This is a genomic window from Testudinibacter aquarius (assembly GCF_004342725.1).
In the GTDB taxonomy this organism is placed as follows: Bacteria; Pseudomonadota; Gammaproteobacteria; order Enterobacterales; family Pasteurellaceae; genus Chelonobacter; species Chelonobacter aquarius.
In genome coordinates this window covers 1-55,800 of the sequence record NZ_SMCP01000002.1, presented here as the reverse complement: position 1 = coordinate 55,800, position 55,800 = coordinate 1, and the positions used below count along the sequence as shown (strand labels likewise).

64 protein-coding genes, 1 pseudogene and 1 riboswitch (1 of these 66 only partly in view) are annotated in these 55,800 nt (G+C 45.8%); of the genes and pseudogenes, 50 read left to right on the top strand and 15 right to left on the bottom strand.

From position 1 onward, the window contains the following. Positions 1–1,538: the 5' portion of a translation elongation factor 4 gene (lepA, locus tag EDC16_RS02030; protein ID WP_132964914.1), read on the bottom strand. The gene continues 259 nt to the left of window position 1, outside the view; 1,538 of the gene's 1,797 nt are visible here — the first part of the coding sequence; its start codon is at positions 1,536–1,538; its stop codon lies off the left edge, out of view. A 234-nt stretch (positions 1,539–1,772) separates the two neighbouring features. On the opposite strand from lepA, the gene EDC16_RS02025 reads away from it, so the two are divergent. Further along, positions 1,773–3,185 (top strand): DUF6880 family protein, encoded by a 1,413-nt coding sequence (locus EDC16_RS02025; protein WP_132964912.1) that lies wholly within the window; start codon positions 1,773–1,775, stop codon positions 3,183–3,185. Between the two features lie 26 nt (positions 3,186–3,211). Continuing rightward, the gene (gene grxB / locus EDC16_RS02020; protein WP_132964910.1) at positions 3,212–3,859 is read left to right on the top strand and encodes a glutaredoxin 2; all 648 of its coding nucleotides are present in this window, start codon (positions 3,212–3,214) and stop codon (positions 3,857–3,859) included. Positions 3,860–3,915: 56 nt separating this feature from the next. On the opposite strand, the gene speC is transcribed toward grxB, so the two are convergent. Next, positions 3,916–6,063 (bottom strand): ornithine decarboxylase, encoded by a 2,148-nt coding sequence (gene speC, locus EDC16_RS02015; RefSeq protein WP_132964908.1) that lies wholly within the window; start codon positions 6,061–6,063, stop codon positions 3,916–3,918. Between the two features lie 457 nt (positions 6,064–6,520). Between speC and rpsJ the strand changes: the two genes are divergently transcribed. From rpsJ to rplQ, 28 genes are all read left to right on the top strand, one after another. Beyond that, positions 6,521–6,832: a 30S ribosomal protein S10 gene (rpsJ, locus tag EDC16_RS02010; RefSeq protein ID WP_001181005.1), complete on the top strand. Its 312-nt coding sequence runs from the start codon at positions 6,521–6,523 to the stop codon at positions 6,830–6,832. A 27-nt stretch (positions 6,833–6,859) separates the two neighbouring features. Beyond that, positions 6,860–7,492 (top strand): 50S ribosomal protein L3, encoded by a 633-nt coding sequence (gene rplC / locus EDC16_RS02005; protein ID WP_132964906.1) that lies wholly within the window; start codon positions 6,860–6,862, stop codon positions 7,490–7,492. A gap of 15 nt (positions 7,493–7,507) precedes the next feature. Then, positions 7,508–8,113, top strand: coding sequence for a 50S ribosomal protein L4 (gene rplD, locus EDC16_RS02000; RefSeq protein WP_132964904.1), 606 nt, complete (start codon positions 7,508–7,510; stop codon positions 8,111–8,113). Further along, complete coding sequence (gene rplW, locus EDC16_RS01995; protein ID WP_132964902.1) at positions 8,110–8,412, top strand: 50S ribosomal protein L23; 303 nt, start codon at positions 8,110–8,112, stop codon at positions 8,410–8,412. The genes rplD and rplW overlap by 4 nt, the downstream gene beginning before the upstream one ends. 18 nt (positions 8,413–8,430) lie before the next feature. Next, complete coding sequence (gene rplB, locus EDC16_RS01990; protein ID WP_132964900.1) at positions 8,431–9,252, top strand: 50S ribosomal protein L2; 822 nt, start codon at positions 8,431–8,433, stop codon at positions 9,250–9,252. 25 nt (positions 9,253–9,277) lie between these two features. After that, positions 9,278–9,550 carry a 30S ribosomal protein S19 gene (gene rpsS, locus EDC16_RS01985; protein WP_132964897.1) on the top strand — a complete coding sequence of 91 codons (273 nt, stop codon included), beginning with the start codon at positions 9,278–9,280 and terminating at the stop codon, positions 9,548–9,550. Between the two features lie 14 nt (positions 9,551–9,564). Next, positions 9,565–9,897 (top strand): 50S ribosomal protein L22, encoded by a 333-nt coding sequence (rplV, locus tag EDC16_RS01980; RefSeq protein WP_034615150.1) that lies wholly within the window; start codon positions 9,565–9,567, stop codon positions 9,895–9,897. Between the two features lie 10 nt (positions 9,898–9,907). Beyond that, a complete protein-coding gene (gene rpsC, locus EDC16_RS01975; protein WP_132964895.1) occupies positions 9,908–10,609 on the top strand; it encodes a 30S ribosomal protein S3 in 702 nt (233 codons plus the stop codon). Positions 10,610–10,622: 13 nt separating this feature from the next. Then, entirely contained in the window at positions 10,623–11,033 is a 411-nt protein-coding gene (gene rplP / locus EDC16_RS01970; protein ID WP_034615144.1) for a 50S ribosomal protein L16, read from the top strand. Next, positions 11,033–11,224, top strand: coding sequence for a 50S ribosomal protein L29 (rpmC, locus tag EDC16_RS01965; protein ID WP_132964894.1), 192 nt, complete (start codon positions 11,033–11,035; stop codon positions 11,222–11,224). Before rplP ends, rpmC begins: the two co-directional genes overlap by 1 nt. Then, positions 11,224–11,478: a 30S ribosomal protein S17 gene (rpsQ, locus tag EDC16_RS01960; RefSeq protein ID WP_132964892.1), complete on the top strand. Its 255-nt coding sequence runs from the start codon at positions 11,224–11,226 to the stop codon at positions 11,476–11,478. The genes rpmC and rpsQ overlap by 1 nt, the downstream gene beginning before the upstream one ends. Before the next feature lie 211 nt (positions 11,479–11,689). Then, positions 11,690–12,061 (top strand): 50S ribosomal protein L14, encoded by a 372-nt coding sequence (gene rplN, locus EDC16_RS01955; RefSeq protein WP_132964890.1) that lies wholly within the window; start codon positions 11,690–11,692, stop codon positions 12,059–12,061. Positions 12,062–12,071: 10 nt separating this feature from the next. Then, complete coding sequence (gene rplX, locus EDC16_RS01950; RefSeq protein WP_132964888.1) at positions 12,072–12,395, top strand: 50S ribosomal protein L24; 324 nt, start codon at positions 12,072–12,074, stop codon at positions 12,393–12,395. Between the two features lie 15 nt (positions 12,396–12,410). Continuing rightward, complete coding sequence (gene rplE, locus EDC16_RS01945) at positions 12,411–12,950, top strand: 50S ribosomal protein L5 (protein ID WP_132964886.1); 540 nt, start codon at positions 12,411–12,413, stop codon at positions 12,948–12,950. Positions 12,951–12,962: 12 nt separating this feature from the next. Next, a complete protein-coding gene (gene rpsN, locus EDC16_RS01940) occupies positions 12,963–13,268 on the top strand; it encodes a 30S ribosomal protein S14 (protein ID WP_132964884.1) in 306 nt (101 codons plus the stop codon). Between the two features lie 38 nt (positions 13,269–13,306). Beyond that, a complete protein-coding gene (gene rpsH / locus EDC16_RS01935; RefSeq protein ID WP_132964883.1) occupies positions 13,307–13,699 on the top strand; it encodes a 30S ribosomal protein S8 in 393 nt (130 codons plus the stop codon). A 15-nt stretch (positions 13,700–13,714) separates the two neighbouring features. Further along, positions 13,715–14,248, top strand: a complete 534-nt coding sequence (rplF, locus tag EDC16_RS01930; protein ID WP_132964881.1) for a 50S ribosomal protein L6 — start codon at positions 13,715–13,717, stop codon at positions 14,246–14,248. Between the two features lie 12 nt (positions 14,249–14,260). After that, entirely contained in the window at positions 14,261–14,614 is a 354-nt protein-coding gene (rplR, locus tag EDC16_RS01925) for a 50S ribosomal protein L18 (protein WP_034615117.1), read from the top strand. Between the two features lie 15 nt (positions 14,615–14,629). After that, positions 14,630–15,130 (top strand): 30S ribosomal protein S5, encoded by a 501-nt coding sequence (gene rpsE, locus EDC16_RS01920; RefSeq protein ID WP_084257857.1) that lies wholly within the window; start codon positions 14,630–14,632, stop codon positions 15,128–15,130. A gap of 6 nt (positions 15,131–15,136) precedes the next feature. Beyond that, positions 15,137–15,316, top strand: a complete 180-nt coding sequence (gene rpmD / locus EDC16_RS01915) for a 50S ribosomal protein L30 (RefSeq protein WP_084257858.1) — start codon at positions 15,137–15,139, stop codon at positions 15,314–15,316. A gap of 4 nt (positions 15,317–15,320) precedes the next feature. After that, a complete protein-coding gene (gene rplO, locus EDC16_RS01910; RefSeq protein ID WP_132964879.1) occupies positions 15,321–15,755 on the top strand; it encodes a 50S ribosomal protein L15 in 435 nt (144 codons plus the stop codon). 7 nt (positions 15,756–15,762) lie between these two features. Beyond that, positions 15,763–17,088, top strand: a complete 1,326-nt coding sequence (gene secY, locus EDC16_RS01905; RefSeq protein WP_132964876.1) for a preprotein translocase subunit SecY — start codon at positions 15,763–15,765, stop codon at positions 17,086–17,088. 29 nt (positions 17,089–17,117) lie between these two features. Continuing rightward, on the top strand, positions 17,118–17,231 hold the full coding sequence (rpmJ, locus tag EDC16_RS01900) for a 50S ribosomal protein L36 (protein WP_132964874.1): 114 nt from the start codon (positions 17,118–17,120) through the stop codon (positions 17,229–17,231). A gap of 139 nt (positions 17,232–17,370) precedes the next feature. Then, positions 17,371–17,727, top strand: coding sequence for a 30S ribosomal protein S13 (gene rpsM, locus EDC16_RS01895; protein WP_132964873.1), 357 nt, complete (start codon positions 17,371–17,373; stop codon positions 17,725–17,727). A gap of 15 nt (positions 17,728–17,742) precedes the next feature. Continuing rightward, positions 17,743–18,132 carry a 30S ribosomal protein S11 gene (rpsK, locus tag EDC16_RS01890; protein ID WP_005701868.1) on the top strand — a complete coding sequence of 130 codons (390 nt, stop codon included), beginning with the start codon at positions 17,743–17,745 and terminating at the stop codon, positions 18,130–18,132. 29 nt (positions 18,133–18,161) lie between these two features. Continuing rightward, positions 18,162–18,782 (top strand): 30S ribosomal protein S4, encoded by a 621-nt coding sequence (gene rpsD / locus EDC16_RS01885; protein ID WP_132964871.1) that lies wholly within the window; start codon positions 18,162–18,164, stop codon positions 18,780–18,782. A 28-nt stretch (positions 18,783–18,810) separates the two neighbouring features. Next, complete coding sequence (locus tag EDC16_RS01880) at positions 18,811–19,800, top strand: DNA-directed RNA polymerase subunit alpha (protein WP_132964869.1); 990 nt, start codon at positions 18,811–18,813, stop codon at positions 19,798–19,800. A 40-nt stretch (positions 19,801–19,840) separates the two neighbouring features. Continuing rightward, complete coding sequence (rplQ, locus tag EDC16_RS01875; protein ID WP_132964867.1) at positions 19,841–20,230, top strand: 50S ribosomal protein L17; 390 nt, start codon at positions 19,841–19,843, stop codon at positions 20,228–20,230. A gap of 79 nt (positions 20,231–20,309) precedes the next feature. Here rplQ and EDC16_RS01870 read toward each other — a convergent pair whose 3' ends face one another. The 3 genes from EDC16_RS01870 to ubiK are packed head-to-tail and all read right to left on the bottom strand — an operon-like array spanning position 20,310 to position 22,584. Continuing rightward, on the bottom strand, positions 20,310–20,996 hold the full coding sequence (locus EDC16_RS01870) for a metallophosphoesterase family protein (protein ID WP_132964865.1): 687 nt from the start codon (positions 20,994–20,996) through the stop codon (positions 20,310–20,312). Between the two features lie 2 nt (positions 20,997–20,998). Continuing rightward, positions 20,999–22,267 (bottom strand): multifunctional transcriptional regulator/nicotinamide-nucleotide adenylyltransferase/ribosylnicotinamide kinase NadR, encoded by a 1,269-nt coding sequence (gene nadR / locus EDC16_RS01865; RefSeq protein WP_132964863.1) that lies wholly within the window; start codon positions 22,265–22,267, stop codon positions 20,999–21,001. Between the two features lie 26 nt (positions 22,268–22,293). Beyond that, complete coding sequence (gene ubiK / locus EDC16_RS01860; protein WP_132964861.1) at positions 22,294–22,584, bottom strand: ubiquinone biosynthesis accessory factor UbiK; 291 nt, start codon at positions 22,582–22,584, stop codon at positions 22,294–22,296. Between the two features lie 127 nt (positions 22,585–22,711). After that, positions 22,712–22,874, top strand: a riboswitch (FMN riboswitch). A gap of 128 nt (positions 22,875–23,002) precedes the next feature. Between ubiK and ribB the strand changes: the two genes are divergently transcribed. From ribB to EDC16_RS01835, 5 genes are all read left to right on the top strand, one after another. Continuing rightward, positions 23,003–23,659 (top strand): 3,4-dihydroxy-2-butanone-4-phosphate synthase, encoded by a 657-nt coding sequence (ribB, locus tag EDC16_RS01855; RefSeq protein WP_132964859.1) that lies wholly within the window; start codon positions 23,003–23,005, stop codon positions 23,657–23,659. Between the two features lie 73 nt (positions 23,660–23,732). Further along, positions 23,733–24,779, top strand: a complete 1,047-nt coding sequence (locus EDC16_RS01850; protein WP_132964857.1) for an extracellular solute-binding protein — start codon at positions 23,733–23,735, stop codon at positions 24,777–24,779. Positions 24,780–24,980: 201 nt separating this feature from the next. Next, a complete protein-coding gene (locus EDC16_RS01845) occupies positions 24,981–25,676 on the top strand; it encodes a helix-turn-helix transcriptional regulator (RefSeq protein WP_132964854.1) in 696 nt (231 codons plus the stop codon). Between the two features lie 87 nt (positions 25,677–25,763). Beyond that, positions 25,764–26,405 (top strand): glutathione S-transferase family protein, encoded by a 642-nt coding sequence (locus tag EDC16_RS01840; RefSeq protein ID WP_132964852.1) that lies wholly within the window; start codon positions 25,764–25,766, stop codon positions 26,403–26,405. Positions 26,406–26,467: 62 nt separating this feature from the next. Next, positions 26,468–26,905, top strand: a complete 438-nt coding sequence (locus EDC16_RS01835) for a GNAT family N-acetyltransferase (protein ID WP_132964850.1) — start codon at positions 26,468–26,470, stop codon at positions 26,903–26,905. Here the strand turns inward: EDC16_RS01835 and tusA are convergent. Further along, the gene (gene tusA / locus EDC16_RS01830; RefSeq protein ID WP_132964848.1) at positions 26,902–27,144 is read right to left on the bottom strand and encodes a sulfurtransferase TusA; all 243 of its coding nucleotides are present in this window, start codon (positions 27,142–27,144) and stop codon (positions 26,902–26,904) included. The genes EDC16_RS01835 and tusA overlap by 4 nt on opposite strands. A gap of 68 nt (positions 27,145–27,212) precedes the next feature. Between tusA and pepQ the strand changes: the two genes are divergently transcribed. Genes pepQ through hemG form a run of 4 tightly spaced genes read left to right on the top strand, consistent with a single transcriptional unit; the run spans position 27,213 to position 31,224 of the window. Continuing rightward, the gene (pepQ, locus tag EDC16_RS01825; protein WP_132964846.1) at positions 27,213–28,544 is read left to right on the top strand and encodes a Xaa-Pro dipeptidase; all 1,332 of its coding nucleotides are present in this window, start codon (positions 27,213–27,215) and stop codon (positions 28,542–28,544) included. Between the two features lie 30 nt (positions 28,545–28,574). Further along, positions 28,575–29,180, top strand: a complete 606-nt coding sequence (locus EDC16_RS01820; RefSeq protein WP_132964844.1) for an IMPACT family protein — start codon at positions 28,575–28,577, stop codon at positions 29,178–29,180. Between the two features lie 24 nt (positions 29,181–29,204). After that, entirely contained in the window at positions 29,205–30,668 is a 1,464-nt protein-coding gene (locus EDC16_RS01815; RefSeq protein WP_132964842.1) for a TrkH family potassium uptake protein, read from the top strand. Positions 30,669–30,696: 28 nt separating this feature from the next. Then, positions 30,697–31,224, top strand: coding sequence for a menaquinone-dependent protoporphyrinogen IX dehydrogenase (hemG, locus tag EDC16_RS01810; protein WP_132964840.1), 528 nt, complete (start codon positions 30,697–30,699; stop codon positions 31,222–31,224). A gap of 367 nt (positions 31,225–31,591) precedes the next feature. Here hemG and EDC16_RS12790 read toward each other — a convergent pair whose 3' ends face one another. The 5 genes from EDC16_RS12790 to EDC16_RS01785 all read right to left on the bottom strand — a co-directional run bounded on the left by EDC16_RS12790 (position 31,592) and on the right by EDC16_RS01785 (position 37,671). Continuing rightward, positions 31,592–31,990 carry a GNAT family N-acetyltransferase gene (locus tag EDC16_RS12790; RefSeq protein ID WP_232517151.1) on the bottom strand — a complete coding sequence of 133 codons (399 nt, stop codon included), beginning with the start codon at positions 31,988–31,990 and terminating at the stop codon, positions 31,592–31,594. A gap of 385 nt (positions 31,991–32,375) precedes the next feature. After that, positions 32,376–33,839: a catalase gene (locus EDC16_RS01800; protein WP_132964838.1), complete on the bottom strand. Its 1,464-nt coding sequence runs from the start codon at positions 33,837–33,839 to the stop codon at positions 32,376–32,378. A gap of 259 nt (positions 33,840–34,098) precedes the next feature. Then, the gene (locus EDC16_RS01795; RefSeq protein WP_132964836.1) at positions 34,099–34,506 is read right to left on the bottom strand and encodes a DUF2251 domain-containing protein; all 408 of its coding nucleotides are present in this window, start codon (positions 34,504–34,506) and stop codon (positions 34,099–34,101) included. A 90-nt stretch (positions 34,507–34,596) separates the two neighbouring features. Beyond that, entirely contained in the window at positions 34,597–35,898 is a 1,302-nt protein-coding gene (eno, locus tag EDC16_RS01790; RefSeq protein ID WP_132964834.1) for a phosphopyruvate hydratase, read from the bottom strand. A 141-nt stretch (positions 35,899–36,039) separates the two neighbouring features. Next, positions 36,040–37,671 carry a CTP synthase gene (locus EDC16_RS01785; protein WP_132964832.1) on the bottom strand — a complete coding sequence of 544 codons (1,632 nt, stop codon included), beginning with the start codon at positions 37,669–37,671 and terminating at the stop codon, positions 36,040–36,042. A 228-nt stretch (positions 37,672–37,899) separates the two neighbouring features. Between EDC16_RS01785 and EDC16_RS01780 the strand changes: the two genes are divergently transcribed. Then, on the top strand, positions 37,900–38,595 hold the full coding sequence (locus EDC16_RS01780; protein WP_132964830.1) for a 7-cyano-7-deazaguanine/7-aminomethyl-7-deazaguanine transporter: 696 nt from the start codon (positions 37,900–37,902) through the stop codon (positions 38,593–38,595). 162 nt (positions 38,596–38,757) lie between these two features. After that, positions 38,758–40,323, top strand: coding sequence for a Fic family protein (locus EDC16_RS01775; protein WP_232517144.1), 1,566 nt, complete (start codon positions 38,758–38,760; stop codon positions 40,321–40,323). Positions 40,324–40,376: 53 nt separating this feature from the next. Here the strand turns inward: EDC16_RS01775 and prlC are convergent, their stop codons facing one another. Beyond that, positions 40,377–42,416, bottom strand: coding sequence for an oligopeptidase A (gene prlC, locus EDC16_RS01770; RefSeq protein WP_132964828.1), 2,040 nt, complete (start codon positions 42,414–42,416; stop codon positions 40,377–40,379). 135 nt (positions 42,417–42,551) lie between these two features. Here prlC and EDC16_RS01765 point away from each other — a divergent pair, with 135 nt between their 5' ends. Both EDC16_RS01765 and gorA read left to right on the top strand, forming a co-directional pair. Then, positions 42,552–43,394 (top strand): 23S rRNA (adenine(2030)-N(6))-methyltransferase RlmJ, encoded by an 843-nt coding sequence (locus tag EDC16_RS01765; protein WP_132964826.1) that lies wholly within the window; start codon positions 42,552–42,554, stop codon positions 43,392–43,394. 153 nt (positions 43,395–43,547) lie between these two features. After that, on the top strand, positions 43,548–44,903 hold the full coding sequence (gene gorA / locus EDC16_RS01760) for a glutathione-disulfide reductase (protein ID WP_132964824.1): 1,356 nt from the start codon (positions 43,548–43,550) through the stop codon (positions 44,901–44,903). 87 nt (positions 44,904–44,990) lie between these two features. Here gorA and EDC16_RS01755 read toward each other — a convergent pair whose 3' ends face one another. Then, positions 44,991–45,650 (bottom strand): NAD(P)-dependent oxidoreductase, encoded by a 660-nt coding sequence (locus EDC16_RS01755; protein ID WP_132964822.1) that lies wholly within the window; start codon positions 45,648–45,650, stop codon positions 44,991–44,993. A gap of 143 nt (positions 45,651–45,793) precedes the next feature. Between EDC16_RS01755 and EDC16_RS01750 the strand changes: the two genes are divergently transcribed. From EDC16_RS01750 to phoR, 4 genes are read left to right on the top strand one after another with little or no spacing between them, the layout of a single operon-like run. Continuing rightward, the gene (locus EDC16_RS01750; protein ID WP_132964819.1) at positions 45,794–46,702 is read left to right on the top strand and encodes a LysR family transcriptional regulator; all 909 of its coding nucleotides are present in this window, start codon (positions 45,794–45,796) and stop codon (positions 46,700–46,702) included. Beyond that, positions 46,699–47,052, top strand: coding sequence for a GIY-YIG nuclease family protein (locus EDC16_RS01745; protein ID WP_208857766.1), 354 nt, complete (start codon positions 46,699–46,701; stop codon positions 47,050–47,052). The genes EDC16_RS01750 and EDC16_RS01745 overlap by 4 nt, the downstream gene beginning before the upstream one ends. Before the next feature lie 30 nt (positions 47,053–47,082). Beyond that, positions 47,083–47,775 (top strand): phosphate regulon transcriptional regulator PhoB, encoded by a 693-nt coding sequence (gene phoB / locus EDC16_RS01740; RefSeq protein ID WP_132964817.1) that lies wholly within the window; start codon positions 47,083–47,085, stop codon positions 47,773–47,775. An 11-nt stretch (positions 47,776–47,786) separates the two neighbouring features. Next, positions 47,787–49,091: a phosphate regulon sensor histidine kinase PhoR gene (phoR, locus tag EDC16_RS01735; RefSeq protein ID WP_132964815.1), complete on the top strand. Its 1,305-nt coding sequence runs from the start codon at positions 47,787–47,789 to the stop codon at positions 49,089–49,091. Between the two features lie 336 nt (positions 49,092–49,427). Here phoR and ffh read toward each other — a convergent pair whose 3' ends face one another. Next, positions 49,428–50,807, bottom strand: a complete 1,380-nt coding sequence (gene ffh, locus EDC16_RS01730; protein ID WP_132964813.1) for a signal recognition particle protein — start codon at positions 50,805–50,807, stop codon at positions 49,428–49,430. Positions 50,808–51,049: 242 nt separating this feature from the next. Between ffh and EDC16_RS01725 the strand changes: the two genes are divergently transcribed. The 3 genes from EDC16_RS01725 (at position 51,050) to EDC16_RS01715 (ending at position 55,557) form a co-directional block, all read left to right on the top strand. Beyond that, positions 51,050–51,859: a cytochrome C assembly family protein gene (locus EDC16_RS01725; RefSeq protein WP_132964811.1), complete on the top strand. Its 810-nt coding sequence runs from the start codon at positions 51,050–51,052 to the stop codon at positions 51,857–51,859. Between the two features lie 87 nt (positions 51,860–51,946). Then, a complete protein-coding gene (locus EDC16_RS01720) occupies positions 51,947–53,236 on the top strand; it encodes an HlyC/CorC family transporter (protein WP_132964809.1) in 1,290 nt (429 codons plus the stop codon). Positions 53,237–53,496: 260 nt separating this feature from the next. Next, entirely contained in the window at positions 53,497–55,557 is a 2,061-nt protein-coding gene (locus tag EDC16_RS01715; protein ID WP_132964806.1) for a TonB-dependent siderophore receptor, read from the top strand. Between the two features lie 119 nt (positions 55,558–55,676). Here the strand turns inward: EDC16_RS01715 and EDC16_RS01710 are convergent. Beyond that, positions 55,677–55,800: pseudogene (locus tag EDC16_RS01710) on the bottom strand (IS110 family transposase); the annotation flags it as partial.

Here is a 55,800-nt window from a genome sequence, read left to right as displayed (position 1 = left end):
TCCACCAATTCGCGTCCACGATACGGTGCATTGTCTTTGTGCACGATTAACGCTAGCGCATCGACCCGCTCGCTGTTGATCATAATATCGACCCGCACCATATTGGCCGCTTGGAAACGCTTGAAGCTGTAATCCAACGACGCATAGCCGCGCGAAGTGGATTTCAGGCGGTCGAAGAAATCCAACACGACTTCGCCCAATGGAATTTCATAGGTCAATGCCACTTGGTTGCCGTGATACACCATGTTGGTCTGCACGCCACGTTTTTCGATACACAGTGTAATCACGTTGCCCAGATATTGCTGTGGCAACAGCATATTACACTCGGCAATCGGCTCGCGGATTTCGGCGATATTGTTCAACGGCGGCAGTTTTGCCGGGCTGTCGATATGTTCAAGCGTGCCGTCGGTCAGCTCAACTTCATACACTACCGTCGGTGCAGTGGTGATCAAATCTAGATCATATTCCCGTTCTAACCGCTCTTGGATGATCTCCATGTGCAGCAAACCCAAGAAGCCGCAGCGGAAGCCGAAGCCAAGTGCGGTCGAGTTTTCCGGTTCGTAGAACAACGAGGCGTCATTCAGGCTCAGTTTGCCCAAGGCATCGCGGAACGCTTCGTAATCGTCGGAGCTGATCGGGAACAGTCCGGCGTACACTTGTGGTTTGACTTTTTTGAAGCCGGGCAGCGGCTTGTCCGCCGATTTGTGTTGTAGGGTTAAGGTATCGCCGACCGGCGCACCCAGAATATCTTTGATGCCGCACACGATCCAACCCACTTCACCGCACTTCAGTTGGGTGGTATCAACCTGTTTCGGGGTGAAAATCCCCAAGCGATCCACACCGTAAGAAATGCCGGTGCTCATCACTTTGATTTTATCGTTTTTCTTCAACGTGCCATTTTTGATCCGCACTAATGACACTACACCCAAGTAGTTGTCAAACCACGAGTCGATAATCAGCGCTTGCAGCGGTGCGTCCGGATCGCCCTGCGGTGGTGGGATTTCTTTAACGATCACTTCCAATACGTCTTCGATGCCTACGCCGGTTTTCGCCGAACAGCGCACCGCATCGGCGGCTTCGATGCCGACGATGTCTTCAATCTCTTCCGCTACTCGCTCCGGATCGGCGGCCGGTAGGTCAATTTTATTCAGAATCGGCACCACGTTGAGATCCATATCCAAGGCGGTATAACAGTTGGCCAGTGTTTGAGCCTCCACCCCTTGCCCGGCGTCGACTACCAATAATGCGCCTTCGCAAGCCGCCAGCGAACGTGACACTTCATAGGAAAAGTCCACATGTCCCGGAGTGTCGATAAAGTTTAGTTGATAGGTTTCGCCGTCTTTAGCTTGATAGTTCAAGGTAACGCTTTGCGCTTTAATCGTGATCCCACGTTCACGCTCCAAATCCATCGAATCCAGAACCTGTTCCGCCATTTCACGATCACTCAAGCCGCCGCAGGTTTGAATCAATCGGTCTGACAGGGTCGATTTGCCGTGGTCGATATGGGCGATAATGGAAAAGTTACGAATATTTTTCATTTAAAAAGGGTTCTCTATACTAGACTAGGGTCTGTTAATTTTTGTTTACAACTTAATTGGCGGATTGTACCTGAATATTGGCTTCGGTGCTATAGACGTGATATTGTAAAACAGCATTATTCAATCAAGCAGAGCATGTTTATTGTTTCAATATCTTCGCTTTGGAAACGGTGTTGGACATCACAGGTGAAATCATGGCACAGATCCTAGGGGTTATGTAAAGAGATAAGCGAAATGGCAAAAAAATTAACGCAAAAACAGCAGGAATTGTTATCAAATTTATCAGCAGAAACCTTGCTAGATTTAGTGAAAACCTTGATGTCAAGTAATGACATGGTCAATAACTATGTTGTGCGGGAATATTTATCCAGCAAGGCGGATGCGGTGAAAGCGATTGAACGAGAATATCGCAAGCGGGCACGTCGACGTCCTGTTTATGATTATTGGCAATCGCATACTTTTTTTATTGAATTGGCGCAGGATATTGGCGATCCCTTATTCCAGTTGTCCGCACAGGAGCCCGATGCGGTATTCAAATTGATTCGTACGCTGTTACAAGATGTGGAACGGCTCTGTGAGGCGCACGACACTTCTTCCGGTAGCTGGTTTGAATATGTTTCAGTCTTACATCAGACCTGGTTAAAAGCCGCCTGTTTGTTGTTTAAGCAACAAAAGTTACCTAACCTCGGTCGACATTATGTTGAGCTATATGATAGTGATGATCATTTTGAAGCCTCTGTGCTGACAGATGATCTTCATTTATTGGGGCATCAAGCATTGCAAGTGATTCGAGATTATCTCTGTTTGCTTGACGGTGAGGAACGCTATCGAAATGAAGCGATAGTCATCAGTATCGCATTAAAGGATCTGGAGTTTCTTGCACAACATTATCAAACCAAGCGTTTTAGCAACACACCAAGTTTGTTGAAATATGCCGAGCTGCTGATTGACGAGTTGCTGCTTGACCAGGCAGTCGAGGTATTAACGCTTTGCAATGATAACAATCAGTTTAATAGGGTTGAACGAGAGCAAGGTAATCGATTATTGTTGCGTGTCTACCAAGAAGAAGGAAACGCAGCAGAGGCAAAAGCTTTATGCCGAGCGTGTTTTGCCAAAACGGCCAGCGTTTTTTATTATACCGAATACCTTAAACTGGCGCCGCAGCAAAGTGAAGCCGAACGGCAGGATTTTCTGCAATTGGCAAGAACGCATGGCGAAGGCTACTATATTAAACTCCTGCTGGAGCTGGGTGAGGGCAAGGTATTGGATCAGCTGTTATTGGAATTACAAACTCAGCAAGCGGATAGCTGGTACGAACAATATAAATCTCAGTTATCGGTCTCATTGCTCCGCCGTGAAACCAGCAAGCTGGCAAAATTAGGTTTTGCCGTTTCAGCGGTTATTTTACGCCGCGTGTTGGTCGCCAATGTGCTAAAAAATGCGCTGAGTCAATACTACCAATATGCCGTTTCAGATTTGAAAAAATCCTTTGATTATGCCAAAGCCTTGCCAGCGGATTCAACGCTGGAGAGCCAGCAGGCGTTTTTGCAACGAATTTATGCACAACATTATCGCAAACACAGTTTTTGGCAGCGTTGCCTTGAGACGCTGCCGCAAATCGATCATATGCTGACGAAATCGGCTTAAAAGTGCGGTCTGTTTAAGGAGAAAAGATGAAATTATTTATTTATCAACACTGTCCGTTTTGTGTCAAAGCGGCGATGATTTTTGGCTTGAAAAACGTGGCGGTGGAAAAAGTGGTACTGCTGGAAGACGATATTGCGACGCCAACGCAGATGGTCGGGCGCAAAGTGGTGCCGATTTTGCAAAAAGCCGACGGCAGTTTTATGCCGGAAAGCATGGATATTGTGCGCTATATCGATCAACTGGACGGCAAACCGCACTTGAGCGGCACTACCAATCCAGAGATTGCCGCATGGTTAGACTCGGTTAAAAATCTTGTCTCAGCGTTGATTATTCCGCGTTTCGCCCAAGCTCCATTTGCCGAAATTGCAACAGAATCGGCGAGAGAACGTTATATCGCACGCATGACCAATTGGGTTGGTGATCTTGATCAATTGCTTGCCGACACGCCATTATATTTACAACAACTGCAACCGCACTTGGAAACATTAGCCACCTTGATTCAAAGCGAAAGTGCGGCCAACGGTACAATGTCGGAAGACGATATTCACCTGTTCCCAACCTTGCGTTCATTAACCATTGTTAAGGATTTGGCGTGGCCGGAAAAAGTGCGGGCTTATGTTGAAACCATGGCGCAGCAGAGCAAGGTCGAGTTGTTGCATACTATGGCAATTTGATGGGGAAAGGTGCTAAGTGCGGTTGTGAAACCGCACTTAGCCTTTTACTGAACGTGTTATTGTTTTAACACATATGCCCAGGCGCGGCGGTAGCTGGATTCGTCAGCTTCCAGATACACACCTTGGATTTCCGGTTCGAAGCCCGGCAGTTCGTTGATGCCTTGTTCCAGTGCGCGGAAATATTCCAATACGGCACCGCCCCAAACTTCGCCGGGGACGATACACAGCACGCCCGGTGGATATGGCAATGCGCCTTCGGCGGCGGTTCTGCCTTCAATTTCAGCCAGCGAAACCAATTCCACTTCGTTGCGGATAAACGCATTGTGGCAGGCTTCCGGCGTGATGTTCATCTTCGGCCAAGCGTGACGCAGGAACATCTGTTGTTGTAGATCATTCAAACGGTGTTTGGCGTAGAAATTGTGCAGTTTCTGACAAAGTTCACCAATCCGCATTTTGCTGTATTGCGGGTAGGCTTTGGCAAGGGTCGGCAACATTTCGATCACCGGGGTATTGTCTTGAATATGCTCTTCAAAGCGGGCGATGTTCGCCACCAAATGCTGGAATTTCGCCATGGTTTCCGCCGGAGTCAACAGGAACAGAATCGAGTTTAAATCGGCTTTTTCCGGAATCACCGAGCGTTCGCGCAGGTAGTGCGCCAAAATCGCCGCCGGAATGCCCGATTCTTCATATTCGCCGGTTTCCATATTGATGCCCGGCGTGGTCAGCAATAGTTTGCACGGGTCAATAAAATACTGCTCTTCGGCATAGCCGTCAAAGTCATGCCAGCGTGCGTCTTTGGCAAATTGGAAAAAGCGGATATTGTTGGCGATGTCTTCCGATTTGTGGTTTTCCCACGATTTGCCGTCCACCATCGGCGGCACGAACGGACGAATCAATTTACAGGTTTTCAGCAACATTTTGCGCACTTCCACACTGCTGAGTACACACTCCTGCCACATGCGTTTGCCGGCTTTGCCGGCGTGCATTTTGGCATTGACGTCTAACGAGGCAAACAGCGGATAGAACGGGCTGGTCGAGGCGTGCATCATAAAGGCGTTGTTGAAACGCTTGTGGTTGCAATACCGCTCTTGCTCATTGATATGATTATCTTTTTTGTGAATTTGCGACGCTTGTGACAAACCGGCCTGCTGTTTGTGCACTGATTGGGTCACCAAAATGCCGGGATCGTTTTCATTCAACTCTAATAACAGTGGCGAGCAGTCACGCATCATCGGGATAAACTGTTCATAACCGACCCACGCCGAGTCAAACAGAATGTAGTCGCACAGATGGCCGATACGATCGACCACTTGGCGTGCGTTATAAATCGTGCCGTCATAGGTGCCCAATTGAATCACTGCTAAACGGAACGGGCGTTTATCGTTGGCACGCTCCGGTGCAACTTTGGCGATTTGGGCGCGGATATCCGCTTCTTCAAAGCAGTGCGACGGGATACCGCCGATAAAACCGTAGGCATTGCGTGTGGTTTCCATATACACCGGCATCGCACCGCACAACGTTAGTGCCCCTTGATGCACTGATTTATGGTTGTTGCGGTCAAACAGCACCAAGTCGCCTTTGCTGACCAACGCACCGATAGCCACTTTGTTGGCGGACGAAGTACCATTCAGTACAAAATAGGTTTTATCAGCGTTAAATACTCTGGCAGCATGGGCTTGCGCCTGAAATGCCGGGCCTTCGTGAATCAGCAAATCTCCTAAGCGCACATCGGCATTGCAGGAGTCGGCACGGAACAGGGTTTCGCCAAAATAGAGATAGAAACGGCGACCGGAAGGGTGTTTGCGGAAAAATTGTCCGCCTTGGTGTCCCGGACAGTCGAACGCCGCATTGCCGTAATCAGTATATTCCTTTAGTGCTTGGAAAAACGGTGGATCGAGCGTATCGATGTAATCTGCGGCAGCGGCGTTAATCAATTGGCCGTTGTAATATTTTTGATCTTCCGCCAGCTCGATGACGCCGTAGAGTTCGGTCAACCACTCGTCCGGTACGGTTTCACCGTATTCAATGGCGGCGAAAATCGGAATGGGAAAGCCCAGCCGTTCCAATTCTTCCCATACTTCGGGCAGGTCTTTAATCGTGGTGACCACAGCACAGACATTGGTGAAATCGGTCATATCAATGTCCATAATTTTGTAGTCAGACAAAAAGGCAAATTCTGTGCCTTGGCTGGCAGCAATTTTCATCGGCGTTTTCCTATCGGCAGACGAGTGTGATATCAATGAAAAGCACAAGGCTTTTCAACTTGGCGTTATTGGCTTGCAATCGCAAGACAAAAGTGCGGTTTGAAGTTGCGCAAACGATAACAAATTTAAGCGCCGAGGGAAAGTGAAGACAGTGGGATTTCCCTCAAGAATCGCAGATAGGTTTTTCTGCCAAAGCAAACCGCACTTTTTACAAAAAATCGGATAAAATTGCTTGCAAACTGTGCGGTGATTCTATAAACTCTGCGGACTTTCTTGATGGAAGTCGTTTGATGTAATCATTTATCAAGCGGGCGACAACAATAGGTTGTTGCTGACAATGTTCCCGATTGGGGGGCTAAAATAGGCTTAATCGCACTTCATTTTCAAATATCAGCAGTATGAAAATCGAGGTGTCGGTTTTTTGTTATCTCATTTTTAATAATGGAGCTCTGGTCTCATGCAGAACCAAAGAATCCGTATCCGTTTGAAAGCGTTTGATCATCGTTTGATCGATCAATCCACTGCGGAAATCGTAGAAACAGCTAAGCGCACAGGTGCTCAAGTTCGTGGTCCAATTCCATTACCGACCCGTAAAGAACGTTTTACCGTGTTGATTTCTCCACACGTTAATAAAGACGCGCGTGACCAGTACGAAATCCGTACTCACAAGCGTTTGGTCGATATTGTTGAACCAACAGAGAAAACTGTTGACGCGCTTATGCGTTTAGATCTGGCTGCCGGCGTTGACGTGCAGATCAGCCTAGGTTAATCAGGGAATAGGTAAGAGGTTAATACAATGATTGGTTTAATCGGTCGTAAAGTTGGTATGACTCGCGTCTTCACAGAAGCCGGCGTGTCTATCCCAGTTACCGTAATCGAAATCGAAGCCAACCGTGTGACTCAAGTGAAAACCCTTGAAACAGATGGCTACTCTGCAGTTCAGGTTACTACTGGCTCTAAAAAAGCAAGTCGTGTAACTAAGCCAGAAGCAGGTCATTTCGTTAAAGCAGGTGTTGAAGCTGGTCGCGGTTTATGGGAATTCCGTACCGAAGGTGAAGAGTTCACTTTGGGTCAGGAAATTAATGTTGATGTCTTCGCAGACGTTAAAAAAGTTGACGTAACAGGTACATCGAAAGGTAAAGGTTTTGCCGGTACAGTAAAACGCTGGAACTTCCGTACTCAAGATGCTACCCACGGTAACTCTTTGTCACACCGTGTTCCTGGATCTATTGGTCAAAACCAAACTCCGGGTCGTGTGTTCAAAGGTAAAAAAATGGCAGGTCACTTAGGTGCTGAGCGTGTAACCGTTCAATCACTGGAAGTGGTTCGCGTTGATGCTGAACGTAAATTGTTATTGGTCAAAGGTGCCGTTCCAGGCGCAACCGGTAGTGATTTAATTGTTAAACCCGCTGTTAAAGCTAAAGCATAAGTCTAGGAGATAGGAATGGAATTAGTAACTAAAGATGCACAAAGTGCATTGACTGTTTCTGAAACTACCTTCGGACGTGAGTTTAACGAAGCGTTGGTACACCAAGTTGTTGTTGCTTATGCAGCAGGTGCTCGCCAAGGTACTCGTGCACAAAAAACTCGTGCTGAAGTAGCAGGTTCAGGCAAAAAGCCATGGCGTCAAAAAGGTACTGGTCGTGCGCGTTCCGGTAACGTAAAAAGCCCAATTTGGCGTTCAGGTGGTGTGACATTTGCGGCTAAGCCACAAGATCACAGCCAAAAAGTGAACAAAAAAATGTATCGTGGTGCGATTAAGAGCATTCTTTCTGAATTACTTCGCCAAGACCGTCTGGTTGTGGTTGAGAAATTCGAAGTTGCCGCCCCGAAAACAAAAGTTTTAGTTCAAAAATTAAAAGAAATGGCACTGGAAGATGTGCTGATCATCACAGCGGATTTAGATGAAAATCTATTCTTGGCTGCACGCAACCTTTACAAAGTAGATGTGCGTGACGTTCAGGCGATTGATCCGGTTAGCTTAATTGCTTTTGAAAAAGTAGTTATTACGGCTGACGCTGTGAAGCAAATTGAGGAGATGTTGGCATGATTCTGGAAGAACGTTTGCTAAAAGTGCTGAAAGCACCACATGTCTCTGAGAAAGCGACTAATAATGCCGAACAGTCAAATACGATTGTTTTCAAAGTAGCTAAAGAAGCCAACAAAGTTGAAATCGCTGCTGCTGTTGAAAAACTGTTTGAAGTGAAAGTTGATTCAGTGCGTACTATCGTTGTTAAAGGTAAAACCAAACGTCATGGTGCGAGAACGGGTCGTCGTAGCGACTGGAAAAAAGCGTATGTCACCTTGCAAGAAGGCCAAAATTTGGACTTCCTTGACAGTGCAGAGTAATCAGAGGAGTAGAAAATAATGGCTATCGTAAAATGTAAGCCGACCTCCGCTGGTCGTCGCCATGTAGTTAAAATCGTTAACCCTGATTTACACAAGGGTAAGCCTTATGCTCCGCTTTTAGATACTAAATCTAAAACCGGTGGCCGTAACAATCTAGGACGCATCACTACCCGTCATATCGGTGGTGGTCATAAACAACACTACCGTATCGTTGACTTCAAACGTAACAAGTTAGATGTGCCGGCGGTTGTTGAGCGTCTGGAATATGATCCAAATCGTTCTGCGAATATCGCTTTAGTGTTATATAAAGACGGTGAGCGTCGTTATATCTTAGCACCTAAAGGTTTGGCAGCAGGCGATCAAATCCAAGCGGGTACGCAAGCACCTATCAAGGTGGGTAATTCTTTACCAATGCGCAATATCCCGGTTGGTACAACTGTACATAACGTAGAATTAAAACCAGGCAAAGGCGGTCAAATTGCCCGTTCAGCCGGTGCGTATGTACAAATTATTGCTCGTGAGGGTAACTATGTAACATTGCGTCTTCGTTCTGGCGAAATGCGTAAAGTGTTATCCGAATGTCAGGCAACTATCGGTGAAGTTGGAAATTCTGAGCACATGCTGCGCGTACTGGGTAAAGCCGGTGCAAGCCGTTGGCGTGGCGTTCGTCCTACCGTTCGCGGTACGGCGATGAACCCGGTAGATCACCCTCATGGTGGTGGTGAAGGTCGTAACTTTGGTAAACATCCTGTGACTCCATGGGGCGTTCAAACTAAAGGTAAGAAAACTCGCCACAATAAACGTACTGATAAATTTATCGTACGTCGCCGTGGTAAATAATTTTAATATAAAAAGAGGATAAGCCATGCCACGTTCTCTCAAGAAGGGTCCTTTTATTGACCTACACTTGCTGAAGAAGGTAGAGAAAGCGGTGGAAAGCGGGGATAAAAAACCAATTAAAACTTGGTCCCGTCGTTCAATGATCATTCCAACAATGATCGGATTGACCATCGCCGTCCATAATGGTCGCCAGCACGTTCCTGTATTTATCTCCGACGAAATGATCGGTCATAAATTAGGTGAATTTGCACCGACTCGTACTTACCGCGGTCATGCCGCTGATAAGAAAGCTAAGTAAGGAAGGAAGTAAAGATGGAAACTATTGCAAAACATCGTTTCGCTCGCACTTCAGCTCAAAAAGCTCGCTTAGTTGCTGATTTAATTCGCGGTAAAAATGTTGCTCAAGCTCTGGAAATCTTGACTTTCACCAACAAAAAAGCTGCGGCTTTGGTGAAGAAAGTTTTAGAGTCTGCGATTGCGAATGCAGAGCATAATGACGGTGCAGATATCGATGATCTTAAAGTTGCTAAAATCTTCGTTGACGAAGGTCCTAGCATGAAACGTGTTATGCCACGTGCTAAAGGTCGTGCGGATCGTATTTTAAAACGTACAAGCCACATCACTGTGGTTGTGTCTGACAAGTAGGAGAATAGCAATGGGTCAAAAAGTACATCCTAATGGTATTCGCCTCGGTATTGTTAAACCTTGGAGTTCAACTTGGTTTGCGAATACACAAGATTTCGCTGACAACTTAGAAGGCGATTTCAAAGTACGTAACTTCTTAAACAAAGAGTTAGCCAATGCTTCTGTTGCTCGTATTGATATTGAGCGTCCGGCTAAGAGTATTCGTGTAACTATTCACACTGCTCGCCCGGGTATCGTTATCGGTAAAAAAGGCGAAGATGTTGAAAAATTGCGTAACAAATTAGCCGAAATTACCGGCGTTCCTGCGCAAATCAACATCACAGAAGTGAAAAAACCTGAATTAGATGCGCGTCTGGTTGCTGAAAGCATTGCTTCACAATTAGAACGTCGTGTTATGTTCCGTCGTGCGATGAAACGTGCTGTACAAAACGCAATGCGTTTAGGTGCGCAAGGTATCAAAGTCGAAGTGAGCGGACGTTTAGGTGGTGCAGAAATTGCGCGTTCAGAATGGTATCGTGAAGGTCGTGTGCCTTTGCATACATTACGCGCGGACATCGATTATAACACTGCAGAAGCTCATACTACATACGGCGTTATCGGCGTGAAAGTATGGATCTTCAAAGGTGAGATTCTTGGTGGAATGGCTGCAGTTATGCAATCAGAACAACAACCTGAAGCGCAACCTAAAAAAGCGCGCAAAGGTCGTAAGTAAGGAGATTGAATAAATGTTGCAACCAAAACGTACAAAATTCCGTAAAGTTCACAAAGGACGTAACCGTGGCTTAGCGGCAGGTACCGATGTCAGCTTCGGTACATTCGGTCTGAAAGCAGTTGGTCGTGGTCGTTTGACCGCACGTCAAATCGAAGCGGCTCGCCGTGCGATGACTCGTGCTGTTAAACGTCAGGGTAAAATCTGGATCCGTGTATTCCCAGATAAACCAATTACTGAAAAACCATTGGAAGTCCGTATGGGTAAAGGTAAAGGTAACGTTGAGTACTGGGTAGCCTTGATCCAACCGGGTAAAGTGCTATATGAAATGGACGGTGTGTCTGAAGAAATCGCAAGAGAAGCCTTTGCATTAGCAGCGGCGAAATTGCCTATCAAGACAACCTTCGTAACTAAAACGGTGATGTAATGAAAGCTCAAGAACTACGTACAAAAAGTGTTGAAGAGCTGAATGCTGAATTGGTTAACTTGTTAGGTGAGCAATTCAAATTGCGTATGCAAGCAGCCACCGGTCAGCTTCAACAAACCCATCAGTTGAAACAAGTGCGTCGTAGTATTGCACAACTTAAAACTGTTCTAAGCGCAAAGGCGGGTGAGTAATGACTGATAAAATTCGTACAGTACAAGGTCGCGTTGTGAGTGACAAGATGGATAAATCTTTCACCATCGCAATCGAACGTATGGTTAAACACCCACTTTATGGTAAGTTTATCCGTCGTACAACTAAGTTACACGTACATGATGAAAACAACGAAGTCAATGTTGGTGATTTGGTAGAAATTCGCGAATGTCGTCCTATTTCTAAAACTAAATCATGGACTTTGGTTCGTGTCGTTGAAAAAGCAGTAATCTAATTATTGTTTTAAAACTAATAAAAACCGCACTTTGCATTAAAGTGCGGTTTTTTGTTGCTATTTCCCCCCACTGCGCCACCGACAAATCTCAGCAATAAACATAAAATCCAGTTGCTTTCCTTTTAGCCATTTGGTAAAATCCGCACCCTGTTTGCATTGGGTAAACAGATTCGTCCCGAAAGGGTTTTTTTGATTTTAGCGGAGCACTAATATGATCCAAGAACAGACTATGCTGGACGTTGCTGATAATTCAGGCGCCCGTAGCGTAATGTGTATCAAGGTTCTAGGTGGCTCACACCGCCGTTACGCCGGTATTGGCGACATCATTAAAATTACTGTGAAAGAAGCGATTCCTCGCGGTAAAGTAAAAAAAGGTGATGTATTGAAAGCGGTTGTGGTGCGCACCAAGAAGGGTGTACGTCGCCCAGATGGATCAGTCATTCGCTTCGATGGTAATGCCTGTGTTATTTTAAACAATAATACCGAGCAACCAATCGGTACACGTATTTTCGGACCGGTGACTCGTGAACTTCGTTCAGAGAAGTTTATGAAGATCATTTCATTGGCCCCGGAAGTAGTGTAAGGAGAGTGTCATGGCTGCAAAAATCCGTCAAAACGATGAAGTAATCATGCTAACCGGTAGCACTGAAAAGGGCAAAGGACAGCGTGGTAAAGTAACTAAAGTACTGCCTAACGGTAAAGTTATTGTTGAAGGTTTAAACATGGTTTCCAAACATGAGAAACCAGTTCCGGCTTTAGGTAAAGCTGGTGGTATTGTGAAACAAGAAGCGGCAATCGACGTTTCTAACGTAGCAATCTACAATCCGTCAACAAATAAAGCTGACCGCGTAGGATTCCGGATTGAAGACGGCAAAAAAGTCCGTTTCTTCAAATCTACTGGTGAAACAATTAAATAATACTGGAGTATAGCGATGGCGAAACTGCATGATTATTACAGAGATCAAGTAGTAAACGAATTGAAAGATAAATTCGGCTACAAATCTGTCATGCAAGTCCCACGAGTCGAAAAGATAACCCTGAATATGGGTGTGGGTGAAGCGCTGACCGATAAAAAATTGCTGGATAACGCAGTAGCGGATCTGGCAGCAATTAGCGGTCAAAAACCTTTAATCACTAAAGCACGCAAATCTGTTGCAGGCTTTAAGATTCGTCAGGGATATCCAATCGGCTGCAAAGTGACCCTACGTGGTGAACGTATGTGGGAATTCTTTGAACGATTGATTCATATTGCGGTTCCTCGTGTCCGTGATTTCCGTGGTTTAAGTGCGAAATCATTTGATGGCCGTGGAAACTACAGCATGGGTGTGCGTGAACAAATCATCTTCCCTGAAATCAATTATGATAAAGTGGATCGTGTTCGTGGTTTAGATATTACTATCACAACGACTGCGAAAACAGATGAAGAAGGTCAAGCACTACTGGCTGCCTTTAACTTCCCATTCCGTAAATAAGGCAGGTTACAAATGGCTAAAGTATCAATGAAAATGCGCGATTTAAAACGCGTTAAATTGGCTGAGAAATTTTACGCTCAACGTGTAGAATTGAAAAAAATCATCTCTGATGTCAATGCCTCTGATGAAGACCGTTGGAATGCTGTGTTAAAGTTACAAACTTTACCACGTGACTCTAGCCCGTCTCGTCAACGTAACCGTTGCCGTCAAACCGGTCGTCCGCATGGTGTATTGCGTAAGTTCGGTTTGAGCCGTATTAAGGTCCGTGAAGCCGCTATGCGCGGTGAGATCCCGGGTCTTAAGAAAGCAAGCTGGTAATCAACCACTTTAATTTGGAATCATGGGAGTAAAGACACATGAGCATGCAAGATCCAATCGCAGATATGTTGACCCGTATTCGTAACGGTCAATCTGCGAATAAAATCGCGGTCAACATGCCTTCATCCAAGCTAAAAGTGGCTATTGCCAATGTGCTTGCGGAAGAAGGTTATATTGATAGCGTTAAAATTTCCGAAGGTGTTAAACCTGAACTGGAAATTACACTGAAATATTTCCAAGGTAAACCTGTTGTGGAAAGCATTCAACGTATCAGCCGTCCTGGTCTGCGTATTTATAAACGCAAAGACGAGTTACCAAGTGTAATGGGTGGTTTGGGTATCGCTGTTGTTTCTACATCACAAGGTGTGATGACCGACCGTGCCGCGCGTAAAGCTGGTTTGGGCGGTGAGATCATCTGTTACGTAGCTTAATAGAGGGGTAGGAAGATGTCTCGAGTTGCTAAAGCACCCGTTAATATTCCTGCCGGCGTTGAGATTAAACTTAACGGCCAGCTATTAACGGTAAAAGGTAAGAATGGTGAGTTATCTCGTACCATTCATAATGAAGTTGAAGTTAAACAAGAAGATGGTGCACTGACTTTTGCTCCTCGTAATGAAGGCAAAAGTGCAAATGCACAATCCGGTACGGCTCGTGCGCTTGTTAACGCAATGGTTATCGGTGTTACTGAAGGCTTCACTAAGAAGTTAAGATTGGTGGGTGTAGGTTACAGAGCACAACTTAAAGGCAACAGCATTGCGTTAAGTTTAGGTTTCTCTCACCCGGTTGAGCACGCATTGCCGGCTGGCATCAAGGCTGAATGTCCGTCACAAACTGAAATTGTTTTGACTGGTGCAGATAAACAGCTTATTGGTCAAGTCGCTGCAGATATTCGTGCTTATCGCCGTCCTGAGCCTTACAAAGGTAAAGGGGTACGTTATGATGATGAAGTCGTACGTACCAAAGAGGCTAAGAAAAAATAATAAGGTAACACTATGGATAAGAAATTGGCTCGTATCCGTCGTGCAACTCGCGCACGTCATGCGATGAGAGAGCAAGGAGTAACCCGTTTGGTTATTCACCGCACTCCTCGTCACATTTATGCGCAAGTTATTGCACCTAACGGTTCGGAAGTACTTGCCGCTGCTTCAACAGTTGAAAAAGTCATTAGTGAGCAAGTGAAATATACCGGAAACAAAGATGCTGCAGCAGTAGTGGGTAAAGCCATTGCAGAAAGAGCATTGGCTAAAGGCGTAGAAAAAGTTGCCTTTGATCGTTCTGGTTTTAAATATCATGGCCGTGTGCAAGCATTGGCTGACGCTGCTCGTGAAGCTGGTCTACAGTTCTAATAGAGGTAATTTGAGATGGCAAACATCGAAAAACAAGCTGGTGAACTGCAAGAGAAGCTAATCGCGGTGAACCGTGTATCTAAAACAGTAAAAGGTGGTCGTATTTTCAGCTTCGCTGCATTGACAGTGGTAGGTGATGGTAACGGTCGCGTAGGTTTTGGTTACGGTAAAGCCCGTGAAGTTCCGGCAGCGATCCAAAAAGCGATGGAGAAAGCCCGTCGTAATATGGTTAATGTAGCTATTACAGAAGGTACTTTACAACACCCTGTTAAAGGTACTCATACTGGTTCTCGCGTATTTATGCAACCAGCCAGTGAAGGTACCGGTATCATCGCAGGTGGTGCAATGCGTGCAGTATTGGAAGTTGCAGGCGTTCGTAACGTATTGTCTAAAGCATACGGTTCAACCAACCCAATCAACGTTGTCCGTGCAACAATTGATGCATTGGCAAACATGAAATCACCAGAAATGGTTGCTGCTAAACGCGGTAAAACCGTTGATGAAATTTTGGGGTAATTGATCATGGCAAAAACAATCAAAGTAACACAAACCCGTAGCTCAATCGGTCGTTTACCGAAACATAAAGCTACGCTTCGTGGCCTTGGTCTTCGCCGTATCAACCACACGGTCGAGTTAATTGATACGCCGGCTGTGCGTGGTATGATCAACCAAGTTTCATACATGGTTAAAGTGGAGGAGTAAGGGAATGCGTTTAAATACTCTATCTCCGGCAGAAGGTGCTAAAAAAAGTGCTAAACGTCTTGGACGCGGTATCGGTTCAGGTTTAGGTAAAACCAGTGGTCGTGGTCATAAAGGACAGAAATCCCGTAATAACGGTGGTGGTGTTCGTCGTGGCTTCGAAGGTGGTCAAATGCCGTTGTACCGTCGTTTGCCAAAATTTGGTTTTACTTCGCGTAAAGCGCTTGTTTCAGCTGAAATTCGTTTGAATGACTTAGCAAAAGTTGACGGTGATGTGACATTAGAATCACTGAAAGCTGCCAATGTTATCTCGCATAACATTGAATTTGCTAAAGTTATTTTTGCCGGTGAAGTTAAAGGGCCTGTAGTTGTACGTGGTTTGCGTGTGACTAAAGGTGCCAAAGCAGCAATCGAAGCTGCTGGCGGCTCAGTTGAGGAATAATTAATCAATGGCAAAACAACCAGGTTATCAAGCAAAAAGTACCCAAGGTGGTACGGGTGAGCTTAAAAGAAGATTACTGTTTCTGTTAGGAGCATTAATTGTTTTTCGGATAGGTTCATTTATTCCGGTTCCTGGTATTGATGCCGCTGTATTAGCTCAGTTGATCAATCAACAACAAGGAACCATCATTGACATGTTTAACATGTTTTCCGGTGGTGCCTTGAGTCGTGCTTCAGTCTTTGCGTTGGGGATCATGCCGTATATTTCGGCGTCGATCATTATCCAGCTATTAACTGCGGTACACCCTGCACTAGCAGAATTAAAGAAAGAAGGTGAAGCCGGTCGTCGCAAAATCAGCAAATACACCCGTTATTCAACGTTGGTATTAGCTACGATTCAGGCGATTGGTATTTCAACCGGATTACCAAATATGATCCCCGGATTAGTTCCAAACCTTGGTTTGGGCTTTTATGTAACCGCGGTCGTCAGTCTTGTCACCGGAACGATGTTCTTGATGTGGTTAGGCGAACAGATTACTGAACGCGGTATCGGAAATGGTATCTCTTTAATTATCTTTGCGGGTATTGTCGCAGGGTTGCCTTCTGCAATTGGTCAAACAATTGAGCAGGCGCGCCAAGGACAAATGAATGTACTGGTATTATTGTTGATTGCAGTTATTGTCTTTGCTGTAACTTATTTTGTTATCTTTGTAGAAAGAGGGCAAAGAAGAATTGTGGTTAACTATGCTAAACGCCAGCAAGGGCGTCATATGTTAGCTGCACAAAGCTCGCATCTACCACTTAAAGTCAATATGGCAGGCGTTATCCCGGCTATTTTTGCTTCAAGTATCATTTTGTTTCCTGCCACTTTAACCCAGTGGTTTGGACAAGGTGCTAATATGGAGTGGTTGTCGAATTTATCTTTGTTGTTAGCGCCGGGGCAACCAATTTATCTGGTGCTTTATGCGGTAGCAATTATCTTCTTCAGTTTCTTCTATACGGCAATGCAATATAATCCAAGAGATACTGCGGATAATCTGAAAAGATCCGGTGCATTTATTCCGGGTATTAGACCAGGTGAACAAACATCACGTTATATTGACAAGATTATGACTCGTTTGACATTGATCGGAGCATTATATATTACGTTTGTTTGTTTAGTGCCTTATATTATGACTTCGGCTTGGAATGTGCAGTTCTATTTCGGTGGAACATCGCTTCTGATCGTTGTTGTAGTAATTATGGATTTCATCGCACAGGTTCAAAGTCACTTGATGTCGACTCAATATGAATCTGCGCTGAAGAAAGCAAACCTTAAAGGGTTCGGGCAGTAATCAGCCCATTGAGATAAAAGGGAAAAGCAATGAAAGTTCGTGCTTCCGTAAAAAAAATGTGTCGTAACTGCAAAATTATCAAACGTGAAGGTATTGTCCGTGTGATTTGCAGTGATCCGAGACATAAGCAACGTCAAGGTTAATCTCAATTTTCCTTGCAATGAACAAGCTGAGCAGTTATACTGCTCAGCTCATTTCGTCCTTGATATACTGTTTGAGTATCCTGAAACGGGCTTTTCAAGATCAGTATATCAATTAACTTTAAGTAAATAGGAGTGCATAGTGGCCCGTATTGCAGGCATTAACATTCCTGATCACAAACATACTGTAATTGCATTGACCGCAATTTATGGAATCGGTAAAACCCGTTCAAAAGCCATTTGTGCTGCTGCCGGTATTGCCGAAGATGTAAAGATCAGAGAATTGTCTGAAGAGCAGATTGATATTCTGCGTGACGAAGTTGGTAAATTTACCGTTGAAGGTGATTTACGCCGTGAAGTGACTTTAAACATCAAACGTCTGTTAGACTTAGGATGTTACCGTGGTTTACGTCATCGTCGTAGTTTACCGGTACATGGTCAACGTACTAAAACTAATGCGCGTACCCGTAAGGGTCCTCGTAAGCCGATCAAGAAATAATCGGGGTAAATGATAATGGCTAAAACACCAGTTCGTGCACGTAAACGTGTAAAAAAACAAGTCGTAGATGGCGTGGCGCATATCCATGCATCTTTCAATAACACAATCGTTACCATTACAGACCGTCAAGGTAACGCTCTGGCTTGGGCAACAGCCGGTGGTTCAGGTTTCCGCGGTTCGCGTAAATCCACTCCGTTTGCTGCACAGGTTGCTGCTGAGCGTTGTGCCGAAGTTGTTAAAGAGTTCGGTTTGAAAAATTTGGAAGTTATGGTAAAAGGACCTGGTCCTGGTCGTGAGTCAACAATTCGTGCGTTGAATGCTGCGGGTTTCCGTATCACCAACATTACTGATGTGACTCCGATTCCTCATAACGGTTGTCGTCCACCGAAAAAACGCCGTGTTTAGTGGCGTAATAGGATAGTTGGAGAAAGAAAATGGCAAGATATTTGGGTCCTAAACTCAAGCTAAGCCGTCGTGAAGGTACTGACTTATTCCTTAAGTCCGGTGTCCGTGCGATTGAATCAAAATGTAAATTAGATACCGCACCTGGTCAACATGGTGCCCGTAAGGCGCGTTTGTCTGATTACGGTAGTCAATTACGTGAGAAACAAAAAGTTCGCCGTATGTACGGTATTTTAGAACGCCAATTCCGTAATTACTACAAAGAAGCTAACCGCTTAAAAGGTAATACCGGTGAAAACTTATTGGTATTATTAGAAGGTCGTTTGGATAATGTTGTTTACCGTATGGGATTTGCAGCAACTCGTGCTGAAGCTCGCCAATTAGTGAGTCATAAAGCGATTGTTGTTAATGGTCGTGTGGTTAATATTCCATCGTTCCAAGTTTCTGTTGAAGATGTTGTTGCCGTGCGTGAAAAATCGAAAAAACAAGCACGTATCAAAGCATCATTAGAATTGGCAGAGCAAAGAGAAAAACCAACATGGTTAGAAGTTGATGCTGCTAAAATGGAAGGCGTATTCAAACGTACTCCTGAACGTTCTGATTTATCAGCAGACATTAACGAACATCTGATCGTTGAGCTTTATTCTAAATAATAGAGCTTAGAAGCAAAGAGAGGATAAAATGCAGGGTTCTGTGACAGAATTTTTAAAGCCACATTTAGTTGATATCGAGCAAGTAAGCCCGACTCATGCTAAAGTGACCTTAGAACCGTTAGAACGTGGTTTCGGCCACACATTAGGTAATGCTTTGCGTCGTATTCTGTTGTCTTCCATGCCGGGTTGCGGCGTGACTGAGGTAGAAATTGACGGTGTATTACATGAATACAGCAGCAAAGAAGGCGTTCAAGAAGATATTCTGGAAGTGCTTCTAAACTTAAAAGGTCTAGCGGTTAAAGTACAGAATAAGGACGATGTGTTCCTGACTCTGAGCAAATCTGGAATCGGACCTGTTGTTGCTGGCGATATCACCCATGATGGGGATGTAGAGATTGTTAATCCTGAACATGTGATTTGTCATTTGACGGATGCAAACGCATCTATTAATATGCGAATTCGCGTACAGCGTGGTCGTGGCTATGTCCCGGCTTCTGCGCGTAAACATGTTCAAGACGAAGATCGTCCGATTGGTCGCCTGTTGGTTGACGCTTGTTACAGCCCGGTAGATCGCATTTCTTATAATGTGGAAGCTGCCCGTGTAGAACAACGTACCGATTTGGATAAATTGGTTATCGAAATGGAAACCAACGGCACTATCGATCCGGAAGAAGCCATTCGTCGTGCAGCAACAATTCTAGCAGAGCAACTTGATGCATTCGTTGATTTGCGTGATATCCGTCAACCTGAAATCAAAGAAGAAAAACCGGAGTTCGATCCGATTCTTCTGCGTCCTGTGGACGATTTAGAGTTGACAGTTCGTTCTGCTAACTGTTTGAAAGCAGAAACAATTCACTATATCGGTGATTTAGTCCAACGCACTGAAGTGGAGTTATTGAAAACACCTAATCTTGGTAAGAAATCACTTACTGAAATTAAAGATGTGTTGGCTTCACGCGGACTATCACTGGGTATGCGCCTTGAGAATTGGCCTCCGGCAAGTATTGCCGAAGACTAATTCCGGTATGGATTAAGATTTTTCTGAGAAGGATAAGGTCATGCGCCATCGTAAGAGTGGTCGTCAACTAAACCGTAATAGCAGTCATCGTCAAGCGATGTTCCGCAATATGGCAGGTTCTTTAGTTCGTCATGAGATCATCAAGACAACTTTACCTAAAGCGAAAGAATTACGTCGTGTAGTTGAGCCGTTAATTACTTTAGCTAAAGCAGACAGCGTTGCAAACCGCCGTTTAGCTTTTGCTCGTACTCGTGACAACGAAATCGTTGCGAAATTATTTAATGAATTAGGTCCACGTTTCGCTCAACGTGCCGGTGGTTACACCCGTATTTTGAAATGTGGTTTCCGTGCAGGTGACAACGCACCAATGGCTTACATTGAGTTGGTTGATCGTCCTGAAGTTACTGAAGAAGTAGCAGTTGCGGAATAATCATTATTGATTCAAGTATAAAAGCTCACCGATTGGTGAGCTTTTTTGTACTCGCTATTCAATGAGACAGACAACAAATTTACCGATCATCAACCCCCTGCAGCAAATATTGTCCCTCAATAGTCGCTAAACTACGAAAGCCGATATTAAAAATTTGATAGCAAGTGCGGTTGGCAAATGGGCTATAGTCAAAATTCTCATGATGATGGCCGTGGAAAATCTTTTTTATTCCCATTTTTTCAGCAAGTGTATTAATCACTTGAAAGCCGGATGGATGCGGTTTTGGGGCTTCATGGCAAATCAAGATATCAGCTTGCTGCTGTTCAAGCTGTTCAATATCAGATAAAAAGATCGAAGTGCGGTGGCGTAGTGGTAGCCCGCCTTGCCAAATTCTATCTTGCGGACAATATTGGCAAAAATGGATTGGATCAAAAAACAGTGGTTTATTCGGCGGCATCCAGATTTGTCCACGAAACACTCCGCCTAATCCAGCAATTTTAACCCCTTGAATCTCCACAACCCGTCCGTGCAAGTTGCGGGTTTTCCATTCGGTTCCCCACAGGGCTTGAAAAGCTGCAACGGTTTTGCTGTCGTGATTACCGTGAATAAACCATAGCTCGCAATATTGCGACAGTTTTTCTAAAATACTGCAATCGCTTAATTGAAGATCACCTAAGATAATCAACGCAATCTGCTCTTCCTGCTGTTGTAAAAAAGGGAAAAGATGTTCATAACTGCCATGGGGATCGCCGGCAAATAACAACATGGCTAGGGCTCCCTGTTGCTGTCTAGTTGCAAGCCCGGCAAATCTTCTTCATTCAGAATTTTCTCGACTATCTCTTTGGCAGCGTTATAACGTTCCAAATAACTGGGTGATTCAATTTCAATATAGGGCACTTTGTATTTTTCCAATAATTTTTTTAACAGCTCCTGAAAGCGTTGGCGCGATTTATGATCGCCGAGGCTGCGCAAACCGTCATCGACCCATTTGGTGTTGTTAGACAATAAAATAGTAATATCGAACGGATATTCTTTAATCATCGAATCTAAAAACGGATGTGCTTTGCCTTCATATTGAATACAAAATGCCTGAGTGGTAATAAAATCGGTGTCGATCAGTGCGATTTTATGCGCATGGCGCACCGCATAATCGACATAGCGCAAATGCCCGATAGCCATTAACGGATAATCGGAAAACTGCATTGCTTGTTCGTCCCCTCCCAGCTGTTCAAACACATATTCACGTCCATATTCCCATGCGGAAGTAGTATTGAATACCGTCGCCAGCTTATTGACCAATACACTTTTGCCACTGCTTTCACCGCCCAGTATGGTGATGGTTTTAGTAAAAAACGGGCGAACCTCTTTCGGGATAAATTTCCAGTAATGAAACGGGTGATTACGGATTTTAGTAGCGGAGACGTTGAAAAATTTACGCTCCGGATCAACTAAATTGACCTGTAAGCCTAAATATTTTTCATATGGTGCTTTGTCTTGTGGTTCACTGCTGAAGACAGTGGTCGGGGTTACGTTTTTATCCTGTAAAAGTTGTTTAACCCGCGCTGCCCATGCTTCCCAACCGTTGGGATAGCTTGGCAGACCGTCTTCAACCAAATGGTGGATAAAAATATGTTTTTGCTGATATTTAAAAATCTGCTGCATCCAGCGTAAGCGATCTTGTGCGGTCGGCATTTTTTTCATTTTGCTGTCGTAAAACAGCTTGAGATCACGCTCACTTTCGGTGCACACCACCACATGAATTTCATCGACTTTACTGAACGCTTCATAAATCATATTGATATGCCCGGTATGCACCGGATAAAATTTGCCGAAAATCACGCCGATTTTTTTATCTTCAAGCTCAGTAATATTCAACACTTTATGCAGCGCTTGCAGTTTAATTGCGCTAGGATTTTTGATTTTGCCGCTCACCAGTTGATTAAAGTAAGCGCGCGTAACACCTGCCTGTTCGCAAACTTCGGTGACCTTCAAATTCAGCTGTTTTCGTTTTTGCTGCAAGTAGGCAAATGTCATGATTTTGCTCCCGGATAAAAAGGTAATTGTTATTCTGCAGGTTGTGTGCTATCGACCGCACTTTGGGGGTTGTCGCTCAACAATTTGCTTTCCAACTCTTGTAAACGTTGCTCTAATACACCGAGTTTTTCACGAGTACGAATCAGCACCTGAGTTTGCACCTCAAAGTCTTCGCGCGTCACCACATCCAGTTTTGCTAATTGTGCTTGGATAACCTGTTTTACTTTAGCTTCCATATCACCGCCAAAATTTTTCACCCCTTGCGGCAAGGCATCATGAATTTGCTGGGCAAATTGTTCCAGTTTTTTAGGATTTAGCATACAGTGCTCCATCTTCAGATTGAATTATTAATAAATGTAGCATCTATTGTACGAAATGGGCTGATTAAAGGGAAACTTTTTTGCATCAACAGACTGGGCAGCAGGATTTTTTCAGCTATAATAAGCACGCAATTCTCAGGGCGGGGTGTAATTCCCCACCGGTGGTAAAAGTGCGGTTGTTTTTGCAACTTGCCTTAAGCCCACGAGCGCTCGCACTCTGTGTGCAAGGTCTAGCAGATTCGGTGTAAATCCGAAGCCGACAGTGACAGTCTGGATGGTAGAGAATGCGAGCGCTGCGAATCGTTTCGGCGGCGTTAGCTTTTGCTGTATTCAAACCGCACTTTATTGCTGTTTTAACAGTCTTCCATTGCCCTGATTCTGGTATTTAACTTATTTATCTTCATCAAAGGAAATTACTATGAGTCAGTCATTACTCACCCAATTTGGCGACAGCCAACAACGTGTTCTTGCCGCGATTGAAGCGTTTAAGCAAGGCAACGGCGTTTTAGTGTTAGACGATGAAAGCCGTGAAAACGAAGGCGATCTGATTTTTCCGGCTGAGACCATCACCACCGCACAAATGGCAAAATTAATTCGCTACGGCAGCGGCATTGTTTGTTTGTGTATTCCGCAAGAAACCTGCGACCGTTTGCAGTTACCACCCATGGTAACGGAAAACAGCAGCGTGAATAAAACCGCCTTCACTGTCACGATTGAAGCGGCACAAGGCGTATCCACCGGCGTTTCGGCAGCGGATCGTGTCACCACAATCAAAGCAGCAATCAATCCAAGTGCGGTTCCAGCAGATTTACATCGCCCTGGACATGTATTTCCATTAAGAGCGGCAGAAGGTGGCGTGTTGGCACGGCGCGGACATACCGAAGCTTCGGTTGATTTAGCACTGTTGGCAGGGTATCAACCGGCAGGGGTAATTTGTGAAATCACCAATGATGATGGTAGTATGGCGCGAGCAGCACAGATTATTGATTTTGCGCAGCAGCATGCTTATCCGGTGGTAACTATTGAAGATTTGGTAGAGTACCGTTTACAATGTGAGCAAGCCAAATCGGCTTAGGCGAAAAAGCAAAATACACAAGGGATACGACAACCGTCCCTGATATAATTATGTTGAGTTAAGGAACCAAACAATGAAAAAACTTTCGGCTCTTTTTACTGCCGCAACCATGCTGTTTGCTGTCAGCAATGCAGCGAAAGCAGATAACGACACGGTTTATCTTTACACTTGGACCGAATATGTGCCGAGTGGATTATTGGATAACTTTACCAAAGAAACCGGGATTAAGGTGATTGTTTCCAGTTTGGAATCAAACGAAACCATGTATGCCCGCTTGAAAACTTTGGGTAAAAACGGCGGTTATGACGTGATTGCACCGTCTAATTATTTTGTCTCCAAAATGCGTAAAGAAGGCATGCTGATGCCGTTGGATCACAGTAAGTTACCGGTTTTAAAAGAATTGGATCCGAATTTGCTGAACAAGCCTTATGATCCGAATAACCAATATTCGTTGCCGCAAATCCTCGGGGCGCCGGGCATTGCTTATAATCGTGATGCGGTAGATTCGAGCAAAATCAGCTCTTGGGGCGATTTGTGGAAGCCGGAATATAAAGATCAGCTCCAGTTGCTGGACGATGCGCGCGAGATTTTTAATATCGCGTTGTTGAAATTGGGACAGGATCCGAACACCACCGATCCGGCGGTGATCAAACAAGCCTATGAAGAGTTGTTGAAATTGCGTCCGAATGTACTAGCGTTCAGCTCGGACAATCCGGCGAATGCGTTTGTTGCCGGAGAAGTGGATCTGGGCATGTTGTGGAACGGCTCGGCGTATATTGCGCGCAAAGACGGTGCGCCGATCGATCTGCTGTGGCCAAAAGAGGGTCCGGTGTTATGGGTGGATACCTTAGCCATTCCAACCACTTCACAAAATCCGGATGGCGCACATAAGTTGATTAACTACCTGTTAAGTGCCGAAGTGGCGAAAGAGTTAGCCTTGGAAATCGGCTACCCAACCCCGAACTTGGAAGCACAAAAATTGCTACCGGCGGAAATGGTCAACGATAGCTCGTTGTATCCACCGGCGGAAATCCTGCAAAAAAGCTACTGGCAAGATGATGTCGGCGACGCTGCCATTATCTACGAAAACTACTATCAGCAGTTGAAAGTGGCGAAGTAAGAATCTGATTTAGACAAAGTTATTTTTTTAAAGGGCGGATGCAATCCGCTCCTACAAGAAAAATAAAATTTCATTAAAATTCAAATGATTAAGGTTTTTAATGTAGGGGCGGATTGAATCCGCCCATTGAGATCTCAGGTTTGTCAACAAACTGAAGTGCGGTCTAACCGCACTTTTGTTTATCTGGCATAAGGCAATGTCATGTCGAAAAGTGAGCGTTTGTTTACCCTATTACAGATTTTGCGTGGGCATAAATACCCGCTCACCGGCGTGGTTCTGGCGCAAAAATTAAATATCAGTTTGCGCACGCTGTATCGGGATATCGACAGCTTGCGCGCACAAGGCGCCAATATTGAAGGTGAGGCGGGTATTGGTTATCTGCTGCGCAAAGAGTTTGAACTGTCGAAACTGATGTTGACAGAAAGTGAAATCGAAGCGTTAGTGCTGGGCATGCGTTGGGTCAAACGCTATGCCGACAGCGAACTGAGCCAAGCGGCACAAAATGGCTTGAGTAAAATTTCAGCCTTATTGCCACCGCACTTATCACAACAGTTGCAAAACAGCGCACTGTTTATTGCCAGCTGCAACAATCCGGCAACGTTTTTGGATGGCATTTTTATCAAATTGCGCCATGCGATTCAGCAACAACTGAAAGTGAAACTCACCTACCGTGATGAAAAACAACAGTCTTCGCAACGTATCATTTATCCGTTCGCTATCGGTTTTTTTGAACAGACGCAACTGGTTGCCGCTTGGTGTGAATTGCGCCAAGCGTTTCGCCATTTCCGTCCCGATAGGATTCTTGCAATTGAATTGAGTGACGAACAATACCAACCGGACCGCACTTTGCTGTTGCAGCGCTGGCAAAAAACTTTTGGTGACTGTACTCGTGGCTAACAGACCCTAAACACTGCTGACAAAAACTGTCATACGCTTCGGTTATATTGAGCTTGCAATCAAACAATCATTGAATAAAAGGAGATTATGATGTCATCACTAACCTTATACACCCACCCGATGTCGCGTGGACGAACAGCCCGCTGGATGTTGGAAGAGATCGGCGTACCTTATGAAAGCGTGGCCTTTTCTGATTTCACCGGCGCCATGAAAGCCGCTGACTATCTGGCGATTAACCCGATGGGCAAAGTGCCGGCGTTGAAGCACGGCGATACGGTGATCACCGAATGTGCGGCGATCTGCGCTTATCTTGCCGATGCGTTTCCGCAAAAAGGCTTAGCACCGGCGCTGAATGATCCACAGCGCGGCGTATATTACCGCTGGCTGTTTTTTGCCGCCGCTCCGCTAGAAGCGGCGATGATGGAAGTCGCTTTGCAACTGCAACCGAAAGAGAGCGACCGTACCGCATTGGGTTACGGCAATTTGCCGTTGTGTTTGAATACCCTCGAACAGACGTTGCAACAACATGACTTTTTGTGTGGCAACCGTTTTAGCGCCGCCGATTTATACCTTGCCGAATTATTGGATTTCGGGATTCATGCGGTCAAAGTCATCGAAGCCAAACCGATTTTCACCGACTACACTGCCCGCCAACAAGCCCGTGAAAGCTATGCCCGCGCAACAAAAATTGACGATGATTTGTTTGCGAAAATCAGTGCGAACGGGTAAATTGATATTCTTATTCAATCTAAAGTGCGGTCTGACCGCACTTTGTCATTTCAGGAGCCACTATGATCCACGCCAGTTGGACAAACTCATTACAAGATGCCGTTTATTTAGACGGTTTGCAGATTCGCAAACGTGTTTTTGTGGAGGAGCAGGGGTTCTCCATTGAGATTGAAATTGATGAATTCGAAGCGCAATGCGAATACCTGACGCTTTACAGCGCTGACAACCAAGCACTGGCAACCGCGCGGATTTATCCGTATGCCGAGGGCGTGTATAAATTACAGCGGATTGCGGTATTACAATCGCAGCGCGGTAAGAAACTGGGCGAGCGTTTGATGTTAGAGATGGAAAAGCGAGTGAAAGCGTATGGTAGCCGACGAGCGATTTTAGGGGCACAGGATTCGGCAATTGCGTTTTATCAAAAGTGCGGTTATCAGGTCTATGGCGACGGCTATGAAGAAGAAGGCGTGCCGCATCATATGATGGAGAAACGACTTTAGTTTTTTCCCTTCTGTACCCAATACCGATAAGGCGCAACCGCACTTTCACTGTGTAGCAGAGTGTGATCCATAAATTGGCAAAAGCTCGGAATATCGCGGGTGGTTGCGGGGTCGTCAGCGATCACTAACAGCACCTCGCCATCCTGCATATGGCGGATGGCTTTGCGTACCAACATCACCGGTTCCGGACAGCGCAATCCCAAGGTGTCTAAGGTTTCACTAATTTCGATTTGATTCATAAATTTTTACTTATTTGTTTGTGTTAGGCGATATAATAGCGCAGATAGCCTCATTTTAGGAGTTTTTGATGTCGAATTCGCAGCCATTGCTTTTCCAACAACATTTACACAGTCTGCAAAATGTTGTGCAGGATATTTTGCAAACCAACCATGCCGACGGGATTTGGATTTATGCCGGGCAGGAACAGTGCTATTTTTTGGACGATCAGACCAAACCGTTTAAAATCAATCCGTTGTTTAATTATTTTGTGCCGCATCCGCAAGCCAGCGGTAGTTGGCTATATCTGGACGGTGTCAACAAACCGCACTTGTATTTCTATCAGCCTGACGATTATTGGTATTTGCACCAGCCTGCACCGCAAGCATTCTGGACAGAAGAATTTCAATGGACGATTTTAAAACACGCCGATGAGATCAAAACCTATCTTGGTGATCCGCAGCATAGTTTGTATTTCGGGGAAGAAGTGCGGTTGGCAGAGGCGCTGGGCTTTCGCCAAATCAATCCGCAAAAAGCACTAAATTATCTGCATTATCAACGCAGTATCAAAACCGAATACGAAATTGCCTGTATATACCAAGCGCAATTTGCCGCCTTAAAAGGACATCAGGCAGCGCAAGCCGCTTTCTTCGATGGGCAATCGGAATTTGAGATCAACTTGGCGTATCTGCAAGCCAGCCAACAATCGGATTTGAATGTGCCCTACGCCAATATCGTGGCAATCAACCAACATAGTGCGGTGCTGCATTACACCGCATTGCAACAGCAAAATCCAGCGCAGCGCTTGAGTTTCTTGCTCGATGCCGGTGCCAGTCATTTGGGCTATGCTTCGGATATTACCCGCAGTTACAGCGTTGACCCCAATGATGAATTTGCGGAAATGATTCGGGTGTTGGAACACAATAAGCTGGCACTGATTGAACAAATGCAAGTGGGGTATAATTACCTGAGTTACCATACCATGATGCAGCAGATGATCGCGCAAATGCTACAGGATTTTGAGCTGGTGCAGTTGCCGGCGGAGCAGATTTTTGAGGAAGGGATTAACCGCAGTTTCTTTCCGCACGGATTGGGGCATTTTTTGGGGTTGCAGGTGCATGATGTGGCGGGTTTTCAGCAGAATCGGCGCGGTACGCACAAAGCGCCGCCGGAGGTTTATCCAAGTTTGCGTTGCACCCGCACTTTAGCGCCGAATATGGTGCTGACGGTCGAGCCGGGGCTGTATTTTATTCCGCTGTTGTTGCAGCGGTGGCGTAATCACCCGCTTGGCAAACGTTTTAACTGGCAAAAAATCGAGCATTTTATCGCCTATGGCGGCATTCGCACTGAAGATAATATTGTGATCAGGGCGAACGGTGCAGAAAATCTGACACAACAGGCGTTGACCGCACTTGGCGGCTAATGCTTTACAAACAGAGTTGAAACAGCAACAATGCGTTATTTGATACCCGAAAGTGCGGTCGAGTTTAGCGAAGAGATTAAAAAAAGCCGTTTTATCACCTATCTGCAAGCAACGTCGGGCATCGAACAGGCGAAGGCGTTTTGGCAGCAGTTGAAACAGCAGCATCCGAACGCCCGTCATCACTGTTGGGCAGCCGTAGCAGGCAGACCAAACGATTCGCAGCAGTTGGGCTTTTCCGACGACGGCGAGCCGTCCGGCACCGCAGGCAAGCCGATGTTGAATGTGCTGCTCGGCAGTGGCATCGGCGAGATAAGTGCGGTGGTGGTGCGTTATTACGGCGGCATTCAACTCGGCACCGGCGGTTTGGTGCGTGCCTACGGCAATGGCGTGCAACAGGCGTTGAAATTGCTCAACACCCTAGAAAAAATCGAACGCCAAGCCTTTGCGCTCCGCTGTGATTACGAACAAATCAAGCTGGTGCAGCAATTGGTGAAACAGTATCAAGTCGAGATTATCGAACAGCAATTCGCACAGCGGATTGAATTACGGCTGGCAATCGATGAAGAGCAGTTTGCTGAATTCAGCCAAGCGCTGTACAACCGTAGCGGCGGCAGTTTAACCTTAACAGCGAACTAACAGTAAAGTAAAAGAGAAAATAGCGTGCATATACAGTCAATTATTCGCATTGTCGGAATTTTAGTGATGTGCTTTTCGCTCACCATGCTGGCGCCGGCGTTGATTGCGTTGCTCTATGCGGACGGTGGTGGCAGTGCGTTTGTGAAAACCTTTTTTATCACATTGGCAAGCGGGGCGCTATTGTGGTGGTCAACTCACACGCACAAACAAGAATTGCGTTCGCGCGAAGGTTTTTTGATCGTGGTGCTATTTTGGGTGGTGCTGGGCAGTGTCGGTGCGTTGCCGTTTTTACTGTTTGACTCGCCGCAGTTGAATGTGGCGAATGCGTTTTTCGAATCCTTTTCCGGTTTAACCACCACCGGCGCTACGGTGATTGTCGGCTTGGACAGCTTGCCCAAAGCCATTCTGTTCTACCGTCAAATGTTACAGTGGTTGGGCGGCATGGGGATCATCGTGTTGGCGGTGGCGATTATTCCGTTATTGGGCATCGGCGGCATGCAGCTGTATCGCGCCGAAATGCCAGGGCCGCTGAAAGAACAAAAAATGCGTCCGCGCATTGCTGAAACCGCCAAAGCGTTGTGGGTGATCTACTCCACCTTGACCCTGTTGTGTGCAGTGGCGTATTGGTTGGCAGGAATGAACCTGTTTGATGCGCTCAGTCACAGCTTTTCCACGATTTCCATCGGCGGTTTTTCCACCCATGATGCCAGTCTCGGTTATTTCAACAGCACCACGATTAACCTGATTGCCGCGGTGTTTTTGTTTATCTCCGGCTGTAACTTCGCGCTGCATTTTTCCGCCTATTTTGAATTGGGTAAAAGCAATATTTTCAAACTCTATTTCACCGATCCGGAATTTAAAGCCTTTTTGTTTATTCAATTGAGCTTGGTGGTGATTTGTACGGTCAGTCTGGTCAGTTACAGCCATTTTACCGATAGCAAGGAAGCGCTGGAGCATGCTTTGTTGCAATCAGTGTCGATCTCGACTACGGCAGGTTTCACCACTTCCTCGTTTGACAGCTGGCCTTCGTTTCTGCCGATGTTGTTATTAATGACCTCGTTTATCGGCGGTTGTGCCGGTTCGACGGGTGGCGGTTTGAAGGTGATTCGGGTGTTGTTATTGTTTGTGCAAGGCAAGCGCGAGATGAACCGTTTGGTGCATCCAAATATCGTACAGCCGATCAAATTGGGCGATCGGGTGTTGTCGGAGCGGATTATTCAAGGGATTTGGGCGTTTTTTTCTGCTTATTTACTGATCTTTATTCTGTGCCTGCTGGCGGTGATTGCCTGCGGAGTGGAGAGCTTTGATGCCTTTAATGCGGTGGTTGCCTGTTTAAACAATCTCGGACCGGGCTTGGGCAGTATCAGCAGCAACTTTGTTACCATTCCCGACGGTGCAAAATGGATTCTGACTTTCGCTATGATCTGCGGACGGTTGGAAGTATTTACCTTACTGGTGTTGTTCACACCGGTATTTTGGAAAAGCTAAAAATAGTGAAAAAGAGCGACTATTATTGATGAAAACCTTGATTATTTATGCCTCCGTTGACGGGCAAACCCAAAAAATTGCACAGGCCATAGCGACTGAAATACAAAACCAAGATCAAAGTGCGGTGGTCAATTTAGCCGCACTCGCCGCCGCCGAGCAGCAGGATTTGGCGCAGTACGATCAGATTATCATCGGTGCTTCAATTCGTTACGGGCATTTTAATAAAACCTTAGAACCTTATATCGCACGCTATGCAGAGTTGTTAAATCGTAAAAAAACGGCATTCTACAGTGTGAATCTCACGGCGCGCAAAGCGGATAAAAATACGCCTGAAACCAATGCCTACACACGCAAATTGTTACAACGCATCGACTGGCAGCCAACGCAAAGTGCGGTTTTCGCTGGCGCATTGCGTTATCCTCAATACCGTTTTTTTGATCGTTTTATGATTCGTCTCATCATGAAAATCACCGGTGGCGAAACCGACACCAGCAAAGAGGTGGAATATACTGATTGGGAAAAAGTGGCGGAGTTTGCGCAGCGTTTTAAATCATAGCAATAATTCCTTCGCCCCTTGTGGGAGAAGGACAGATTTTTGCTTCGTTCAGAAGCGAAAATCAGGATGAGGGGGCAGGGTGCAGTGCTGTGATCTGATATCTCACCCTCATCCGCCCTTCGGGCACCTTCTCCCATCAAGGGAGAAGGAAGTAGTGTGCTTGCAACCGACTGGTAAACACTGGAACGTAGTTGTTAGAATTCCGTCTCCCCTTGTGGGAGAAGGATAGATTTTTGCTTCGTTTAGAAGCAAAAATCAGGATGAGGGGGCAGGGTGCAGTGCTGTGATCTGATATCTCACCCTCATCCGCCCTATCGGGCACCTTCTCCCATCAAGGGAGAAGGGAATATTGAATTTAATTATTGTGTTAAAAATGCCGCAACGGTTGGCGTTGCTGACCTTGTTGATTAAAATTATCAGCAGCTAAATAACGGGTGAATGCGGTTTTGAGTGGTAGCCATTCTTCAGCAATAATCGAAAACCAAGCGGTATCGCGATTTCGACCTTTATACACCACGGCATTGCGGAACGTCCCTTCATACTGGAAGCCTAAACGGGCTGCGGCGTGGCGTGAGCGTTGGTTTAGCGCATCGCATTTCCATTCATAACGGCGGTATTGCAGGGCGTCGAAGACATACTGCATCAGCAAAAATTGCGCTTCGGTGGGGGTTTTGCTGCGTTTTAATAAATCTGAATAAATCACCCAGCCCATTTCTATGCTACGGTGGTGGCGATCAATCCGCATTAAGGCGAATGTGCCTAACACTTGTCGGCTGCGGGGTTATAAAATCACAAAATAGTAAGGATCTGACGATTCCGCCCATTGGCGCAGCAAAAACCGCACTTGCTGTGGTTTATCAAACGGTTCGAGTGACAGATAAGTCCAATCCGCTGCTTGGGTGTGTTGCAGGTAACACTCACAAATCGCCTCGTTATGCCGTTCATAATCAAGCTGCTTGATAGTACAATCTTCCCTGCTTAACTACGTGATATCCGGCATTGCGCCGCGAGTCATATTTTCTACCGCATCGCCAATGGCTTGGTTGAATTGGTTGTAACGCATAGGATTTCCTTTCGCAAGTCTTAAGCAATAAAAAAAACGGTCCAAATTCGCACTTGGACCGTTTGACTGAATTACAACCAATTTTTGATTATAACCCTAATGCTTTTTTCACACCTGCGCCGTATGCAGGGTCACATTTGGTGCAGTTGTCGATGTGGCGCTGTTTGATGAAGTCAGGCGCATCCCCCATCGCACGTGCGGTGTTGTCGAATAACACTTGTTGTTGTTCAGGTGTCATCAAACGGAACAGTTCACGTGGTTGGCTGAAATAGTCGCTGTCATCTTCACGATAATCCCAGAAATCCGCATCACCGGTGATTTTCAATGGTGGTTCTTTGTATTGCGGTTGTTCTTGCCAGTAACCGAAGCTGTTCGGCTCATAGTGCGGTGCGCTGCCGTAGTTGGCATCAACGCGACCTTGACCGTCGCGGTGGTTGCTGTGTACTGGGCAACGTGGCTTGTTCACCGGAATTTGGGTGAAGTTCACGCCTAAACGGTAGCGTTGTGCGTCAGCATAGTTGAACAAACGGGCTTGTAACATACGGTCTGGTGATACGCTGATGCCTGGGACTAAGTTACTTGGTGCGAATGCAGATTGCTCCACGTCTAAGAAGAAGTTTTCCGGATTGCGGTTCAATTCGAACTCGCCCACTTCGATTAACGGATAATCCGCTTTCGGCCACACTTTGGTTAAGTCAAACGGGTGGTAAGACACTTTTTCCGCATCGGCTTCCGGCATGATTTGTACGAACATCGTCCATTTCGGGAAGTCGCCGCGTTGAATCGCTTCATATAAGTCTTTTTGGTGACTTTCACGATCTTCACCAACTAATGCTTGTGCTTCTGCGTCAGTCAGATTTTTGATGCCTTGTTGGGTTCTGAAATGGAATTTCACCCAGAAACGCTCGTTATCGCTGTTGATAAAGCTGTAAGTGTGCGAACCGAAACCGTGCATATGGCGGTAGCTCGCTGGAATACCACGATCACTCATTACGATGGTAACTTGGTGGAAAGCTTCCGGTAACAAAGTCCAGAAATCCCAGTTGTTGGTAGCAGAACGCATATTGGTGCGTGGATCGCGTTTCACCGCTTTATTTAAATCCGGGAATTTACGTGGATCGCGTAAGAAGAATACCGGCGTGTTATTACCCACCATATCCCAGTTACCTTCTTCGGTGTAGAATTTCAGGGCGAAACCGCGAATATCGCGCTCGGCATCGGCGGCACCGCGCTCACCGGCTACGGTGGTGAAACGGGCAAACATCTCGGTTTTTTTACCGATTTCGCTGAAGATTTTAGCGCGAGTATATTGGGTGATGTCGTGAGTGACGGTGAACGTACCGAACGCACCGGAACCTTTGGCGTGCATACGGCGCTCAGGAATCACTTCACGTACGAAATTAGCTAATTTTTCATTTAACCATAAATCTTGTGCCAACAACGGGCCGCGCGGGCCGGCAGTCATACTGTTTTGGTTGTCAACTACCGGAGCACCGCCATTAGTGGTTAAATGGCTGTGCGCATAAGGGCATTTTTGATCTTCTTGACTCATTGTGTATATCCTTTTAAGTAAACGTTGTTAGGATTAAGTAGTACAGCAACGCACTTTAGCAGTACGATTACCCAGTATAGTAGCAAGAAAGATCAAAATAATCTTATATGGATTTGATAGTGCAGGGCTATTGTTTGATTTAGATCAATTTGCAAAATCTAACAAAAATGAGAGCCATTATAGTTTAAATTTTATACAAAATCGAAAGTGCGGTCAATAATGCAGCCAAACCGCACTTTGCATAGCATTTCACGCCATATTATGCGTTCAGCCATTGCTGTACTAATTCATCATTAATTTCTTTGCGAGACCACAGACTGCCGAATTCCGGCTCAGGAAATTTGCTGTGGTTGTAAGCGATTAATTTAACAAAATCAAAGGCAGCATGTGGATAATCATTGATGAGCAACAGCACAAAGTTACCGTCTTCTGACCAGCAGATTTGCAGTTTGCGCGCCGTCTCTTTTTCATCGACGGCACTGGTATTATAAATGTGTAGTGCATCGACAATCGGCATAGCTGCTTGACGTGTGTCGAGGGCATAAAAATAGCCGGTTTCGCCGTCGTCTTCAAACATCACCGAAAGATAGTCGTGCCGAGTCGAGGGAGAACCCAGTTGAGTTGCTTGCCCGATAATCAGTTGAGCTTCAAGGGTTAAATAGAACATAGGTATTCCTCAATATCGCAGGTTTAGATCGTAAAAAAGGTTGTCTGAATCGCTTCAAACAACCTTTTCTTCATTCAGCTAAGGCAAGAATTATGCTTGGCCTTTCACTTCTTTCAAACCGTTGAATGGGGCTTTCGCACCTAACGCTTCTTCGATACGGATCAATTGGTTGTATTTAGCAACACGGTCAGAACGGCTCATGGAACCGGTTTTGATTTGACCTGCTGCCGTACCCACCGCTAAATCGGCGATGGTTGCATCTTCGGTTTCGCCTGAACGGTGAGAGATCACCGCAGTATAACCTGCATCTTTCGCCATTTTGATCGCCGCCAAAGTCTCGGTCAAAGAACCGATTTGGTTGAATTTGATCAAAATAGAGTTGGCGATACCTTTGTCGATCCCTTCTTTCAGGATTTTGGTGTTGGTTACGAACAGATCGTCACCCACCAATTGCACGCGGTCGCCCAATACTTTAGTTTGGTAAGCGAAGCCTTCCCAGTCAGACTCGTCTTGACCATCTTCGATAGAAACAATCGGATAGGCTTTGGTCAGCTCTTCTAAGTAGTGAGTGAACTCTTGAGAAGTGAAGGTTTTGCCTTCGCCTTTCATTTCATAGTTGCCGGTTTCTTTGTTGTAGAACTCGGAAGAGGCACAGTCCATCGCTAAGGTTACGTCTTTGCCTAACACATAACCCGCTTTTTCTACCGCTTCTTTGATACACGCCAACGCATCAGCGTTAGACGCCAAGTTAGGCGCGAAACCACCTTCATCACCCACTGCTGTATTCAAACCTTTGCCTTTCAATACTTTAGCCAAGTTGTGGAACACTTCCGCACCGATACGCAATGCTTCACGCAAGGTTTTCGCGCCAACCGGTTGAATCATAAACTCTTGAATATCGACGTTGTTGTCGGCGTGTTCACCACCGTTGATGATGTTCATCATTGGCAATGGCATAGAGTAAACACCCGGGGTACCGTTCAATTCAGCGATGTGAGCGTACAGTGGTAAGCCTTTAGATGCAGCAGCAGCTTTAGCATTTGCCAAAGAAACCGCCAAAATCGCGTTAGCACCAAATTTAGATTTGTTTTCTGTACCATCCAAGTCGATCATGATCTGGTCGATTTCTGCTTGGTTGGTCGCATCTTTGCCGACAACTGCTGCGGCAATCGGTCCGTTTACTGCTTCAACCGCTTTCAGCACACCTTTACCCAAGAAACGGGATTTGTCGCCGTCACGCAGTTCCAACGCTTCGCGGGAACCGGTAGATGCACCAGATGGTGCAGCTGCCAAACCGACGAAACCGCCTTCCAAATGCACTTCAGCTTCAACGGTTGGGTTTCCGCGAGAATCGATAATTTCACGACCAATTACTTTAACAATTTTTGCCATTGTATTTTCCTCTTGTGATTAAATTGAAATCAGTACTAAAAATCTATGCTATATACTAAAGCGATTTAATTTATTTGTCTTGTAAAAAGTGCAGGAATGTTGTTTCCTGCACTGAATTATTTTTTTATTTTAACAAATAAATTACTTTTTCTGATGTTCTTTCGCAGCTTTAACAAATCCGCTAAATAACGGGTGTCCGTCACGCGGGGTGGAGGTAAATTCCGGGTGGAACTGCGCTGCCACAAACCACGGGTGATTTGGGATTTCGATGATTTCCACCAGTTTTTTATCCGCCGACAAGCCGCTGACTTTCAGGCCGGCAGCCTCAATTTGCGGCAGCAGGTTGTTATTGACTTCATAACGATGGCGGTGGCGTTCTTCAATGGTTGCTGCGCCGTAGATTTCACGCGCTTGAGTGCCGTCGATCAAATGGCATTGTTGCGCACCCAACCGCATGGTACCACCGAGATCTGACGTTTCGGTACGGGTTTCCAGTTTTCCTTCGGCGTCTTGCCATTCAGTAATCAAGCCGACCACCGGATATGGGCTGTTTTTATCAAATTCAGTCGAATTTGCGTCGGTTAAGCCGGCAACATTGCGCGCATATTCGATCAAAGCAACCTGCATACCGAGGCAAATACCCAAATACGGAATGTTATTCTCACGTGCGTATTGTGCAGTCATGATTTTGCCTTCTACGCCACGGTAGCCGAAGCCGCCCGGCACTAAGATGCCGTCCAGTCCTTTCAGCAGATCGGTGCCTTTTGATTCTACATCTTGTGAATCAATGTATTTGATATTAACGGTTAAACGGTTGCTGAGACCGGCGTGTTTCAGCGCTTCATTCACTGATTTATAGGCGTCCGGCAGTTCGATATATTTGCCGACCATACCGATAGTGACATCGCCGTTGCTTGGATTGCTTTCGCGATACAGCACTTGTTCCCATTCGCTTAAATCGGCTTCCGGACAGTCAAAATGGAAGCGTTGGCAGATGTACTGATCTAAGCCTTGTGATTTCAGCATTGCCGGAATCTGATAAATTGAACTGACGTCTTTTAATGACACCACCGCTTTTTCAGGCACGTTACAGAACAATGCGATTTTAGCGCGTTCGTTTGCCGGAATGCTGCGATCAGAACGGCAGATCAAAATATCCGGCTGAATCCCGATGGAGAGCAACTCTTTCACCGAGTGTTGGGTCGGTTTGGTTTTCAGCTCGCCGGCGGCGGCAATATACGGTACTAGCGTCAGGTGCATAAATAAAGTGCGTTCGCGTCCGACTTGCACCGCCAATTGGCGTAACGCTTCTAAAAACGGCAGTGACTCGATATCACCGACGGTACCGCCCACTTCGACAATCGCCACATCATGGTCGGCTGAGCCATCAATCACACGGGCTTTGATTTCATTGGTAATATGCGGAATCACCTGAATGGTGGCGCCTAAATAGTCGCCACGACGCTCTTTGCGCAACACTTCGGAATAGATTTTACCGGTGGTGAAGTTATTGCGTTTGGTCATTTTGGTGCGGATAAACCGCTCATAATGCCCCAAATCCAGATCGGTTTCGGCGCCGTCTTGGGTCACAAACACTTCACCGTGTTGAATCGGGCTCATTGTGCCGGGGTCAACGTTGATGTAGGGATCCAGTTTCATCATGGTCACGTTCAGACCACGCGCTTCTAAAATTGCTGCAAGTGATGCCGCTGCAATACCTTTACCGAGGGAAGATACTACACCGCCCGTCACAAAAATATAATTGGTCGCCATTTGAAATCCAGTTTGTATATGAAATGATGATGGAAAGAATAAAAAATCTTATCAGGACGGGAGAATAGTCTATATCAAAGTGCGGTCGAACTCAATTGTTGATTGTGATATTTAAATCGTGGTGAGGCTTGCGTTTTAAAGAAAAATCCGTATCATCACCGCTCTTTTATGATTTAATCGCAATATTTGGGTTCCCTCGCCCCCAAACACAAACAAAAAGGTAGCAATATGTTTTCCACTTCTGCGCTGTTTAATACGCAACAAAAACGCAATGCGTTAATTATCTTGAGTTTTTTCCATATTCTGATCATCACCGCCAGCAACTATTTGGTGCAGTACGCCTTTGAAGTGCGGTTGCCGTTCAGTGATTTTAGTTTTCATACGACTTGGGGCACGTTAACCTTCCCATTTATTTTCTTGGCGACCGATCTCACGGTGCGGGTATTTGGGGCCAAAGAAGCGCGCCAGATTATTTTTGTGGTGATGATTCCGGCGTTGATCATCAGCTATCTGGTGTCCACCCTATTTGTCGATCAGCAATTTCAAGGGCTAGCTGCACTGGGTGAGTTTAATCTGTTTGTGTTCCGGATTGCGATCGCCAGCTTTGCCGCTTATGTGTTCGGGCAGTTATTAGATGTGTTAGTCTTCAATCGCTTACGCCAATTAAAAACCTGGTGGATAGCGCCCAGTTGCTCGATGACTTTCGGCAGTGCCTGCGACACCTTAATGTTTTTTGCGATTGCGTTTTACCAAAGCAGCGATCCGTTTATGGCGGAAAACTGGTTTGCGCTTGGTGTGGTGGACTATCTGTTCAAAATGTTTGTCGGCTTACTATTCTTCGTCCCGGCTTACGGCGTGGTGCTGAATATTATTTTGAAAAAGCTACGCCAACTTGCTGATGTGCGTGAACCGCACTTTAATTAACCGTCTTTCTTGAAAGTAAGCCAAGTGGTTCAGTAAGCAATTATTGAATTGTGTATTAAAATTAATTTTATGCACTTACCGTTTAAAATAATTCATTTCTTGCGAGAATAATCGATTTTTGTCAAAATAAAATGATAGAAAACTATTTTATGCGAGATGATAATGAATAAGCGGATAAAAGATCCTATCGGTGGATTATGGTTACTTCAATATCTGAATATTGAATTGTTCCAACCGCTGCCTGTAATGAGTGGCATTGGGGGACGGCGTTCGACAGAAAATGATCTCACTAATGGTTTACGTATTGAGTTATATCAAGAACAGCAGCGTCCTTTACATACAATTTTAGCGCATCTGCAATTTCATTTGAAAAACGAAATCCCCCATTTCGAGTTTCTTGCCCGTTTTTTTCAACGAATTGATCATTCCCTCATTCAGGATTGGATTAATAGGGAACCCACAGGACAATATGCACGCCGTAGCGCATTTTTGTATGAATTTTTTACTGAGCAAGATCTGATTCCGCCTGAAAATCTAGGTGGAAATTATATCGACGCGATGAATGCTGAGCTACTGGTATCGGCTTCACCAGAAAAGGTGGAAAAAAACAGTCGTTGGAGAGTTAATAATAATTTAGCCGGAAATCGCCACTTTTGTCCAATATTGATTAAAACAAACGCTTTTATAGACGCGATAGAGTTGAATATTAAAGAGAAGTTGAATCAATTGGATGCTGAATTAGGTGGCGATTATTTATTGCGCTCTGCGATCTGGCTAACATTGGGAGAGAGTAAATCCAGTTTTAAAATTGAAGGCGAGACTGATAAATCATCTCGTATTCAACGCTTTGCCGATGTAATTGCGCGTTTTACCGGAGTGATGCCGTTGCCTTACGATTTATCTCTGCTGCAAGCCGAAATTTTAGGTAAGGAAACGATTATTAAACAATTGGGTATTCGCCAATCGCCTGTTTTTGTTGGACAAACTCGCCACTTTGAGGAGATTGTGCATTATATCGCACCGCCTCATTCGACACTTTTTGATAAATTGTCGGGGATGTATCAATTTTGGCAAAAAACGGAGGGGCAATCCCCAATTTTACGGAGTGCGATTTTGGCTTTTGCTTTTATTTATATCCATCCATTAGCCGATGGTAATGGGCGGGTACATCGTTTTTTATTTAATGACTTGCTTAGACGGCAGAAGGCAACCTATGAACCGATTATCTTGCCGATTTCTGCGGTTATTGCTGAAAATAGTAGTGAGCGTAATGCTTATGCTCGAATTTTAGAAATAATTTCGAAGCCGCTGATGCAAAGTTTGGCGGGTAAATATACGTTTTCCCACCATGAAAATGCATATCCGGACGGTATTTTTTCTAATTTAGTGTTGGAAAACAGTGCAAATGCAGAGCCGATCTGGCGTTATCCTAATTTAACACCACATGTTGCGTATTTTGCTGATTTGGTTAAAAGTGCCATCGTCTATATGCGAGAAGAGTCTCATTATTTGCGCAGCCACGATTTAGCGCGAGAAGCGATAAAAGAAATTATCGAAATGCCTAATCACTATATCGATCGAATTATTCGTACGGTACAAAATAATGATGGCGTATTAAGTCATAAATTAGCCAAAGAATATCCGTTTTTAACCGAAGGCGAACGTTGGCAAGAGATTGTAAATGCGATTAAAAATGCATTTAAAACCCAATCAACGAAAAAGCAATAAAAGAGGGGAAGCCCCCCTCTCATGAATTGATTATCCGACTACCCAAGTGCGGTCTAATCGGCAATTCCCTTATGTCTTAACAACGCATCCAGCTGCGGTTCACGGCCACGGAAACGTTTGAACAGTTCCATCGGTTCTTCTGAGCCACCACGGGTCAGAATGTGATCCAAAAAGGCTTGTCCGGTTTGCGGATTGAAAATGCCTTGTTCTTCAAACAATGAGAAGGCATCGGCGGACAACACTTCTGCCCATAAATAGCTGTAGTAACCCGCAGAATAACCGCCACCGAAAATATGGCCGAACGAATGCGGGGAGCGAGCCCACTCGATACTTTTAAACAATGATACTTGTTGCTTCACTTGTTGCAAGGTTTCCAGCACGCGCGCGCCAAGTTTAGGGTCATATTCGTAGTGCAAGCGGAAATCGAAAATACTGAACTCCAGCTGGCGTAGGACGAACATCGCTGCCTGATAATTTTTGGCGGCCAGCAGTTGATTCAATTTCTCCGTCGGCAGCGGTTCATCGCTTTGGTAATGCCCGGAAATAAAATCCAACGCTTCTTTTTCCCAACACCAGTTTTCCATAAATTGGCTTGGCAGTTCGACTGCGTCCCATGGCACGCCGTTGATGCCAGATACGTCACCGACATCAATCAGGGTCAGCATATGGTGAATGCCGTGCCCGAATTCGTGGAATAGCGTGGTGACTTCGTCGTGGGTAAAAAGCGCCGGTTTGTCGCCAATTGGTTTATTGAAATTACAGACCAAATAGGCAACTGGTTTTTGGATTTCGCCGTTAACAAGGCGTTTGCGTCCGATGCAGGCGTCCATCCATGCACCGCTACGTTTGTGTGGGCGGGCGTACAGATCCAAATAGAAGCTGCCGCGCAGTTGGTTACTGCTGTCATACAGCTCAAAAAAACGCACTTCGTCATTCCAAACATCCACATCAAACCGCTCTTTTGCCGTGATACCGAAAATGCGTTTTACCACTTCAAATAAGCCGTTCAGTACGCGGTTTTCCGGGAAATACGGCCTCAGTTCTTCGTCATTAATTGCAAATAGATGCTGTTTCTGTTTTTCGCTGTAGAAGGTGATATCCCAGGGCTCTAGCTCGCTGATACCGAACTCTTTGGCGGTGTAGGTTTGCAATTCGGCAAGTTCTTTTTCTCCTTGCGGTTTGGCACGGGAGGCGAGGTTTTGCAGAAAATCCAACACTTGCTGTGGGCTTTCTGCCATTTTGGTGGCAAGCGAGTAGTCGGCATAAGTCGCAAAACCGAGCAATTGCGCCAACTCAAAACGCAGTTGTAGCATTTCGTCGATTAAGGCGCTGTTATCCCAAGTACCGGCATTTGGCCCTTGATCCGAAGCGCGTGTATTGAAGGCGCGATACATCTCTTCGCGCAAAGTGCGGTTTTCGCAGTAGGTCATCACCGGTAAATAACTCGGAAATTCCAACGTGAAAAGGTAGCCGTCCAGTTCTTTGCTTTGTGCTGATTCTTGCGCTGCTTGCAATGCCGATTCCGGCAACCCTTGCAGCTCAGTTACATCAGTAATTAGTTTGTCCCAGCCCATGGTGGCGTCTAATACATTATTGCTGAACTCTGAGCTGAGTTCCGACAACCGTGCCATAATTTCGCCGTAGCGCTGTTGTTGTTCCGGGGTTAACGCAATCCCGGAAAGTTCGAAATCACGCAAGGTGTCGTTAATGGCTTTTTGTTGGGCGATGGATAAAGTGGCGAATTCTGCGCTGTTTTTCAGTTGCGAATACGCCGCAAACAGCCCTTGATGCTGTCCGAGCCAAGTGCTGTATTCTGACAGCAAAGGTAAACAGGCTTGATAGGCTTCGCGCAGTTCCGGGCTATTTTTCACCGAGTTCAAATGGCTGACCGGTGACCAAGCACGCCCCAGGCGATCGCCGGCTTCGCTTAATGGCTGTACCAAGTTGTCCCAGTTAAAGTGCGGTTGCTGCAATACGTTTTCGACGGTTTGACGGGATTGTGCGATCAACTGTTCAATCGCCGGCACAACGTGTTGTGGCTGAATTTGAGAAAAGTGCGGTAAGCCGCTTTGATTTAATAAAGGATTGGTCATTATTGTTCTCTTTGTTGTTTGTGTAATTATTTAATTAAAGTGCGGTATGTTTTACCTGAATTCAAGCGAAGAATAAAGAAAAAGCACGCAAAGTGCGGTAAACTGTTGCCAATTTATGATCAATAAGGACGGACTATGCTGAGCTATCGCCACAGCTTTCACGCCGGCAATCATGCCGACGTATTGAAACACATTGTATTACTGCGGATTATTCGTGCACTGCAACAAAAAGAGAAAGGCTTTTTTTATCTCGATACCCACGCTGGCGTCGGGCGTTATAGCTTGAACACTTATGAAGCGGAAAAAACCGCAGAATATCAGGAAGGGGTTGCCCGTTTTTGGCAGCGTGATGATCTGCCGCCAGAGGTTGCCGACTATCTGGCACAGGTGAAAAAAGTGAATTATGGTACTCAGTTGAAGCACTATCCCGGTTCGCCGTTAATCGCCGCTAACTTGCTGCGAGCGCAAGATCGGGCGCTGTTTACCGAACTGCACCCGAGTGATTTCCCGTTGTTGCGCAATAATTTTAAACAATATGAAAATGTGACGACTAAACGTGATAACGGCTATCAGCAACTGAAAGCTGCATTACCGCCAAAAGAGCGACGTGGCTTGGTGCTGATCGACCCGCCTTATGAGTTAAAAGAGGATTACGATTTAGTGGTGCAAGCGATTGAGGAAGGTTATAAACGCTTTGCCACCGGCACGTATGCGATTTGGTATCCGGTAGTGTTGCGTCAGCATGTTAAACGGATTGTGCGTGGCTTAGAGCAAACCGGCATTCGCAAAATTTTGCAGATCGAATTGGCGCTGCGCCCCGATTCGGATCAACGTGGCATGACCGCCAGCGGTATGATTGTGATTAATCCACCATGGACGTTGGAAGCTGAGATGCAAGCGGTGTTGCCTTATTTGGTTAAAACACTTGTCCCAGAAAATACCGGTTCATGGAAAGTGGAGTGGATCACCCCGGAATAAGCAGCAAGTGTGCAAATATTGAGGCAAAGTGCGGTTACGGAAAGGTAGATTGCTGGCAACAATTAAAATAATCAGTTTTATTGAATGGCTTTTTGCCCCTTTTTTCGGCAGAATTGGCATAGTTTTATAAATAAATCAGTTAAGGACGAGAGTATGACAAGCAAGCATTATGATTATATTGCCATCGGCGGTGGCAGTGGCGGCATTGCCTCAATTAACCGTGCTGCCAGTTATGGCAAAAAGTGCGCGCTGATCGAAGCAAAATATTTGGGTGGAACCTGCGTCAATGTCGGCTGTGTGCCGAAAAAAGTGATGTGGCACGGAGCGCAAATCGCCGAAGCGATTAACTTATATGCCGCCGATTACGGTTTTGATGTGAAGCTGAACGGCTTTAATTTTTCCACCTTGGTGGCAAACCGCCAAGCGTATATCGAGCGTATTCACCAATCATATGAGCGCGGATTGAATAACAATAAAGTTGATGTAATTCATGGTTTTGCCAAATTCGTCAATCACAATACGGTGGAAGTGAACGGTGAGCAGATTAGTGCTGATCATATTCTGATTGCCACGGGTGGTCGTCCGTCGATGCCGCAGATTAAAGGCGCAGAATACGGCATCAATTCCGACGGTGTCTTTGCTTTAAATGCCTTGCCAAAACGGGTTGCCGTGGTTGGTGCCGGTTATATTGCGATTGAATTGGCCGGCGTGTTGCACAGCTTGGGGGTGGAAACTCACCTGTTTGTGCGCCAACACGCCCCGTTGCGTAATTTTGATCCGTTGATTGTGGAAACCTTGTTAGAAGTATTAAGCAGCGAAGGCCCAACTCTGCATACTTATGCGATTCCGCAAGAAATCGTGAAAAATGCTGATGGCAGCTTAACGGTGAAACTGGAAGATGGGCGCGAGCAAATCGTGGACACCTTGGTGTGGGCAATCGGACGCGAGCCGGCGACCGACAACCTGAATTTAGCGGCGGCCGGTGTTGAGACCAATGCCAAAGGCTATATTCCGGTAGATAAATTCCAGAATACCAATGTCAAAGGCATTTATGCGGTCGGTGACAACACCGGCGCCGTGGAACTGACGCCGGTGGCGGTGGCGGCAGGACGTCGTTTGTCGGAACGCCTGTTTAATCATAAACCGAATGAACATTTGAATTATAATTTGATCCCGACGGTGGTCTTCAGTCACCCCCCAATCGGCACAATTGGCTTGACCGAACCGCAAGCGATCGAACAATACGGTGAAGCCAACGTGAAAGTGTATAAATCCTCGTTTACTGCGATGTACACTGCCGTGACTCAACACCGCCAACCGTGCCGTATGAAATTGGTCTGTGCCGGGCCGGATGAAAAAATTGTTGGTTTGCACGGCATCGGCTTCGGCGTGGACGAAATGATCCAAGGCTTTGCAGTGGCAATCAAAATGGGCGCAACCAAAGCCGACTTCGACAACACCGTCGCCATTCACCCGACCGGCTCGGAAGAGTTTGTGACCATGCGTTAAGACTGATTAAGTCTTAAGACATCAAGCACTAAACGTAGAACGAAAAGGGCAGAGAATATTCTGCCCTTTTTAGTTATCACTTGCTATTTATGCTCTCTCCGCCACGGTAAAACGTTGTTGTAGGTGGCGTTGCTGCTCCACATTATCGGCGATGGCGCAGGCCAGATCGGCTACGCTGATATCTGCCGGGGTGCCTTGGGCATCAAGCAGTACGTCATCTTTGCCGATGCGATATTTTCCTGTGCGTTCGAAACGAACCGGATTCACCGCAAACATAGCCGCCGGTGAGAGAAATGCCCAGTTGAGATCACGACGTGCTTTTAAATCATTGAGTAATTCGCGAGCAGCATTTGCGCCCGGATATACCTCTGCCGGAAAGTCTGGGCTGTCAACCAATTGCAGGTTCGGTGCGATATTTAAGCTGCCTGCACCACCGATCACCAACAAATACCGCACTTTTGCGCGTTTAGCGGCCTCAACAATATTGTTAGCCCCTTTTTTGAAATCGGCAGCCAGATTCGGATTGTCCCACCCTGGGTTAAACGCACTGACCACAGCATCAAATCCGATCAATTTTTCAGCAAAATCATCAGCATTGACATCGGCGGCAATCGCTTGAATATTATCTGCTGTTGCTACTTTATCGGTGTGGCGTGCGAAAGCGCTGACTTGATGTCCACGGGCGGCTAATTCTAAAACGGTTGCATTACCGACTAATCCGGTTGCACCAATCACGGCAATTTTCATACTATTTTCCTTTTGTAAGTGAAATGAGAGTTTAGGGTCTGTTGGTTTGTGTTGATGGCGGTTAGTGTAGATCGATGTTGAAGGCTTGATAATCCCGGTTTTACTGTTTATATTGTTAAGTAAAACTTAATAAAGGATGTGCGATGCAAGAGATTAAACCGTTGTTGGTGCTGGCGGCAGTGTTGGAATATGGCAGCATGAACGAAGCCGCCAAAGCGCTAAATATGACGCCATCGGCGGTCAGTCAGCATATTTCCAAGTTAGAACAACGGCATAAAGTGAAATTACTGCACCGCAGCACCCGCCGTTTGACCCCGACCGATGCCGGACGTGAGCTGCAGCAATATTGTTTACGTTTGCAATATGCGCTGGGCGATACCTTGCAAGCGCTGGATAATTTGAAAGTGGAAGCGGCTGGTGAGTTGAATATCGCTTTGCCGTCCGGCATGGCATCGGTGCCGGCTTTTCAACAGGCATTAAAAAAACTCCGTCAGGATTATCCTGAAATTCAGCCGATTTTACATTTTTCCGACAGTTTGGTAGATTTGAAACAGGGCAATATTGATATTGCGCTGCGTGGCGGAGAATATGCGCTGCAGGCACCGGATCTGATTGCGCGCCCGCTGGCGGAATGGCGCTGGCTGATTTGTGCGGCGCCGGATTATCTGTCGGCACGAGAGCCGATTCAGCGGCCTGAGCAGCTATTGGTACAACATTGGCTGCACTATTTGCCGATCAAGCGGATCCCAATGCGCTTTGAGCGTGAAAGCTATGTGCTGGAGATTACAGACAGCCTGCATTGTAATCAAATATCCGCAGTTTATCAGTTGACATTAGCAGGCGTGGGATTGTCTATGCAGCTGAACGGTGAGGTGGCGACACCACTGGCACAAGGGCAGTTGCAAGTGGTGTTGCCGCAATGGCAGTTGCCGGCGTTGACGATTTATGCGGTGACGTCTTATCGCGTGCAGTCGGCAAAAACCGAAGTGGCTTTAAAGATTCTGCAACACTATTTTGCGGATAGTTTGCAGCGTGGTGAAAGTGCGGTATGAAGTATTTAACTGAATTGGGTTTGCCGCTTATTAAACCGCACTTTGCCCAAAATATTGAACTCGGCAACACTGACTTGATAGCGGCAAAACCCTGGAGCGTGTATTTGCTGCATTGTAGCAATCAGGCATTTTATTGCGGCATCAGCAACCAGCCTGAACAACGGTTTAAGGCGCATCTGGCAGGCAAGGGAGCTAAATTTACCCGAATGCACCCGCCGCTGGAAATGCGTTTGGTTTATCAAGCCTTATCTCGTGCGGAAGCCAGTCGATTAGAAGCGAAAATTAAAAGATTAAGCGCTGCACAAAAACGCAGTTTGTGGTGTAAGCTGGCTGAATATCTGTCGGGTTAGCTGGATAACGTGGTGAAAAGGAGAAACGGAGTGTCAACCAGAATTCTATTGGTGGAAGATGAAGTTGCGATTCGGGAAATGGTGGCTTTAGTTTTGCTGCAACAAGGCTATGAAGTGATGGAAGCGGGCGACTACCGCAGTGCGATTCGCCAAGTCGGGCAACAGATACCGCACTTGGTGGTATTGGACTGGATGTTGCCGGGTAAGTCGGGTTTGCAGTTTTTGCAATATTTGAAGCAACATGACAGCTGTAGCAAAGTACCGGTGGTGATGTTGACCGCCAAAAGCGAAGAGGCGGATTGTATCGCTTGTTTAAATGCTGGTGCAGACGATTACGTCACCAAGCCGTTTTCGCCGAAAGAGCTGGTGGCACGCTTGAAAGCGGTGTTGCGTCGTAGTGGCTTTGAGCAGGGCGAAACGGTGTTGGAAATCGACGGATTGATGTTGGACAACAATAGCCATCGGGTCACTTGCAAAGGCAAAGAGATTGCGTTGAGTTCGACTGAATTTAAGTTGTTGCATTTCTTTATGAAACACCCGGAGAAAGTCTATACCAGAGAAAAACTGCTGGATCGGGTTTGGGGGGATGATATCTATGTGGAAGACCGCACTGTCGATGTCTATATCCGCCGTTTGCGCAAAAATTTGCAGAAACACGGTTATGATCACTATATTCAAACGGTGCGTGGCGCTGGCTATCGTTTTTCACAAAAAGCAAAATAGGGACGTACAGCATGTTTAAAATGCCCTGTTTTAATTTGATTATCGAGCTGTTGGTGGCCACCACCATTGCTGCTTTTTTCAGCTATTTCAGCGGCACTTTTTTATTGTGGTTTGTGTTTGTGTTGTTGCTACTGCTGATTTGGCACCACTACAATGAAACCCATTTTTTGAAAATGCTCGATCGCAACCGGGTCAGCGATAAATATCAAATCGGTATCTGGGAAAGCATTTCGCAAACGCTGGCATATCAAAAACGGCGTTCTCACAAAGAACGGTTTAAGACGTTACGCATTTTGTCGCGGTTAAATAAAAATATTCAGTTTATTCCCGATGCGGTGATTATTTGCGGGCAAGATGGGCAGATTTATTGGTGCAATAATGCCGCTCAAGAGCTGTTTTCGTTTTTTTGGAATAAGAAAAGCCAGAAAAATCTGTTTAATGTGATTTTTTATCCGGAATTTAAAACCTATTTTGACAACCAGCCGCACAATTCACCGCTGGTGCTGATGCCAAATAACGATCAATATATCGAAGTGAATTTGAACCGTTATGACGGTGAAAATTGTATGTTGATTGCCCGTGACATTACCCAAATCATCAAATTGTTGCAAAGTCGGCAAGTATTTCTGTCGAATTTGAATCATGAACTCAGAACACCGTTGACCGTGCTGCAAGGCTATCTGGAAATGCTGGAGGATCGCAAAGCCTCGAAAATGCTGCATACCCGTGCGGTAGCGATTATGCAGGAGCAAGTGCAGCGCATGAGCAACCTGCTGCAACAATTGACATTGTTGATTAAAATCGAAACGTCGTCAGCTAATGAGAAATCAGAAGTGGTTGATATACCGGCGATTTTAACTTTACTATTAAATGATTCTGAAATATTGTCCGATGTTAACCATCAAGTTGCGCTGGAATTTGAACCGCACTTGAAGCTGAAAGGCAATCCGTCCGAGCTGAACAGCATCTTTTCTAATCTGCTGTATAATGCGCTTAAGCATTCCGAGGGCGATAAGATCAAGGTGAGTTGGAAACGGGTGGAACAGGGCGCTTATTTTGCGGTGGAGGACAACGGCAAAGGCATTGCGCCGGAGCATATCCCGCACTTGACCGAGCGTTTTTATCGGGTCGAAGATTCACGCAGTCGTGACAGTGGCGGCAGCGGAATCGGCTTGGCGATTGTCAAATATGCGTTGGCACATTTGAATACCCAGTTGCAAATCAGCAGCGAACCGGGCAAAGGTAGTATTTTTTCGTTTACTGTGCCGGAGGAGTTTGTGGTGATAGAAGAGATGGCGGTTACAAATAACGGCTGATTTTTAATCCAACGTGTGTTGTAAATCGGCAACAGTCAATACCAAATGATCAAGGTTGGTGATTTGAATCATGCTTGCTCCGAAAAAACAGTCTGTTAAAAGTCAAAGTGCGGTCTGCAACCGCCTTAGACTGCTGACAAAGGTTAAAATACACGATTAATGTTGTAAATGTAGGTGCGGATTAACTATCCACCCGAACCGAATTTTGCATTTTTCCTTTATTGATTAAGTGCTTATACCGCACTTCGCAAACGGGCGGATGCAATCCGCCCCTACGTTGCCTCATCAAATATCTTTGCCAATAATCTCGTGCGGTCTGCAACCGCACTTGCCCGATTAACGTCTGAACATGTTGCCGATGCCGCCCATGCCGCCGCCCATCATGCCTTTCATGCCCTTCATCATTTTCGCCATGCCGCCTTTGCGCATTTTTTTCATCATGCGTTGCATTTCGGTAAATTGTTTCAACATTTTGTTCAAGTCTTGCACCTGCGTACCGGAACCGAGTGCAATCCGGCGTTTGCGTGAGCCTTTGATGAGGTCGGGATTCTGCCGCTCTTTGAAAGTCATTGAGTTGATCATCGCCTCCATTTTGTTGAACATTTTATCGTCTACCTGTCCTTTGATGTGATCTGGCAGGTTTTTGGCGCCGGGCAGTTTTTCTAGCATCGTCATCATACCGCCCATTTTTTTCATCTCGATCAGTTGCTCACGAAAATCTTCTAAGCTGAAATCGTCGCCTTTTTTGAATTTCTGCGCCATTTTTTCGGCTTTTTCTTTATCCACCGAGCGTTCTAGATCTTCGATCAGCGACAGCACATCGCCCATGCCGAGAATACGTGAAGCAACCCGATCCGGATAGAATGGTTCCAGCGCGTCGGTTTTTTCGCCCATACCGAGGAATTTAATCGGCTTGCCGGTGATTTGGCGAATCGATAATGCCGCACCACCACGTGCGTCGCCATCGACTTTGGTTAGGATCACCCCGGTCAGCGGCAAGGCTTCGTTAAAGGCTTTGGCGGTGTTGGCAGCGTCTTGCCCGGTCATCGCATCCACAGTGAATAAGGTTTCGATTGGATTCAAAGCAGCGTGGACTTGTTTGATTTCGTCCATCATTTCGCTGTCAACATGCAAGCGACCGGCAGTATCGACGATCAACACGTCATAGAATTTCAGTTTGGCGTGTGCCAGTGCGGTTTTGGCAATGTGCACCGCACTTTGGCTGGTGTCGGACGGAAAGAAATCCACTTTTACGGTTTCGGCTAAGGTTTCCAATTGCTTAATCGCCGCCGGGCGGTAAACGTCGGCAGAGACCACCAACACCTTTTTCTTGTGGCGTTCGCGCAAAAATTTTGCCAGTTTGCCGACGCTGGTGGTTTTCCCCGCCCCTTGCAAACCCGCCATCAAAATCACCGCCGGCGGCTGCGTGGCAAGGTTTAAGGTTTCGTTGGCTTCGCCCATTGCAGCTTCCAGCTCGCTTTGGACGATTTTGACAAATTCTTGCCCCGGTGTCAGACTTTTATTGACTTCAACCCCAACGGCACGTTCTTTGACCTTATTGATAAATTCGCGCACCACAGGCAAGGCAACATCGGCTTCGAGCAATGCCATGCGTACTTCACGCAGGGTGTCTTTGATATTGTCTTCGGTTAAACGCGCACGTCCGCGGATACTGCGTAGGGTATGGGAGAGACGATCAGATAAATTTTCAAACATAATAATTCCTGTGGTAAATACCGCACTTTAGACTGGATTGCTGCGTGAATAGCGCAAAGATAGTGTCGATTATACAAGATTTCGTTTTATTTTCACGCTTAAACCATTTTGTAGTAGAAAAATGAGGACAAAACTGATACTTTCAAGCGGAATAGTTATCAATAAAAGTGAGTTGCAGCATTATTTCCGCGCTTATTTTTTTATAAGTGCGGTCTGAGTATTACCAAAAAGAGATATCAGCCATGTATTTATCTGCCGGATTAGCGATTGTCGCTTATTTAATCTGTACTTTCACCCTCTTGCCGCAGTTGTTGCAGGCGCAAAGCGGCGGCGAGAAGGCAACAATTCCTAAGCGTAGCCGTTTTATCATCAGCTCGGCGGTGGCGCTGCTGCTGCACGGAGTTTTTATTCAACAATTGTTTGTGGCCGGCGGTGACGGGCTGAATTTTACCCTGTTGAATATTCTGAATTTGATGACGCTGTTGATTGTGCTGTTGGTGACGATGGCGCTGTCGCATTTGAATACGTTATGGTTTTTGCTGCCGATGGTATACAGCTTTGCGATCATCGGTATTCTGGTCGGTGTGTTGATTCCGGGGCATGTGGTAGCCTATTTGCAGGATAACACCGCACTTTTGGTCCATATTACCTTGGCGCTGCTCTCTTATGCCGTCTGTTTTATTGCGCTGTTGTATGTATTTCAGCTGAGTTGGCTGGATAAAAAATTGAAAAGCAAGAAAGTGGTGTTTTCACCGATGATTCCGTCATTAATGAGTGTCGAACGCCAGTTTTTCAAGATTTTGTGTATTGGGGAGCTGTTGCTGACATTGGCGTTGCTGAGTGGTGCGCTGTCGCTGCATAATTTCTTTGCACCGGAGCAGATTCAAAAGGCGATTTTTTCGTTTTTGGCTTGGATTGTGTTCGGATTGCTGCTGATCGGACATCGCAAACTGCATTGGCGCGGAAAGAGGGTGCTAATTTATACAATTTCAGGTATGATCTTACTCACTATTGCTTATTTCGGCAGTCGGACTTTTCTGACAGTGCTATAGCAAAGTCCGAAAGTGCGGTTGAACTCAAAATGGACACCGTCGGAACCGCACTTTTCGGGATGATTTGTTAACGGAAGGATGATCTCTTTGGACAGTATCCCCCTTAGTACGCTGTTTATCGCTTTAATTGTACTACTTATTTGTTCTGCCTACTTCTCCGGTTCGGAAACCGGTCTGCTTTCACTCAACCGCTATCGTATGCGTTACCTTGCCGGGCAAGGGCACTCTGGTGCCAGAAAAGCGGAAAACCTGCTTAAACGTACCGATACCCTGCTGGGTCTAGTGTTAATTTTCAACAACATGGTGAATATTGCCGCCTCTGCCATTTCGACGATTATCGGAATGCGATTGTTCGGTGATGCCGGGGTCGCGATTGCGACCGGTGCGTTGACCTTTGTGATGTTGGTATTTTCTGAAATTCTGCCGAAGACCTTGGCGGCGATGTATCCGGAAAAAGTAGGGTTTACCACCAGTCACTTGCTGACGCTATTATTGAAAATCTCGCTGCCACTAGTCTATTTCATTAACTTTTTTACCAAACTGTTGATTAAGCTGCTGGGGATCAAAACCGACCATAAGGCACACCACAGCATTAGCCAGGAAGAGCTGCGCAGCATTGTGCATGAATCGGGGAAATTTATTCCGTCGGCGCACCAAGACATGCTGCTTTCAATTCTGGATTTGGAACAAGTAACGGTTGATGACATCATGGTGCCGCGCAATGATATCGGCGGTATTGACCTTGACGACGATTGGAAAGCGATTATGCGCCAGCTCAACCATGCAGCGCACAGTCGAGTGGTGTTGTATAAAGGCAACATGGACGAAAATGTGCTGGGTATGCTGCGCGTGAGGGAAGCCTACCGTTTGATGTTGGATAAAAATGAATTCAACAAAGAGACTTTGGTGCGGGCGGCAGATGAAATCTATTTTATTCCCGAAGGCACGCCGCTGAATACTCAGTTGTTGAATTTTAAAACCAACAAAGAGCGGATCGGGTTGGTGGTAGATGAATACGGCGATCTGAAAGGTTTGATTACGTTAGAAGATATTTTGGAAGAGATCGTCGGTGAATTTACCACTTCGATGACACCATCGATTGAAGAGGAGGTCAGCGAGCAGTCTGACGGTTCAGTATTGATTGATGGACAGGCGAATATTCGTGATCTGAATAAGCTGTTCGGCTGGGAGCTCAGCACCGAGGGGCCGCGCACTTTCAACGGTCTGATTCTAGAGCATTTGGAAGAGATTCCGGTAGCAGGAACGGTGTGTGAAATAGAGGGTTTGTTGATTACGATTATTGAAGTTTCCGATAATATGGTGAAACAAGCCAAAGTGGTACGTAAAGGCACTAGCGCAGAAAAGATCAAAACCTAAGCGATTGTTTTTACATCTGTAATATTATTTTTAACCGCACTTTACCTTCAAATGGTAAAGTGCGGTTTCGTTTTTTTTAAAGTTGAAATATAAGTTAATTTTGAGAACAAATATCATTTACTTTCTCATGACCTGAGTGTTATAATTTTCCGGCATTTTTGCAGTAAGTTTGTAGATTTAGGATTCTTTTAGCAACATTGCTAGCAGGATAGCGATTTTCTACACTGGATTAAAATGAATAACTCTAAGGAAATATCAACATGTCTAACAAGTTTAAGCTAACCTATGTCAGTCTGGCAGTATTAGGCGCACTGGCAGCAACATCCACTTTGGCAGATACCAATACGTCAAACCAAATGCTAGATGAGATTGTGGTCACAGATCGTCAAGGAACCAAGATTGAAACTAACGTAGTGACGGAACAAGAGAAAGATGAGCACACTGAAACCGATTTACGCGGACTGCTGGTGGAAGAGCCGTCGATTGCGTTTGGTGGCGGCAACGGTACATCACAATTTCTGACGATTCGTGGCATGGGGCAAAACTCAGTCGATATCAAAATTGACAATGCCTATTCCGACAGTCAAGTGTTATACCATCAAGGCCGCTTTATCGTTGATCCGTCATTATTGAAAAGCGTGTCGGTACAAAAAGGTGCGGGTTCAGCCAGTGCCGGGATCGGCGCAACCAACGGCGCAATTATCACCAAAACAGTTGATGCGCTGGATCTGTTAAAAAATAGCGATCGTGATTACGGTTTCAAACTGAACGGCGGTTATTCCAGCAATGAAGGTCACTCTTATGGCGGGGCATTATTTGGTAAATCGGGTAATTTTGATGCGTTATTTTCATTTAACCGCACTGATGAAGAAAATTACAAACCGGGTCGAGGCTATAAGAATATTGACGGTGGAGAAACCGTGCCTTACAGCGGCTTGGATAAACGTAACTATATGATTAAATTGGGTGCGACTTTTGGCGATCATCGCTTGGCGTTAAGTCATATGCAAGATCAACATCGTGGTGTGCGTACCGTGCGAGAAGAGTTTACTGTTACAGCTCCTCCAGATGCTGGTGGACGAGCATTGACGATAAGTCGTCAAGCGCCGGCTTATCGTGAAACCACGCTGAAAAATACCAATCTGGAGTGGACTGCAAAAAATCTGGGCTTTATCAGCCAATTAACGTCTAATGTTTACGTTATGCAAAACCATCGTTATTCAGCTGATGATGCCGGTTGTGGCTATTGCGGCAATATTGCAGGACCGACCAAAACTAAAATTGAAACCCGTGGCGCCAACGTGAATTTTGACTCGCCGATTGGTGAAAATGTGCTGTTGAAATACGGTGTCAACTATCGTGATCAAAAAATTACCCCGCACGCTTTCTTGAACTGGTTCTATACATTAGGTGAACCGAAAAAAACTGATGTCGGCACCTATTTAGAAGCAATCAGCACCTTAGGTGATTTCACCTTGACCACCGGTTTGCGTTACGACTATTTCAAAGTGAAAACCACCGATGGCAAATCAGCCTCTGACGGACGTCTTAATCCAAGCATTGGTTTGATCTGGCAGCCGCTGGACAGCTTGAGCTTCAGTGTTGATCATAACTATGCTTCCCGTAGCCCGCGTTTATACGATGCGTTGCTGACGCACGGTAAACGTGGTGTGATCAGCATTGCTGATGGTACGGTGGCTGAACGTGCACGCAATACTGAAATCGGCTTTAACTATGATAACGGCAATTTCTCATTGGCAGGTAGTTATTTCTGGCAAAAAATCAACGATGCGATTGCCAATCCACAAGACAGACACGGTTCGGGTGAAAATTCGATCAAAGAGACCGTGAATGCCGGTTATATTAAAAATCACGGCTATGAACTGAGTGCAGCGTATCGGTTGGAAGGCTTTACCGCACGTGTTGGTGTGGCAGAAAGCAAACCAAGAATCTATGATACCCACAAAGACAACTTGCTCAGTTCCAATCCGGAATTTGCGGTGCAAGTGGGGCGCACTTGGACAGCTTCTTTAGCCTACCGCTTTATGCAGCCGGATCTTGAACTGGGCTGGCGCAACCGCACGGTTGAAGATGCAGAAGGTTCAGTCTTGGTGCGTGAAAGCAGTACCCCGGTAAAACGTGAAGGCTATACCGTACATGATTTCTATATCAACTGGAAACCGTTCAGCAATGATAAGATGAATGTCAACTTTGCGGTGAACAATGCGTTCAATAAGTTTTATTATCCGCATACCCAACGTGGTGAAACGTTAGCCGGCGCAGGACGTGATATTCGTGTTGGTATTAACTACCAGTTCTAATTAAACCTAGCGTCCAACCTAAAAAAACCGCACCTTAAAGTGCGGTTTCAGATTATTGACAAAGATATTTGATGAGGCAAGGTAGCAACTGTGTTTCCTGTTTTTTTGGAAACACATTTTTAACCCACAGATACTGTGGATAAATGGCGTGTAGCGTCCCATTTCTCATTACGTTTTACTAACGCATTGATAATGGTTAACAGTTTCCGCATACATGCCGTTAATGCAATTTTTTTCGCTTTG

Bases quoted from the DNA above. Each gene is read 5' to 3' on its own strand.
- EDC16_RS02025 (WP_132964912.1), top strand. From the start codon at position 1,773: ATGGCAAAAAAATTAACGCAAAAACAGCAGGAATTGTTATCAAATTTA.
- grxB (WP_132964910.1), top strand. From the start codon at position 3,212: ATGAAATTATTTATTTATCAACACTGTCCGTTTTGTGTCAAAGCGGCG.
- speC (WP_132964908.1), bottom strand. From the start codon at position 6,063: ATGAAAATTGCTGCCAGCCAAGGCACAGAATTTGCCTTTTTGTCTGAC.
- rpsJ (WP_001181005.1), top strand. From the start codon at position 6,521: ATGCAGAACCAAAGAATCCGTATCCGTTTGAAAGCGTTTGATCATCGT.
- rplC (WP_132964906.1), top strand. From the start codon at position 6,860: ATGATTGGTTTAATCGGTCGTAAAGTTGGTATGACTCGCGTCTTCACA.
- rplD (WP_132964904.1), top strand. From the start codon at position 7,508: ATGGAATTAGTAACTAAAGATGCACAAAGTGCATTGACTGTTTCTGAA.
- rplW (WP_132964902.1), top strand. From the start codon at position 8,110: ATGATTCTGGAAGAACGTTTGCTAAAAGTGCTGAAAGCACCACATGTC.
- rplB (WP_132964900.1), top strand. From the start codon at position 8,431: ATGGCTATCGTAAAATGTAAGCCGACCTCCGCTGGTCGTCGCCATGTA.
- rpsS (WP_132964897.1), top strand. From the start codon at position 9,278: ATGCCACGTTCTCTCAAGAAGGGTCCTTTTATTGACCTACACTTGCTG.
- rplV (WP_034615150.1), top strand. From the start codon at position 9,565: ATGGAAACTATTGCAAAACATCGTTTCGCTCGCACTTCAGCTCAAAAA.
- rpsC (WP_132964895.1), top strand. From the start codon at position 9,908: ATGGGTCAAAAAGTACATCCTAATGGTATTCGCCTCGGTATTGTTAAA.
- rplP (WP_034615144.1), top strand. From the start codon at position 10,623: ATGTTGCAACCAAAACGTACAAAATTCCGTAAAGTTCACAAAGGACGT.
- rpmC (WP_132964894.1), top strand. From the start codon at position 11,033: ATGAAAGCTCAAGAACTACGTACAAAAAGTGTTGAAGAGCTGAATGCT.
- rpsQ (WP_132964892.1), top strand. From the start codon at position 11,224: ATGACTGATAAAATTCGTACAGTACAAGGTCGCGTTGTGAGTGACAAG.
- rplN (WP_132964890.1), top strand. From the start codon at position 11,690: ATGATCCAAGAACAGACTATGCTGGACGTTGCTGATAATTCAGGCGCC.
- rplX (WP_132964888.1), top strand. From the start codon at position 12,072: ATGGCTGCAAAAATCCGTCAAAACGATGAAGTAATCATGCTAACCGGT.
- rplE (WP_132964886.1), top strand. From the start codon at position 12,411: ATGGCGAAACTGCATGATTATTACAGAGATCAAGTAGTAAACGAATTG.
- rpsN (WP_132964884.1), top strand. From the start codon at position 12,963: ATGGCTAAAGTATCAATGAAAATGCGCGATTTAAAACGCGTTAAATTG.
- rpsH (WP_132964883.1), top strand. From the start codon at position 13,307: ATGAGCATGCAAGATCCAATCGCAGATATGTTGACCCGTATTCGTAAC.
- rplF (WP_132964881.1), top strand. From the start codon at position 13,715: ATGTCTCGAGTTGCTAAAGCACCCGTTAATATTCCTGCCGGCGTTGAG.
- rplR (WP_034615117.1), top strand. From the start codon at position 14,261: ATGGATAAGAAATTGGCTCGTATCCGTCGTGCAACTCGCGCACGTCAT.
- rpsE (WP_084257857.1), top strand. From the start codon at position 14,630: ATGGCAAACATCGAAAAACAAGCTGGTGAACTGCAAGAGAAGCTAATC.
- rpmD (WP_084257858.1), top strand. From the start codon at position 15,137: ATGGCAAAAACAATCAAAGTAACACAAACCCGTAGCTCAATCGGTCGT.
- rplO (WP_132964879.1), top strand. From the start codon at position 15,321: ATGCGTTTAAATACTCTATCTCCGGCAGAAGGTGCTAAAAAAAGTGCT.
- secY (WP_132964876.1), top strand. From the start codon at position 15,763: ATGGCAAAACAACCAGGTTATCAAGCAAAAAGTACCCAAGGTGGTACG.
- rpmJ (WP_132964874.1), top strand. From the start codon at position 17,118: ATGAAAGTTCGTGCTTCCGTAAAAAAAATGTGTCGTAACTGCAAAATT.
- rpsK (WP_005701868.1), top strand. From the start codon at position 17,743: ATGGCTAAAACACCAGTTCGTGCACGTAAACGTGTAAAAAAACAAGTC.
- rpsD (WP_132964871.1), top strand. From the start codon at position 18,162: ATGGCAAGATATTTGGGTCCTAAACTCAAGCTAAGCCGTCGTGAAGGT.
- EDC16_RS01880 (WP_132964869.1), top strand. From the start codon at position 18,811: ATGCAGGGTTCTGTGACAGAATTTTTAAAGCCACATTTAGTTGATATC.
- rplQ (WP_132964867.1), top strand. From the start codon at position 19,841: ATGCGCCATCGTAAGAGTGGTCGTCAACTAAACCGTAATAGCAGTCAT.
- EDC16_RS01870 (WP_132964865.1), bottom strand. From the start codon at position 20,996: ATGTTGTTATTTGCCGGCGATCCCCATGGCAGTTATGAACATCTTTTC.
- ubiK (WP_132964861.1), bottom strand. From the start codon at position 22,584: ATGCTAAATCCTAAAAAACTGGAACAATTTGCCCAGCAAATTCATGAT.
- ribB (WP_132964859.1), top strand. From the start codon at position 23,003: ATGAGTCAGTCATTACTCACCCAATTTGGCGACAGCCAACAACGTGTT.
- EDC16_RS01850 (WP_132964857.1), top strand. From the start codon at position 23,733: ATGAAAAAACTTTCGGCTCTTTTTACTGCCGCAACCATGCTGTTTGCT.
- EDC16_RS01845 (WP_132964854.1), top strand. From the start codon at position 24,981: ATGTCGAAAAGTGAGCGTTTGTTTACCCTATTACAGATTTTGCGTGGG.
- EDC16_RS01840 (WP_132964852.1), top strand. From the start codon at position 25,764: ATGATGTCATCACTAACCTTATACACCCACCCGATGTCGCGTGGACGA.
- EDC16_RS01835 (WP_132964850.1), top strand. From the start codon at position 26,468: ATGATCCACGCCAGTTGGACAAACTCATTACAAGATGCCGTTTATTTA.
- tusA (WP_132964848.1), bottom strand. From the start codon at position 27,144: ATGAATCAAATCGAAATTAGTGAAACCTTAGACACCTTGGGATTGCGC.
- pepQ (WP_132964846.1), top strand. From the start codon at position 27,213: ATGTCGAATTCGCAGCCATTGCTTTTCCAACAACATTTACACAGTCTG.
- EDC16_RS01820 (WP_132964844.1), top strand. From the start codon at position 28,575: ATGCGTTATTTGATACCCGAAAGTGCGGTCGAGTTTAGCGAAGAGATT.
- hemG (WP_132964840.1), top strand. From the start codon at position 30,697: ATGAAAACCTTGATTATTTATGCCTCCGTTGACGGGCAAACCCAAAAA.
- EDC16_RS01800 (WP_132964838.1), bottom strand. From the start codon at position 33,839: ATGAGTCAAGAAGATCAAAAATGCCCTTATGCGCACAGCCATTTAACC.
- EDC16_RS01795 (WP_132964836.1), bottom strand. From the start codon at position 34,506: ATGTTCTATTTAACCCTTGAAGCTCAACTGATTATCGGGCAAGCAACT.
- eno (WP_132964834.1), bottom strand. From the start codon at position 35,898: ATGGCAAAAATTGTTAAAGTAATTGGTCGTGAAATTATCGATTCTCGC.
- EDC16_RS01785 (WP_132964832.1), bottom strand. From the start codon at position 37,671: ATGGCGACCAATTATATTTTTGTGACGGGCGGTGTAGTATCTTCCCTC.
- EDC16_RS01780 (WP_132964830.1), top strand. From the start codon at position 37,900: ATGTTTTCCACTTCTGCGCTGTTTAATACGCAACAAAAACGCAATGCG.
- EDC16_RS01775 (WP_232517144.1), top strand. From the start codon at position 38,758: ATGAATAAGCGGATAAAAGATCCTATCGGTGGATTATGGTTACTTCAA.
- prlC (WP_132964828.1), bottom strand. From the start codon at position 42,416: ATGACCAATCCTTTATTAAATCAAAGCGGCTTACCGCACTTTTCTCAA.
- EDC16_RS01765 (WP_132964826.1), top strand. From the start codon at position 42,552: ATGCTGAGCTATCGCCACAGCTTTCACGCCGGCAATCATGCCGACGTA.
- gorA (WP_132964824.1), top strand. From the start codon at position 43,548: ATGACAAGCAAGCATTATGATTATATTGCCATCGGCGGTGGCAGTGGC.
- EDC16_RS01755 (WP_132964822.1), bottom strand. From the start codon at position 45,650: ATGAAAATTGCCGTGATTGGTGCAACCGGATTAGTCGGTAATGCAACC.
- EDC16_RS01750 (WP_132964819.1), top strand. From the start codon at position 45,794: ATGCAAGAGATTAAACCGTTGTTGGTGCTGGCGGCAGTGTTGGAATAT.
- EDC16_RS01745 (WP_208857766.1), top strand. From the start codon at position 46,699: ATGAAGTATTTAACTGAATTGGGTTTGCCGCTTATTAAACCGCACTTT.
- phoR (WP_132964815.1), top strand. From the start codon at position 47,787: ATGTTTAAAATGCCCTGTTTTAATTTGATTATCGAGCTGTTGGTGGCC.
- ffh (WP_132964813.1), bottom strand. From the start codon at position 50,807: ATGTTTGAAAATTTATCTGATCGTCTCTCCCATACCCTACGCAGTATC.
- EDC16_RS01725 (WP_132964811.1), top strand. From the start codon at position 51,050: ATGTATTTATCTGCCGGATTAGCGATTGTCGCTTATTTAATCTGTACT.
- EDC16_RS01715 (WP_132964806.1), top strand. From the start codon at position 53,497: ATGTCTAACAAGTTTAAGCTAACCTATGTCAGTCTGGCAGTATTAGGC.